This window comes from Spirillospora sp. CA-142024 (genome assembly GCF_050942325.1).
Lineage (GTDB): Bacteria > Actinomycetota > Actinomycetes > Streptosporangiales > Streptosporangiaceae > Spirillospora.
The window spans coordinates 3140254-3195752 of record NZ_CP192077.1 but is presented as its reverse complement, the minus strand read 5'-3'; the positions used below and the strand labels follow the sequence as shown (position 1 = coordinate 3195752).

The 55499-nt window shown below is 71.9% G+C and carries 53 protein-coding genes and 2 riboswitches (2 of these 55 only partly in view); of the genes, 17 read left to right on the top strand and 36 right to left on the bottom strand.

Going from position 1 to position 55499, the window contains the following annotated elements:
• Window positions 1-931 carry the 3' portion of an AMP-dependent synthetase/ligase gene (locus ACQPZP_RS15515; RefSeq protein ID WP_433478313.1) on the top strand. The gene continues 872 nt to the left of window position 1, outside the view, so 931 of the gene's 1803 nt are visible here — the last part of the coding sequence; its start codon lies beyond the left edge, outside the window; the stop codon is at window positions 929-931.
• A gap of 21 nt (window positions 932-952) precedes the next feature.
• Here ACQPZP_RS15515 and ACQPZP_RS15510 read toward each other — a convergent pair whose 3' ends face one another.
• From ACQPZP_RS15510 to ctaE, 11 genes are all read right to left on the bottom strand, one after another.
• Window positions 953-1639 (bottom strand): NAD(P)H-binding protein, encoded by a 687-nt coding sequence (locus ACQPZP_RS15510; RefSeq protein ID WP_433478312.1) that lies wholly within the window; start codon window positions 1637-1639, stop codon window positions 953-955.
• Window positions 1640-1709: 70 nt separating this feature from the next.
• Window positions 1710-3146: a DUF1996 domain-containing protein gene (locus ACQPZP_RS15505; RefSeq protein WP_433478311.1), complete on the bottom strand. Its 1437-nt coding sequence runs from the start codon at window positions 3144-3146 to the stop codon at window positions 1710-1712.
• A gap of 35 nt (window positions 3147-3181) precedes the next feature.
• Window positions 3182-3787 (bottom strand): DUF4142 domain-containing protein, encoded by a 606-nt coding sequence (locus tag ACQPZP_RS15500; protein WP_433478310.1) that lies wholly within the window; start codon window positions 3785-3787, stop codon window positions 3182-3184.
• Between the two features lie 152 nt (window positions 3788-3939).
• Window positions 3940-5451, bottom strand: coding sequence for a ferredoxin (locus tag ACQPZP_RS15495; RefSeq protein WP_433478309.1), 1512 nt, complete (start codon window positions 5449-5451; stop codon window positions 3940-3942).
• Entirely contained in the window at window positions 5448-6395 is a 948-nt protein-coding gene (locus ACQPZP_RS15490; RefSeq protein WP_433478308.1) for a hypothetical protein, read from the bottom strand. Before ACQPZP_RS15490 ends, ACQPZP_RS15495 begins: the two co-directional genes overlap by 4 nt.
• 16 nt (window positions 6396-6411) lie before the next feature.
• Window positions 6412-8556 carry a hypothetical protein gene (locus ACQPZP_RS15485; RefSeq protein WP_433478307.1) on the bottom strand — a complete coding sequence of 715 codons (2145 nt, stop codon included), beginning with the start codon at window positions 8554-8556 and terminating at the stop codon, window positions 6412-6414.
• Between the two features lie 893 nt (window positions 8557-9449).
• Window positions 9450-10628 carry a glycosyltransferase family 4 protein gene (locus ACQPZP_RS15480; protein ID WP_433478306.1) on the bottom strand — a complete coding sequence of 393 codons (1179 nt, stop codon included), beginning with the start codon at window positions 10626-10628 and terminating at the stop codon, window positions 9450-9452.
• An 85-nt stretch (window positions 10629-10713) separates the two neighbouring features.
• The gene (qcrB, locus tag ACQPZP_RS15475) at window positions 10714-12348 is read right to left on the bottom strand and encodes a cytochrome bc1 complex cytochrome b subunit (protein ID WP_433478305.1); all 1635 of its coding nucleotides are present in this window, start codon (window positions 12346-12348) and stop codon (window positions 10714-10716) included.
• A complete protein-coding gene (gene qcrA / locus ACQPZP_RS15470) occupies window positions 12345-13460 on the bottom strand; it encodes a cytochrome bc1 complex Rieske iron-sulfur subunit (protein ID WP_433478304.1) in 1116 nt (371 codons plus the stop codon). The genes qcrB and qcrA overlap by 4 nt, the downstream gene beginning before the upstream one ends.
• On the bottom strand, window positions 13457-14368 hold the full coding sequence (gene qcrC / locus ACQPZP_RS15465; RefSeq protein ID WP_433478303.1) for a cytochrome bc1 complex diheme cytochrome c subunit: 912 nt from the start codon (window positions 14366-14368) through the stop codon (window positions 13457-13459). Before qcrC ends, qcrA begins: the two co-directional genes overlap by 4 nt.
• A 45-nt stretch (window positions 14369-14413) precedes the next feature.
• Window positions 14414-15070, bottom strand: coding sequence for an aa3-type cytochrome oxidase subunit III (ctaE, locus tag ACQPZP_RS15460; RefSeq protein WP_433469975.1), 657 nt, complete (start codon window positions 15068-15070; stop codon window positions 14414-14416).
• 93 nt (window positions 15071-15163) lie between these two features.
• On the opposite strand from ctaE, the gene ACQPZP_RS15455 reads away from it, so the two are divergent.
• Window positions 15164-15586 (top strand): hypothetical protein, encoded by a 423-nt coding sequence (locus tag ACQPZP_RS15455; RefSeq protein ID WP_433478302.1) that lies wholly within the window; start codon window positions 15164-15166, stop codon window positions 15584-15586.
• 71 nt (window positions 15587-15657) lie between these two features.
• Window positions 15658-16707 carry an anthranilate phosphoribosyltransferase gene (gene trpD / locus ACQPZP_RS15450; protein WP_433478301.1) on the top strand — a complete coding sequence of 350 codons (1050 nt, stop codon included), beginning with the start codon at window positions 15658-15660 and terminating at the stop codon, window positions 16705-16707.
• A gap of 38 nt (window positions 16708-16745) precedes the next feature.
• Here trpD and ACQPZP_RS15445 read toward each other — a convergent pair whose 3' ends face one another.
• From ACQPZP_RS15445 to ACQPZP_RS15430, 4 genes are read right to left on the bottom strand one after another with little or no spacing between them, the layout of a single operon-like run.
• Window positions 16746-17552 (bottom strand): ABC transporter permease, encoded by an 807-nt coding sequence (locus ACQPZP_RS15445; protein ID WP_433478300.1) that lies wholly within the window; start codon window positions 17550-17552, stop codon window positions 16746-16748.
• A complete protein-coding gene (locus ACQPZP_RS15440) occupies window positions 17552-18466 on the bottom strand; it encodes an ABC transporter permease (RefSeq protein ID WP_433478299.1) in 915 nt (304 codons plus the stop codon). Before ACQPZP_RS15440 ends, ACQPZP_RS15445 begins: the two co-directional genes overlap by 1 nt.
• A complete protein-coding gene (locus tag ACQPZP_RS15435; protein ID WP_433478298.1) occupies window positions 18463-19671 on the bottom strand; it encodes an ABC transporter substrate-binding protein in 1209 nt (402 codons plus the stop codon). Before ACQPZP_RS15435 ends, ACQPZP_RS15440 begins: the two co-directional genes overlap by 4 nt.
• 49 nt (window positions 19672-19720) lie before the next feature.
• Window positions 19721-20755: an ABC transporter ATP-binding protein gene (locus ACQPZP_RS15430; RefSeq protein WP_433478297.1), complete on the bottom strand. Its 1035-nt coding sequence runs from the start codon at window positions 20753-20755 to the stop codon at window positions 19721-19723.
• A 79-nt stretch (window positions 20756-20834) separates the two neighbouring features.
• On the opposite strand from ACQPZP_RS15430, the gene ACQPZP_RS15425 reads away from it, so the two are divergent.
• Together ACQPZP_RS15425 and ACQPZP_RS15420 are read left to right on the top strand one after the other, a co-directional pair.
• Window positions 20835-21551, top strand: coding sequence for a FadR/GntR family transcriptional regulator (locus ACQPZP_RS15425; RefSeq protein ID WP_433478296.1), 717 nt, complete (start codon window positions 20835-20837; stop codon window positions 21549-21551).
• A gap of 16 nt (window positions 21552-21567) precedes the next feature.
• Window positions 21568-22260 (top strand): cache domain-containing protein, encoded by a 693-nt coding sequence (locus ACQPZP_RS15420; protein ID WP_433478295.1) that lies wholly within the window; start codon window positions 21568-21570, stop codon window positions 22258-22260.
• A gap of 80 nt (window positions 22261-22340) precedes the next feature.
• Here the strand turns inward: ACQPZP_RS15420 and ACQPZP_RS15415 are convergent, their stop codons facing one another.
• From ACQPZP_RS15415 to ACQPZP_RS15405, 3 genes are all read right to left on the bottom strand, one after another.
• Complete coding sequence (locus ACQPZP_RS15415; RefSeq protein WP_132199018.1) at window positions 22341-22628, bottom strand: Lrp/AsnC family transcriptional regulator; 288 nt, start codon at window positions 22626-22628, stop codon at window positions 22341-22343.
• A gap of 92 nt (window positions 22629-22720) precedes the next feature.
• Window positions 22721-23470, bottom strand: a complete 750-nt coding sequence (locus ACQPZP_RS15410) for a rhomboid family intramembrane serine protease (RefSeq protein ID WP_433478294.1) — start codon at window positions 23468-23470, stop codon at window positions 22721-22723.
• Between the two features lie 4 nt (window positions 23471-23474).
• Window positions 23475-25280: a DEDD exonuclease domain-containing protein gene (locus tag ACQPZP_RS15405; RefSeq protein WP_433478293.1), complete on the bottom strand. Its 1806-nt coding sequence runs from the start codon at window positions 25278-25280 to the stop codon at window positions 23475-23477.
• A gap of 290 nt (window positions 25281-25570) precedes the next feature.
• Here ACQPZP_RS15405 and ACQPZP_RS15400 point away from each other — a divergent pair, with 290 nt between their 5' ends.
• From ACQPZP_RS15400 to ACQPZP_RS15380, 5 genes are all read left to right on the top strand, one after another.
• On the top strand, window positions 25571-26836 hold the full coding sequence (locus ACQPZP_RS15400) for an NYN domain-containing protein (protein WP_433478292.1): 1266 nt from the start codon (window positions 25571-25573) through the stop codon (window positions 26834-26836).
• Between the two features lie 198 nt (window positions 26837-27034).
• Window positions 27035-28066, top strand: a complete 1032-nt coding sequence (locus tag ACQPZP_RS15395; RefSeq protein WP_433478291.1) for an NlpC/P60 family protein — start codon at window positions 27035-27037, stop codon at window positions 28064-28066.
• Window positions 28067-28550: 484 nt separating this feature from the next.
• Window positions 28551-28754, top strand: a riboswitch (cyclic di-AMP (ydaO/yuaA leader).
• Between the two features lie 121 nt (window positions 28755-28875).
• A riboswitch (cyclic di-AMP (ydaO/yuaA leader) is annotated at window positions 28876-29045 on the top strand.
• A gap of 9 nt (window positions 29046-29054) precedes the next feature.
• Entirely contained in the window at window positions 29055-29867 is an 813-nt protein-coding gene (locus tag ACQPZP_RS15390; RefSeq protein ID WP_433478290.1) for a CHAP domain-containing protein, read from the top strand.
• Between the two features lie 39 nt (window positions 29868-29906).
• A complete protein-coding gene (locus tag ACQPZP_RS15385) occupies window positions 29907-31319 on the top strand; it encodes a hypothetical protein (RefSeq protein WP_433478289.1) in 1413 nt (470 codons plus the stop codon).
• Window positions 31316-32704, top strand: coding sequence for a M48 family metallopeptidase (locus tag ACQPZP_RS15380; protein WP_433478288.1), 1389 nt, complete (start codon window positions 31316-31318; stop codon window positions 32702-32704). Before ACQPZP_RS15385 ends, ACQPZP_RS15380 begins: the two co-directional genes overlap by 4 nt.
• A 50-nt stretch (window positions 32705-32754) precedes the next feature.
• Here ACQPZP_RS15380 and ACQPZP_RS15375 read toward each other — a convergent pair whose 3' ends face one another.
• The 4 genes from ACQPZP_RS15375 to ctaC form a co-directional block, all read right to left on the bottom strand.
• Entirely contained in the window at window positions 32755-34041 is a 1287-nt protein-coding gene (locus ACQPZP_RS15375; protein ID WP_433478287.1) for an Ig-like domain-containing protein, read from the bottom strand.
• Between the two features lie 140 nt (window positions 34042-34181).
• A complete protein-coding gene (locus tag ACQPZP_RS15370) occupies window positions 34182-34592 on the bottom strand; it encodes a cytochrome c oxidase subunit 4 (RefSeq protein ID WP_433468435.1) in 411 nt (136 codons plus the stop codon).
• A 3-nt stretch (window positions 34593-34595) separates the two neighbouring features.
• The gene (ctaD, locus tag ACQPZP_RS15365; protein WP_433478286.1) at window positions 34596-36263 is read right to left on the bottom strand and encodes an aa3-type cytochrome oxidase subunit I; all 1668 of its coding nucleotides are present in this window, start codon (window positions 36261-36263) and stop codon (window positions 34596-34598) included.
• Window positions 36260-37051, bottom strand: a complete 792-nt coding sequence (gene ctaC / locus ACQPZP_RS15360) for an aa3-type cytochrome oxidase subunit II (RefSeq protein WP_433478285.1) — start codon at window positions 37049-37051, stop codon at window positions 36260-36262. The genes ctaD and ctaC overlap by 4 nt, the downstream gene beginning before the upstream one ends.
• Window positions 37052-37214: 163 nt before the next feature.
• Between ctaC and ACQPZP_RS15355 the strand changes: the two genes are divergently transcribed.
• Together ACQPZP_RS15355 and ACQPZP_RS15350 are read left to right on the top strand one after the other, a co-directional pair.
• A complete protein-coding gene (locus ACQPZP_RS15355; RefSeq protein ID WP_433478284.1) occupies window positions 37215-38393 on the top strand; it encodes a cysteine desulfurase family protein in 1179 nt (392 codons plus the stop codon).
• Window positions 38390-38695 (top strand): sulfurtransferase TusA family protein, encoded by a 306-nt coding sequence (locus ACQPZP_RS15350; protein ID WP_433478283.1) that lies wholly within the window; start codon window positions 38390-38392, stop codon window positions 38693-38695. Before ACQPZP_RS15355 ends, ACQPZP_RS15350 begins: the two co-directional genes overlap by 4 nt.
• Before the next feature lie 104 nt (window positions 38696-38799).
• Here the strand turns inward: ACQPZP_RS15350 and ACQPZP_RS15345 are convergent, their stop codons facing one another.
• Window positions 38800-39786, bottom strand: coding sequence for a carbohydrate kinase family protein (locus ACQPZP_RS15345; RefSeq protein ID WP_433479613.1), 987 nt, complete (start codon window positions 39784-39786; stop codon window positions 38800-38802).
• Window positions 39787-39958: 172 nt separating this feature from the next.
• Window positions 39959-40321: a HesB/IscA family protein gene (locus tag ACQPZP_RS15340; RefSeq protein ID WP_141577183.1), complete on the bottom strand. Its 363-nt coding sequence runs from the start codon at window positions 40319-40321 to the stop codon at window positions 39959-39961.
• 226 nt (window positions 40322-40547) lie between these two features.
• Here ACQPZP_RS15340 and nadA point away from each other — a divergent pair, with 226 nt between their 5' ends.
• Window positions 40548-41702 carry a quinolinate synthase NadA gene (gene nadA, locus ACQPZP_RS15335; RefSeq protein ID WP_433478282.1) on the top strand — a complete coding sequence of 385 codons (1155 nt, stop codon included), beginning with the start codon at window positions 40548-40550 and terminating at the stop codon, window positions 41700-41702.
• 29 nt (window positions 41703-41731) lie between these two features.
• Here nadA and pspAB read toward each other — a convergent pair whose 3' ends face one another.
• The 4 genes from pspAB to ACQPZP_RS15315 all read right to left on the bottom strand — a co-directional run bounded on the left by pspAB (window position 41732) and on the right by ACQPZP_RS15315 (window position 44399).
• Entirely contained in the window at window positions 41732-42301 is a 570-nt protein-coding gene (pspAB, locus tag ACQPZP_RS15330; RefSeq protein ID WP_433478281.1) for a PspA-associated protein PspAB, read from the bottom strand.
• A gap of 3 nt (window positions 42302-42304) precedes the next feature.
• Entirely contained in the window at window positions 42305-43222 is a 918-nt protein-coding gene (gene htpX / locus ACQPZP_RS15325; protein ID WP_433468428.1) for a zinc metalloprotease HtpX, read from the bottom strand.
• A gap of 98 nt (window positions 43223-43320) precedes the next feature.
• Window positions 43321-43599 carry a PspA-associated protein PspAA gene (pspAA, locus tag ACQPZP_RS15320; protein ID WP_433468427.1) on the bottom strand — a complete coding sequence of 93 codons (279 nt, stop codon included), beginning with the start codon at window positions 43597-43599 and terminating at the stop codon, window positions 43321-43323.
• Window positions 43596-44399, bottom strand: a complete 804-nt coding sequence (locus tag ACQPZP_RS15315) for a PspA/IM30 family protein (RefSeq protein WP_433478280.1) — start codon at window positions 44397-44399, stop codon at window positions 43596-43598. Before ACQPZP_RS15315 ends, pspAA begins: the two co-directional genes overlap by 4 nt.
• A 132-nt stretch (window positions 44400-44531) precedes the next feature.
• Between ACQPZP_RS15315 and ACQPZP_RS15310 the strand changes: the two genes are divergently transcribed.
• The gene (locus tag ACQPZP_RS15310; protein WP_433478279.1) at window positions 44532-45107 is read left to right on the top strand and encodes a DUF3043 domain-containing protein; all 576 of its coding nucleotides are present in this window, start codon (window positions 44532-44534) and stop codon (window positions 45105-45107) included.
• 60 nt (window positions 45108-45167) lie between these two features.
• On the top strand, window positions 45168-46169 hold the full coding sequence (locus ACQPZP_RS15305; protein WP_433478278.1) for an aldo/keto reductase family protein: 1002 nt from the start codon (window positions 45168-45170) through the stop codon (window positions 46167-46169).
• Between the two features lie 70 nt (window positions 46170-46239).
• On the opposite strand, the gene ACQPZP_RS15300 is transcribed toward ACQPZP_RS15305, so the two are convergent.
• Window positions 46240-46437, bottom strand: coding sequence for a hypothetical protein (locus tag ACQPZP_RS15300; RefSeq protein ID WP_433468423.1), 198 nt, complete (start codon window positions 46435-46437; stop codon window positions 46240-46242).
• A 45-nt stretch (window positions 46438-46482) separates the two neighbouring features.
• Window positions 46483-47373 carry a DsbA family protein gene (locus ACQPZP_RS15295; RefSeq protein WP_433478277.1) on the bottom strand — a complete coding sequence of 297 codons (891 nt, stop codon included), beginning with the start codon at window positions 47371-47373 and terminating at the stop codon, window positions 46483-46485.
• A gap of 67 nt (window positions 47374-47440) precedes the next feature.
• Here ACQPZP_RS15295 and ACQPZP_RS15290 point away from each other — a divergent pair, with 67 nt between their 5' ends.
• Window positions 47441-48385, top strand: a complete 945-nt coding sequence (locus ACQPZP_RS15290; protein WP_433478276.1) for a bifunctional adenosylcobinamide kinase/adenosylcobinamide-phosphate guanylyltransferase — start codon at window positions 47441-47443, stop codon at window positions 48383-48385.
• The gene (locus ACQPZP_RS15285; RefSeq protein ID WP_433478275.1) at window positions 48382-49140 is read left to right on the top strand and encodes an adenosylcobinamide-GDP ribazoletransferase; all 759 of its coding nucleotides are present in this window, start codon (window positions 48382-48384) and stop codon (window positions 49138-49140) included. The genes ACQPZP_RS15290 and ACQPZP_RS15285 overlap by 4 nt, the downstream gene beginning before the upstream one ends.
• Here ACQPZP_RS15285 and ACQPZP_RS15280 read toward each other — a convergent pair.
• The 6 genes in view from ACQPZP_RS15280 to ACQPZP_RS15255 are tightly spaced (at most 22 nt apart) and all read right to left on the bottom strand, a layout consistent with a single transcriptional unit that may run on beyond the window.
• Entirely contained in the window at window positions 49124-51814 is a 2691-nt protein-coding gene (locus tag ACQPZP_RS15280) for a fumarate reductase/succinate dehydrogenase flavoprotein subunit (RefSeq protein WP_433478274.1), read from the bottom strand. The two genes, ACQPZP_RS15285 and ACQPZP_RS15280, sit on opposite strands and share 17 nt — an antisense overlap.
• Window positions 51814-52524, bottom strand: coding sequence for an ABC transporter ATP-binding protein (locus ACQPZP_RS15275; RefSeq protein WP_433478273.1), 711 nt, complete (start codon window positions 52522-52524; stop codon window positions 51814-51816). The genes ACQPZP_RS15280 and ACQPZP_RS15275 overlap by 1 nt, the downstream gene beginning before the upstream one ends.
• The gene (locus ACQPZP_RS15270) at window positions 52521-53297 is read right to left on the bottom strand and encodes an ABC transporter permease (RefSeq protein WP_433478272.1); all 777 of its coding nucleotides are present in this window, start codon (window positions 53295-53297) and stop codon (window positions 52521-52523) included. The genes ACQPZP_RS15275 and ACQPZP_RS15270 overlap by 4 nt, the downstream gene beginning before the upstream one ends.
• Window positions 53294-54694 carry an ABC transporter substrate-binding protein gene (locus ACQPZP_RS15265; protein ID WP_433478271.1) on the bottom strand — a complete coding sequence of 467 codons (1401 nt, stop codon included), beginning with the start codon at window positions 54692-54694 and terminating at the stop codon, window positions 53294-53296. The genes ACQPZP_RS15270 and ACQPZP_RS15265 overlap by 4 nt, the downstream gene beginning before the upstream one ends.
• A 22-nt stretch (window positions 54695-54716) precedes the next feature.
• Window positions 54717-54944 (bottom strand): 4Fe-4S dicluster domain-containing protein, encoded by a 228-nt coding sequence (locus ACQPZP_RS15260; RefSeq protein WP_433468415.1) that lies wholly within the window; start codon window positions 54942-54944, stop codon window positions 54717-54719.
• An 11-nt stretch (window positions 54945-54955) separates the two neighbouring features.
• On the bottom strand, window positions 54956-55499 hold the 3' portion of the coding sequence (locus ACQPZP_RS15255; RefSeq protein WP_433478270.1) for a GntR family transcriptional regulator. 221 nt of this gene lie beyond the right edge of the window; 544 of the gene's 765 nt are visible here — the last part of the coding sequence; its start codon lies beyond the right edge, outside the window — the gene reads right to left on this strand; its stop codon occupies window positions 54956-54958.

Genomic DNA, 55499 nt, shown 5'->3' with positions numbered 1-55499 from the left:
GGCCGCGGCGGACGGCAAGGGCAAGATCTTCAAGGCGGCGGCCGAGACCGCGATCGGCTACAGCCGGGCACTGGACGACGGCGGTCCCGGCCTCGGCCTCAAGGTCAGGCACAAGGTCTTCGACGTGCTCGTGTACAAGAAGCTGCGCGCCGCCGTCGGCGGCAGGGTCCAGTACGCGGTGTCCGGCGGCGCCGCGCTGGGCGAGCGCCTCGGGCACTTCTTCCGCGGTGTGGGCATCACGATCCTGGAGGGTTACGGCCTCACCGAGACCACCGCGCCGGCCAGCGTCAACCGCCCCTCCGCCATCAGGATCGGCACGGTGGGGCAGCCCATCCCCGGCGTGGACGTCCGCATCGCGGAGGACGGCGAGGTCCTCGTCCGCGGCATCAACATCCTGCACGGCTACTGGAACAACGAGGCCGCCACCAAGGAGGCGATCGAGGACGGGTGGTTCCACACCGGCGACCTCGGCTCCCTCGACGCCGACGGCTTCCTGAAGATCACCGGCCGGAAGAAGGAGATCCTGGTCACCGCGGCGGGCAAGAACGTCGCGCCCGCCCCGCTGGAGGACCGGCTCCGCGCGCACCCGCTGGTCAGCCAGTGCCTCGTCGTCGGCGACGGCCGCAAGTTCATCAGCGCGCTCGTCACCCTGGACGAGGAGGCGCTCGGGCCGTGGAAGGCCCGGCACGGCAAGGCCGAGGCGATGCCGCTGGACGAGCTGCGCCGCGACCCCGACCTCGTCGCCGAGATCGAGGCCGCGGTCGCCGACGCCAACAAGTCGGTGAGCCACGCGGAGGCGATCAAGAAGTACGTGATCCTCGGCGTCGACTTCACCGAGGAGGCCGGCCACATGACGCCCAGCCTGAAGGTGAAGCGCAACGTCGTGATGAAGGACTTCGCCGACGAGATCGACTCCCTCTACACGGCCTGAACCGCCGCGGGCCGGCCCCGGCTACCCCGGCCGGCCGCCGCCGAGGGCCGGGCGCAGCGCGGCGACGGCGTCCTCGATCCGGGTGGGGCCGTTCAGCAGGTCGAGGGTGCGGCGGCGGACGTCGCGGGCGTCGAGCAGCGCCACGATGACCGCCGCCACGTCGTCGCGGGTGACCACGTCGTGCCCGATCGGCGGCTCGGCGAGCGTCACGAGGCCGGTGGGCGGGTCGTCGGTCAGGCGGCCGGGGCGCAGGATCAGCCACTCCAGGGCGTCGCGGCGCTTCAGGTCGTCCTCGGCCTCTCCCTTGGCCCTGAGGTAGGCCTCCCAGACCTCGCCGCGCCCCGGCCCGGGCCGCTCCCCCGCGCCCATCGCGGAGATCTGCACGAAGCCGGGGACGCCCGCGCGCTCCGCCGCGTCCGCCGTCAGCACGGAGGCGCCCCGGTCCACGGTGTCCTTGCGCGCCGCGCCGCTGCCCGGCCCCGCCCCGGCGGCGAACACGACGGCGTCCGCCCCGGTCAGGTGGTCGGCGACCTCGCCGGGACCGGCCGACTCCAGGTCGCACACGACCGGCCCGGCGCCGGTGTCCCGGACGTCGCCGGCATGGCCGGGGTTGCGGATGATGCTCAGCACGGTGTCCCCCCGTGCGGCCAGCAGCCGGGACAGCCGCAGCGCGATCTGCCCGTGCCCGCCCGCGATCACGATGTTCATGCCGTGATCGTAGGACGCCGGAGACCCGGCCGCGCGGGGGCGCGACCGGGTCAGCGGTTCGGGGACCGGTTCAGCGGCGGCGGGGCCAGGACCGCTTGATCTTGGTTCCGGGCCGGCCGGACTTGGTGCCGGAGCCGGCGTTGATCGCGTTGACCGCCTTCTGCATCAGCTGCTCGTCCATCACGTTGATGAAGTCGCCGTGGTCGGTCAGCGGGTCGTGGCCCGACTCGGGGAAGCTGTCCAGCGCGAACACCAGCGGCTTGGCGGGCACGTTGAAGGCCAGCGTCATCCGCAGCTGCGGCACCGCCTTCGTGCCCTGCGGGCACTGCCCCGTCGCCTTGTCGGCGAACTTGATGTGGTCGCGGTGGTTGGCGCTGTCGGTGTTCTGCCCGTCCCAGCAGCTCGGGAAGTTCAGCACGCGCTCCACCTTGCTGCCCTGGGGGCAGAGCGGGTACTTGTCGGTGAACGCCTGCTTCTCGAAGCCGCTGCACGTCCAGCTCGCGTTGGCGTTCGCCGGGCCGTTCGTCACGGCCTTCGCGTCGCCGGCGACGACCCGGATGAACCGCGGCATCGCCGTCACCTTGCTGCGCGGGTTGCCGAGGAACTGCAGCTTCACGCTCGACGGGGTGACGATGCTGCCGACGTTGCCGTCCTTCTGGCTCTGCTGCGCCCGCTCCGAGTTGTCCTGGCCGTTGCGGAGGCGGATCACCGGCCAGAAGTAGGCCGACTTGTCGCCGTTGGTGCAGGTCGTCCCGGCGGCGGCGAAGGTCTCGTCGGTCGAGAACGCGTTGGTGTCGAGGTTCCCGACGTAGTCGTGGATGTGGTGCGCGCCGTTCACGACGCCGGGCGCGGCGAGGACGTTGTCGGGGTTGCTGTGCGCCTGCCCCTCGTTCACACCGCAGCTGGAGGCGAACACGCCGGTGGACCCTCCGCGGCCGGGGGCCGCCTGCTGGACGCGCGGCGCCTTGCGGATGTCGACGTACTGATCCGCGCGCAGCTCGGGTATCTCCACCTGGCCCTGGTCGCCCTGGCCGTTGCCCTGGCCGTCGCCCTGGTCGCCCTGCCCGTTCCCCTGGTCGCCGTTCTGGCCGTCGCCCTGGTCACCGTTCTGGCCGTCGCCCTGCCCGCCGTTCTGCTGCCCGCCGTTCTGGCCGTTCTGCTGACCGCCGTCCTGCGGGGCGCCGGTCTGCTGGCCGTCGCCGATCGGGCCGCCGTCGCCCATTCCGCCGCCCTGCTGGCCGCCGTTCTGCTGGCCGCCGTCCTGCGGGGCGCCGGTCTGCTGGCCGCCCTGGGGCGCGGCCGTGGGGTCACCCTGGCCGCCGCCTTGGAGGTACGGAGTGCCGGTGCCGCCGTCGGTCGGCTGGGCCGGGTAGGCGGCCGGGTTCGCCGCCCGGGCGGTCGCGGGAGTGTACGGCTGGGCCGCGGCTCCGGGCGTCTCCTGGCACGCCGTCGCGACAAGGGCGAGCGCCGGGATCAACGCGGCGAATGCTTTTTTCTTGCTTCCCATGGAAAGTGCTCCCTTTGCGGGGGTGGGATCGTAGGTCAGTGCAGGGCACGCCTGGGCACCAGGCCAGTGCTCTCAAGCAGCGACATATGCGTGTTGACGAATTTCATCGCCCTTTCGGCGAACGCGCGGATCTCAGAATTCTCGGACGCTGCGCGCACCTTGGCGATGATCGCGAAGACCTGGCCGTGCGCGGCGCGGAGCCGCAGCACGAAGGTCTTGTCGAAATCGCTCCCGAACTTGCCCGACATTTCCCTCAGCCAGCTCTTCTGGCTTCCGTTGGGCTCGTTGGGAAGGAGCACGCCGAGCTTCTGCGCGACGGCGCGGACATCGGTGTCCAGCTGCATGTGCTGCTGCCAGATGATGTCGGCGACCTCGCGTACCCGGGGGGCGGAGGCGCGCTGCTGTGCCTGCTGACCTGCGGGTATCTCCCACAGGTCGGCCTGCCTGACCTTGACCAGGAGCTGCCTGTCCAGGGTGCTCAGCTTGCCCCACTTCGTGTTCACGGTGCCACCGAGGTTCGCCGCGCCGCTGGCGGGGACGCCGACCGGGTTCATGACGACCACGAAGGCCGCTCCGACGGCCGCCAGGGCCGCCAGGATCAGCAGAAGGCGCCCCCTGCCGAAGCGCGGGAGCCTGCGCATTTCAGCCATTCCGTAGGATTTCCTCAAGGTTTCTCTTCCTCCTCTCGGGACCTCTCGACGGATACGGCGCGGGTCCACCTGTGAATACGCACCGCGCCGCCGCGGGGTTCAACCATGTCCACCAGATGTCAATTTTTTCGCATGTCCGGAATTCACCGCCGCGACGGTGCCCCAGGCACACCTCCGACGACGCGCAAGGCCAGTGCCGGGCACATCGCGACCGCCTTCTGAACGTCCTTTTCGATCCACGCCGGGATGTCGGACCCGAGCACCACGGGGAAGCCGTACCGGTCGAGCTGGATCAGCTCGGGGACGAGGTAGGCGCACAGGCCGTGCCCGTCGCACCGGCTCCAGTCGATCGCCACCCGTCCCTCCGTGCCGTCGGGCACCGGGAGCGGCAGCACGCCGTAGGTCGACATGCCGCACCCGGCGCCCCACCGGTGCGCGTCGATGTCGGGGCCGAACGCCTCCATCGCGGACAGGACGAACCTGGCCGTCCCGTCCGGGTGGGTGCAGGCGCCGCGGCCCCGGCCGACGCCGGCGGCACGGCGGACGTCCTCCACCGTCCCGGCCCCCTCGGTCAGCGCGTTCAGCGACCGGACGACGTCGGGCAGCCCGAGCCGGCACGGCCCGCACTGCCCGGCGGACTGCGCGGCGAGATAGGAGGCGATCCGGGTGACCTCGCCGAGCGGGCAGGTGCCCTGGGTGAGCGGCAGGATGATCCCCGCGCCCACCGTCGCGCCGACCCGCCGCATCCCGGCGCGCGACAGCACCGCCCGCGACACGCCGGCCGGGTCGAGCCACATCCCGTGGTACCCGCCGACGAGCACGCCCGGGGACGGTGGCACGTCGCAGTGGTCGAGGACGGCCTGCAGGGGCGTGCCCAGCGGCGCCTCGACGACCTGGGTCTTGCCGATGGTGAGCAGCGTGGTGCCCGGCTCGTCCTCCGTCCCGGCCGAGGCGTAGAGGTCGGGGCCGAGCGAGACCAGCACGGCGAGCTGCGCGAACGTCTCGGTGTTGGACAGCAGCGTCGGGTAGCCGTCCACCCCGGCGTCGGACGCGCGCACCTTGACGCCCGGCGGGATCGGCGTCTCCCCGTTGATGGCGCGGATCACCGCGCCGCTCTCCCCGGAGATGAACCGCTCGGTCAGCCGCACGACCCGGGCCGGCATCCGCCGCTCGCTGATCGCGGCGCGGACCGACCGGGCCGCCTCGTCGCTCTCGACGGCCAGCACGATCCGCTGGGTGCCGAGCGCGTTCGCGGCGATCTGGGCGCCGTCGAGCACCAGGTGCGGGGCCCGGCCGAGCAGGACCTTGTCCTTGGAGCTGCCGGGCTCGCCCTCGGCCCCGTTCACCACGACGACGACGTCCTCGCTGGACCCGCGCTCGTCGCCCTTCTCGCCGGGCAGCAGCGCGGTCTGGTCCGCGGTCGGGTAGTTGACCCGCGCGGCGACCGCCATCAGCTTGCGGGCGAACGGGAAGCCCGCACCGCCGCGTCCCCTCAGGTCGACCTGCTCCGCCATGCGGACCAGGTCGTCCAGCGCCGGCGCGCGGAGCCTGCCGTGCACCGCGAGGTGCCGGTCGAGGTCCAGCCGGTCGAACCGGTCGAACCCGAGCGTCAGCCGGGGTCCGCCGATGTTGGAGACGGTGACGGTCGAGGTCATCGGATGACCTCGGTGTCACGCCCCTGCCCTGTCACGGGCATGCCGCGCGGATCGGAGACGGTCCGGCGCGGGTCGTCGTAGCCGCGGGAGCCGTAGTCGCGCGAGTCACCGAAGTCCCGGTCGTCGAAGCTCCGGTCCCCGAAGTCGCGCGGGTCGTCCAGACCGCGCGGGTCGTCGTCCGCCCTGGCCCGCGCCATCGCGGCGACGCGCCCCTCCTCGTGCTCCCGCTCCGCCATGGCGCGCCGGTCCCGGCGGCGGCCGGCGCCGTCCGGCCGCGAGTACGGGTCGATCTCGTCGCCGGCGCGGGGCACCTCCCGCGGCTTGAACACCACGACCATGCGGGTGACCAGGGCGAGCACGACGAACACGACGCTCATCACGTAGCTGAGCACCACCCAGTTCGCCGCGGCCCGGCCGGTGATCAGTCCGTGCACGATCGCCATCGGCCAGGCCACGTAGGCGAGCGCGTGCATCGACCGCCACAACCACGCCTTGCCGCGGACCGCGAACCGCGACCGCACCACGCCGGTGATCACGATGAGGAACATCAGCTCGGCGGCGATCGTGCCGAGGCCGATCGCCCCGCCGTCCGGGACGACGATCTGGATCGGCAGCGCGAGGCCGTTCATCACCTTCACCGAGATGTGCGCGACCAGCATCGCCGTCGCGACGACGGCGGAGGCGCGGTGCAGGGCCTGCGCGAGCACCCGGTGCCGGATCTTCAGGATCAGGCGCTCGGTGGCCAGCAGCCCGCTCATCACCGCGGTGGTGTAGGACACGAGCGCGAAGACGCCTGCGTAGAAGTTGAGGAAGTACTGCACGTTCGCGACCGCGACGGCGCCCTGCGGGGTCGCCGCGCCGACGAGCACCAGGACCGCGCCGGCGAGCACCAGCCGAAGCACCCAGCCGGGCACCGCGGGATCATCACTGTTGCGAATTCGCACCGCTCGGACTCCTCTTCTATGTTGCGGCCGGCGCCGGGGCGCCGGCCGGTCCGGCGCCGTCCTCCGGCGTGGCGCGGGGGGACGGCGATGACGACGGAGGGTCGTCCGCCGCGGGGACCGGGCCGAGGTTGGCCAGCAGGGCCCCGGGAAGCACTTGGAGAACGCCGCGTTCGGCGAAGCCGAGGAGCGGCTTCGCGCGCTCCCGGAACGTCCAGCCGCCGATCTCGGCGCCGTCGAGCGGGATCGGCGCGGCGCCGCGGCGCAGCCCGAACGCGACCTCGGCACGGGGCGCGGGAGCCCCGCCGCAGGGCCGGGAGGCGCCGGTGCGCCCGAGGACGTCGCCCTGCCGGACGACGCTGCCGTCGCGCAGCTGGGTCACGTTCCGCATGCCGTAGTAGGTGGTCGCGAGGCCGCTCGGGTGGATCAGCATGACGAGCGCGCCGGCCTGGCTGGAGCAGAACCGGTAGAGCCGCCCGAGGCCGGACGCGACGACGCGGCCGTCTCCGCCGGAGAACGCCAGCGACGCCAGCGGACGCGCGGACGGGGAGTCCTCAGAAGTCGTCAGCGACCACGCCTGGCCGATCTTCCACGGCAGCATCAGCTTGTCGCCGGTCCGCGTCCCGTTGACGAGGGTGGTGGCCTGCGCCGCGGTCAGCGCCCCGTACTTGCGCAGGAGGCGCGCCTCCGACGCCGACATCATGTTCGCGGGGAGCGTCCCGAGCATGGCGGCGAACGCCTTCCCGCCCGAGAGCCCGACCTGCCACTCCTTGCCCGTCCAATGCGCGGTGTAGAACGCGATCTCGGGGTTGGCGGAACTGGCGGCGGGGACGGGGATCGCGGTGGTGCCGAACACCCACGTCCGGTCGGCGCTCGTGCGGGTGGCGTCCACGAACGGGTTCCGCGTCAGCGCGGCCCCGTACGCCTGCTTGGCGGCCGTCCCGCGCTGCGCCAGGGTCAGCTTCCGGACCTGGGCGGCGAGCACCGCGAGGTCGGGACCGGCCGGGGCCGTGGCGGTACCGCCGCCACCGGGCTGCTGCGACGGCTGCTGCGGCCGCGCGGGCGTGCCGGTGCCGGGCTTCGGCGGCTGGATCGCGCGCTGCGAGCCGACGGGACCGGACGAGCCGCCGATGGGGCCGCCGTCCAGCAGCGCCCGCTCGACGATGCCGAGCAGGGACAGGCCGACGGCGGTGGACAGCACGATCGCGCCGATGCTCATCCGGTCGGTGGGCCGCCGCCCGCGGCGCGGCGTGGCCTTCGGGCCGGGGCGTGGCGGCGTCTGGCGGCCCCGGGGCTCCGGGCGCGCCTGCGGCCGGCGCTCGGGCCCCCGCTCCGAACGGCCGCGTTCCCGGCGATGCGACCGTCCGCCGGGCGGCGGGAAGTCGCGGGAACGGTCCCTGCCGGAGCGTCCGCCTGCCGCGCCGTACCCCTCGGCACGCGCGTCGAACCGCTCGGCCCGGCCCCCCGGACGCTCGTTGCGCAGGTCGAACTGCCGCGTGCGGGCGTCGGGACGCTCGTAGCCGGGGCCGGAAGGCCACGCACGACCGCCCGGGCGCTCCTCACGGGCATCGAACTGCCGTGTGGGGGCGTCGGGACGCTCGTTGCGCGTCCCGAACTGCGGCGTACGCGGATCAGAGCGCACATCGCGGGCGTCGAACTGCCGTGTGCGGGCGTCGGAAGGCTCGTTGCGCGTCCCGAACTGCGGCGTGCGCGCGTCGGCGCGCTCGTCGCGCGTGTCGAAGCGCCGCGTGCGGGGGTCGGGACGCTCGTTGCGGCCCTTGAAGCCGCCGGCGCGGGGGTCGGAACGGTCCGTTCCCGCGTCATAGCCGCCGTTGCGGGCGCCGAAAGCGTCGGAGCGCTGTGCGGGCGGCTCCGGCCGCCGCGCACGTGCCCGCGGCCGCTCGGCGCCCTCGCCGGAGCGGCGCGCGCGAGCCCTGCCCTCGCGCCGCTTCGTCTCCCGCCGGGACGGTTCGCGCCGGGACGGCCGTCCCCGCTCGGACCAGTCCGGCTGCTCCGACCACCAGGACCCTTCGGGCCACTGGGGCTCCTCGGACCAGAGCCCGCGCTTGGGCTCGGATCGCGCGCTGGGGCGCCCAGGCGTTTCCGCCCACGGTGCAGCATGCGTTTGGCTCCGGGACGCATGCCCGTAATCGCGTCGCGCCATGCCCTCTCCTGTGGAGGAGACGGAGGGCTCGGCGAACGCCGGTAGGCTCCGCGCCGCCGGGCGTGTCGCCCGGCGGCGGTCCCGCTGAGACATGTCGGGACCGCGATGTAGGAGCCCGCTCGCTCCCACCACGATCCCCGAACGGATTCTCGCGAATCCGCCCGATCACTCCGGGAGCATACGCCCCAAGAGCCACTCGAATGCTAGTCCGTGCCAAAAAACCTGCGGCCCCTCCCCCGCGGAGGTTCCGCTCTCCAGAGGAGTACGCGCGAAACCCGAAGCATGTTCACGCATCCGGGCGACGGATTCAGGCGGCTTAGCGACGACTGATCCGCTCCTTAAGCGCGCTTTAACGTGCTGCCGCCGGCGCCGTCCGGGCTCTAGCTTCGAGATTGTCAGCGACCGCGGACGCAAGCAGCAGGAGGAGGAGGTGGCCCCAATGACACGATCACCGCGACACGGGATCAGCCCAGGGGCCGTTCGCCCCTCCTGCGCGTCCGCGGCCGGGCACCGTCGCGGGGCCGGGCCCCACGGTGCCGGATGCCGGGGTCGTGCCCCGCGCTCCCGTCCACGCGGACTCGATCCGGGCCTGCGGGCCGTCCAAGCGGCGCGCCCATCTCCAGGTTCTCCCCCACAGGGGCGCCGGGCCGGCCGGCAGCGGATCACGACAACCCCACCTCGGCAGGGGCGTCCGCGTGGAACTGGTCTCCGGGGGCGGGGCACGGGCCCATGGCGTTGTTCCGGGCTCGGGCGTTCAGGGCGCCCGAGCCCGGAACAACGCGCCCGCCGGCGGAGCGGGCGCTCACCCGGCCGGTGTATCGGCTGATGTAGCCGGCCGGGCCGGTCCGTGCCGACCGGTCCGGCCGCCTCTGGTCCCCGGGGCGAGGACCCGCCTACGGCGCGGGGGCGGGTCCTCGCCCCGGATCATCGCTCCGGCCTCCGGACCCGGGCGCGAGCAGGTCTCCCAGGCGGGCGGCCTGGACGTCCCAGCGCCATTCGCGTTCGATCCAGGCGCGGCCCTTCTCACCCATGGCCCGGGCCCGTTGCGGGTCCGACAGCAGGCTCGTCACGGCTTCGGCGATCCTGGGGATCGAACGGCCCGGGACGACGGTGCCGGTCTCGCCGTCCAGGACGGCATCGGGTGCGCCGCCGGAGTCGCCGGCGACGACGGGGAGTCCCGTGGCCGACGCCTCCAGGTAGACGATGCCCAGACCCTCCACGTCCAGGCCGCGACGCCGGGTGCGGCACGGCATCGCGAAGACGTCGCCCGCGTCGAAATGCGCGGGCAGCTCCTCCCAGGGGACGCCGCCGGCGAAGACGACGGAGCGCTCCACGTTGAGGGAGACGGCGAGGCGTTCGAGGTCGCGCCGGTAGGGGCCGCCGCCGACGAGCAGCAGAGCGGCGTCCGGGATCGCCCTGAGGACGCGCGGCCATGCATGGATCAGGGCGTCCTGCCCCTTGCGCGGCACCAGGCGGGACACGCAGACCACCACGGGACGGTCGGTCAGCCCGTGCCGGGAGCGGATGTCCGAGCCCCCGGCGCCCGCCCGGAAGAGCTTCTCGTCGACGCCGGGGGCAAGCCGGGTCAGCCGGGCGGCGGCGGCCGGCGACAGGGCCCTGGCCATCCGGGACCGCGTGTACTCGCCCAGGTAGGTCAGGACGTCCACGCCGTCCCCGATGCGGCCGAGCAGGTTCCGCGCCACCGGCAGCGCCGCCCAGCCCGCCTCGTGCCCGTGCGTGATCCCGACGAGCCGCCCCGCCCCGCGCCGCCGCAGCGCCGGGGCCAGCAGGCCGAGCGGCGCCGCCGCCCCGAACACGACCGAGTCGCAGCGCTCGCCGCGCAGCACGTCCGCCGCCCGGCGCAGCACGCCCGGCTCCGGCAGCATCAGCGTCCCCGGATGCCGGACGACCGGGAACGGCTGCGCCGCGTCGAACTCCGCCGCGCCCTTCCACGCGGGGGCGTACACGACGACCGAGCCGGGCGGGCGGCGTACGGCGAGGCCGTGCACGAACGCCTGGATACCGCCCGGCCGGGGCGGGAAGTCGTTGGTGACGAACAGCGTCGTGGTCATCGTCCGGCCAGCATACGAACCGCCCGGCATGCGGAAGGGCCCGCCACCGGCGGTGCGGTGACGGGCCCTGCGGAACCGATCGCGATCAGTGGCGGATCTCCTGCGACGTCTTGCCGCCCTCGATCTCCCGCTGCTCGCCGTGCTCGTGCTCGTGCTCCTCGACGGGGACGTCGTCGAAGGTCCACGCGCGGTTGAGCCGCGAGCGCAGGTGCCCGAGCGGGCCCTTGGTGCTGGGCGCCGGGATGCCCCGGGCGTCGCGGGCGGGCGCCTCCGGCCGGGCGTTCTCCTTGGACAGGATGACGACCTTCTCCTCCTCACGCGCGGCCTCGTGCCGCTCGGAGAACGCGCCCTCCGGCGACATCATGATCACGCCGCTCTCCACGCCGTGCCCGATGACGTCGGCGTCCTTGCGTTGGAGGCCCAGGCAGATCCGCTTGGTGATGACGAACGCCAGGAAGGGGCCGACGAAGAACGTCACCCGGAAGAACCACGTCGTGGCGAACAGCGACACGTGGAACTTGTCAGCGATGACGTCGTTCGCGCCGGCGAGCCACAGCAGGCCGTAGAAGGTGACCGCCGCGATGCCGGTGGCCGTGCGGACCGGGGCGTTGCGCGGCCGGGTGTTCACGTGGTGGTGCCGTTTGTCGCCGGTCACCCACTGCTCGATGAACGGCCAGGCCGCGGCGCCGCCGAACACGATGCCGAGCGGCACCGTCGCCGGGATCAGCACGTTGAGGCTGAGCGTGTGGCCCCAGGCGGTGATCTCCCAGTTCGGCATGATGCGCAGCGCGCCCTCCAGGACGCCCATGTACCAGTCGGGCTGGGAGCCCGAGGAGATCGCGCCGGGGTCGTACGGGCCGAACAGCCAGATCGGGTTGATCTGCGCGAACGCGCCCAGCAGCGCGACGACGCCGAACGTGAACAGGAAGTACGCGCCCGTCTTGGCCATGAAGACCGGGTAGAACGGGTAGCCGTACACCTGCTGTTCGGTCTGGTTCTTGACCGGCATCGCGGTGTGCTTCTGCACCCACATGATCATCATGTGCGCGGTGACCATGCCGAGCAGCAGGCCCGGGATCAGCAGGATGTGCAGCATGTACAGGCGCGGCACGATGTCCTGGCCGGGGAACTCGCCGCCGAACAGGAACATGTAGCCGTAGGTGCCGACCAGCGGGATCGCCTCCAGCACGCCCTGCGTGATGCGCAGGCCGGTGCCGGACAGCAGGTCGTCCGGGAGCGAGTACCCGAACAGGCCCTCCAGCATGCCGAGCGTGAACATGCCGATGCCGATCAGCCAGTTCAGCTCGCGCGGCTTGCGGTAGGCGCCGGTGAAGAACACCCGCAGCATGTGCGCCAGGATCGAGGCCATGAAGAGGACCGCGGCCCAGTGGTGGATCTGCCGCATCAGCAGCCCGCCGCGCACGTCGAAGGTGATGTGCAGCGTCGAGGCGTACGCCTCGGACATCCTCACGCCGTTCAGCTTCGTGTACGAGCCGTCGTACACGACCTCCTTCATGCTCGGCTGGAACCAGAGCGTCAGGAACGTCCCGGTCAGCAGCAGGATGATGAAGGAGTAGAGGGCGATCTCGCCCAGCATGAAGGACCAGTGGTCCGGAAAGACCTTCTTCATGTTCCGCTTGAAGAAGGTCGTCGAGCCGAGGCGGTCGTCGAGGAACGTCAGCGGGGCCTCGACCGCCTTCGGAGCTGTCGCCTCGCTCATCCGCGCTCCCAGAAGCTCGGGCCGATCGGTTCGTGGTAGTCGCTCGTCGCGATGAGGTACCCGTCCTCCACCGACAGCGGCAGCTGCGGCAGCGGCCGCGCCGCCGGGCCGAAGATGACCTTCGCGGCGTCGGTGGCGTCGAACGTGGACTGGTGGCACGGGCACAGGATGTGGTGCGTGGTCTGCTCGTAGAGGGCCGCGGGGCAGCCGACGTGCGTGCACACCTTGGAGTAGGCGACGATCCCGTTGACGTGCCAGTTCTCGCGTCCCTTGGCGGGCTTGAACTGGTCCTCGGGGATGTTGATGAGGATCGTGACCGCCTTGGCGTTCTGCGTGAGCACCTGGTCCTCGGGGACCTCCTCCTCGATCCCCTCGGGCAGGACGGTGATCATCGAGCCCGGGGAGGAGAAGTCGCCGACCCGCAGCGGCTTGTTGGTGCCGTCCACCACCAGGCGGACGCCCTTCTTGCCCTCCGCCTGCGCCTTCTTGACGGCCTCGCCCCAGAAGGTGTGGCGGAGCCGCTTCTCCGGCAGCGGGCCGAGGTCGCGCAGCAGCACGAGCGGGGCCAGGCCGAGCGGCGCGGCCGCCAGCAGCAGCGTGCGGCGCAGCAGCGGCCGCTTGGTGATGCCGCTGTCGTCGGCGCCCTCCAGGAAGTCCTCGGTGAAGGCCGCCCGGGTCTCCTCGTCGGCGGCCAGCTCGTGCCGCTCCTGGACGATCGGCTTGCTGGTCATCAGCCGGCGCACCCAGATGGTGATGCCGACGGCCAGCGCGAGGAACGACAGGGCCATCAGGCCGCCGAGCCACAGGTTCGACTCGCGGGCCCGGGTGACGCCGTGCATGCCGCCGTCGCGGCCGCTCCAGCCGATGAAGTACGCGATGAACGCCACGCTGGCGGCGAACGCGAGCAGGAAGAACGTCGCGACGATCCGCTCGGCGCGCTTCATCGACGCCTCGTCCAGCTGCTCTCCAACGCCCGCGGGCGCCGAGATGTTGTCCTCGGCGAGGAGCGCCTTCTCCCGCGCCGGGGACGGCGTGCCGATCACGCGTTCGCGGCGGCCCTCGCCGTCGCGCGGGCCGTTCTGGCCCGCCGTGTCCTTGTTGTCGTCGCTCATGACTTCTTCAGCTTCTTCGGCTTCTTCGCGGTGATCCACATGGCCGCCAGGACCAGCAGGCCGATGCCGATCAGCCAGCCGGCCAGGCCCTCGGTCACCGGGCCGATGCGGCCGAGGCCGTTACCGCCCGGGTTCGGCTCCTCGCGCGTCTGGACGAGGTAGGAGATGATCGCCTGCTTGTCCTGCGGGGTGAGCGTGGTGTCGTTGAACACCGGCATCGCCTGCGGGCCGGTCAGCATGGCCTCGTACATCTGGGTGGGCGTGACGTCGGAGTTCGAGAGCGGCGGCGCGTACTTGCCGCCGGTCAGCGCGCCGCCCTGGCCGGTGAAGTTGTGGCACTGGGCGCAGTTGGTGCGGAACAGCTTCCCGCCGAGCGCGACGTTGCCCTTCTCCGGGTCCACGGCCGACGCCGGGGGCACCTCCGGCCCGCCGCCGAGCGAGGCGATGTAGGCGCGCAGGTCGGCGAGGTTCTTCTCGGCCTCCGCCTTCTGCTTCTCGGCCTCCGCCCGCTCCTTCGGGTCCTCGTAGTCGGTCTTGATCGAGGTGTCGAAGGCGGGGATCGGCGTCTTGCGCGGCACCTGGGCGCCAGGGTTCATCGCGGGCATGCGGCCCGTGCTGACCTGGAAGTCGACGGCCGCGGCGCCCACGCCGATCAGGCTGGGGGCGATCGAGTTGCCCTTGGCGTCCTTCGTGCCCTCGGCGTTCAGCCCGTGGCAGCTCGCGCAGTTCTTGTTGAACAGCTGCTGGCCGTTCTTCAGGTCCTGCTCCGCCTGGGCGGCGCTCTGCGCCTCGGCGCGGTCAGTCCGCGGCGAGAAGCCGGCGTAGATCACGCCGATCGCCGCCAGGGCCGCCAGCACGACGGCGTAGCCCGCCCACGGGCGCCGTCGCCATGCGGTGATCCTTTTCACGGAAATCCCCGTTCGGGTCATGTCGTCGGGTAGGTCGGGGTGAGGTCAGTGGTCGAGCAGGTAAACGACCGAGAACAGGCCGATCCACACCACATCGACGAAGTGCCAGTAGTAGGAGACGACGATCGCGCTCGTCGCCTGCTCGTGCGTCCACCTCTTGGCGGCGTAGGTGCGTCCGAGAAGGAACAGGAACGCGATGAGGCCGCCGATGACGTGCAGGCCGTGGAAGCCGGTGGCCAGGTAGAACACCGAGCCGTAGGCCGAGGACGAGAAGGTGAGCCCGTCCTTGGAGACCAGCTGGGAGTACTCGTAACCCTGGCCCGCGACGAAGTAGGCGCCCATGAGGAACGAGAGCACGTACCACTCGCGCAGACCCCAGCGCGCCACGTTCAGCAGGCCGCCGTCACGTCCGACCTTGCCCGCCTCGGCCTTGAACACGCCCATCTGGCAGGTCACCGAGGACAGCACCAGGACGGTCGTGTTGACCGCGGACAGCGGCAGGTCCAGCGGGGCGCCCGGCCACGCGTCGTGGCCGGACTGGCCGATCGTCACAGAGCGGATCGTGAAGAACATCGCGAACAGCGCCGCGAAGAACATCAGCTCGGACGACAGCCAAACGATCGTCCCCACGCTGACCAGATTGGGACGGTTCGCCCGTGCGTGAGGTGTTGTCTCTATCGCGGATGCTGTCACGGGCAGCATTATTGCGCCCCCATCCAGTGAGTGACGCATGACCCCCCTCCTAGGGTTCCCCGAGCGTGTCTCCGGCGCCCCGACCCGGTACTCTTCACGTCCATGAGCACCGCCCCGGAGAGCCCGATGAAGGTTCTCGTGTACAGCGACGACGCGAACACCCGCGCACAGATCCGGATGGCGATCGGCCGCCGCCCCGCAGCCGACCTCCCGAAGGTCGAGTTCGAGGAGTGCGCGACCCAGCCGGCGGTCGTGGCGCGGCTCGACCAGGGCGGCGTCGACGTCCTGGTCGTCGACGCCGAGGCGCAGCCCGCGGGCGGTCTCGGCGTGTGCCGGCAGGCCAAGGACGAGGTGTACGACTGCCCGCCCGTCCTCGCCGTCATCGGCCGCCGCGACGACGGCTGGCTCGCCACCTGGTCGCGCGCCGACGCCGTGGTGAGCCTGCCCATCGACCCGATGGCGCTCGCCCAGGCGCTCGCCGGCCTCATGCGCCACCGCCTCCAGCACCGCCTCCCGGCCCTCTAGGCCCGCGCGTTGTGAGCCCGCGCACCGCAGGCCCGCACGACCCGGCAGACCCGCACGACCCGGTAGGGGACATGGACGCGCGCACCACCTGGCCCGCACTGCTCAACGCCCTTGTGTCGGGCGACTCGCTGTCCCGCGAGGAGACCTCCTGGGCCATGAACAGCATCATGGCCGGGGAGGCCACGGACGCGCAGATCGCGGGCTTCGCGGTCGCGCTGCGCGCCAAGGGCGAGACGGTCGAGGAGGTCACCGGCCTCGCCGAGGGCATGATGGACAACGCCACGCCCATCGAGGTGCCGGGGCCCATCGCCGACCTCGTCGGGACGGGCGGCGACCGCGCCCACACCGTCAACGTCTCCACGATGGCCGCGGTGGTCGCGGCCGCGTCGGGCGTCCGGGTCGTCAAGCACGGCAACCGCGCCGCGTCGTCCTCGTGCGGCGCCGCCGACCTGCTGGAGCACCTCGGCGTCGCCATCGACCTCCCCCCGGAGGCGACCGCGCGGGTCGCCGGGGAGATCGGCATCACCTTCTGCTTCGCGCCGCTCTACCACCCCGCGCTGAAGTACGCCTCGCGCACCCGCAGCGAGCTGGGCACGCCCACGGTGTTCAACTTCCTCGGCCCGCTGACGAACCCCGCCCGTCCCTCCTCCCAGGCGGTGGGCGTGTTCCACCCGCGGATGGCCGGCGTGATGGCGGGAGTGTTCGCCGCCCGGGGCTGCTCGTCGCTGGTGTTCCGCGGCGACGACGGCCTGGACGAGCTCACCACCACCGGCACCTCGACGGTGTGGGTCGTCCGCGACGGCACGTCGACGGAGACGACCTTCGACCCGGCCGACCTCGGCATCCCGCCGGCGAAGCCGGAGGACCTGCGCGGCGCCGACGCCGAGTTCAACGGGCGCGTGGCGCGCGAGACGTTCGGCGGGCGGCAGGGACCCGTCCGCGACATGGTGCTGCTGAACGCCGCCGCGCTCATCGCCGCCTACGAGGGCGCGCCGTCTCCGGCCGAGCTCACCCGGACCCTGGCGGACGCCTACGAGCGCGCCGCGGTCGCCGTCGACTCCGGCGCCGCGAGCACCCTCCTCGACCGCTGGGTCGAGACCACCCGGAGCCTGCGCGCGTAAACCCGGCGCGACCGCGCGGCCCGGCGGGATCGGAGCGGTCAGACCCGCTGGGCGCCGGCGGAGAGGCGCTGGGCTATGTAGATCGGGATGATCGACAGCACGATCAGGGCCGCGGCCAGGACGTTGACGACCGGGGCCTGGTTCGGGCGGAACAGGTTGTTGAAGATCCAGATCGGCAGCGTCTCCGCGCCCGGGCCGGCCGTGAACGTCGTCACGATGATCTCGTCGAAGGACAGCGCGAACGACAGCAGCCCGCCGGCGAGCAGTGCCGAGCGGAGCGCCGGGAACGTCACGTACCAGAACGTCTGGAACGTGTCCGCCCCGAGGTCCGCCGACGCCTCCTCCAGGCTGGTGCCCGTCCGCCGGAGCCTGGCGAGGACGTTGTTGAAGATGGTGACGACGCAGAACGTCGCGTGCCCGACGATGACGGTGAACAGGCCGAGCCCGATCCCGAGCGGCTTCAGCACGACCTGGAAGGCGTTGCTGAGCGCGATGCCGGTGACGATGCCCGGCAGCGCGATCGGCAGCACGACGACCAGCGAGACGGTCTCCCGCCCGAAGAACCGGTACCGCGCCACCGCGAACGCCGCCATCGTGCCGAGCACGAGGGCGGCGGCCGTCGCGCCGAGTCCGGCCTTGACGCTGGTGAGGACGGCCTGCCGGGCGCCCTCGTTGTCCAGCGCCTGCGACCACCACCGCCCGGTGAACCCGGACGGCGGCCACCCGAACGTCTTGTCCGCGTTGACCGAGTTGATCAGCACGACGAGGAGCGGGACGTAGATGACGGCGAGACCGAAGGCCATGAGGACGCGCAGCGCGATCCGCGCGGCCGGCGAGAGGGTCATCACAGCTCCCTGAGGGCGCCGGTGCGGCGGGCCGCGGCGAGATAGCCGAGCATGACCACCACCGGGATCGTGGCGACCGCCGCCGCGAACGGCAGGTTGTTGGCGGCGCCGATGTTGTCGTAGACGACGTTGCCGAGCAGCTGGCTCCGGCCGCCGACGATCTTCACGGTGATGTAGTCGCCGAGCGACAGCGAGAACGTGAAGATCGACCCGGCCACCAGGGACGGGAACACCAGCGGCAGCATCACGGTGCGGAACGTGCGCAGCGGCCGGGCGCCGAGGTCGCCGGACGCGTCCAGCAGCGAGTCCGGGAGTCGCTCCAGGCCCGTGTAGACGGGCAGGATCATGTAGGGCAGCCAGAGGTAGGACAGGACCAGCACGGTCGCCGTCAGCCCGTAGCCCGGGCCGGACAGGCCGAACGGCCTGAGCACCTCGTCGACCAGGCCGCCCTGCGACAGCATCACGCGCCACGCGTACGCCTTGACGAGGTAGGCGGCCCACAGCGGCGCCAGGATCGCGATCATCAGGTACGGCCGGTACCTCGGCTTGGCGACCTTGGCCATGTACAGCGCCATCGGGAACCCGATCGCGGTGTCGATGACGGTGACGGCCACCGCGACGCCGAGGCTGCGCAGCGCCACCGTCCGGTAGACCGGCTCGTCCAGCAGCGTCTGGAAGTTGGAGAGGGTGAACTGCCGGACGACCTCGCCGGTGAAGACGTCGGTCGTCCAGAACGCGGTCAGGAAGATCGCGGCGAGCGCCCCGAGGTAGACGACGACCAGCCAGGCGAGCGGCGCCGACAGCAGCAGCGAGAGCCGCAGCCGCGGCCGGCGGTGCAGCAGGGCCGCCGCCCGGCGCCGGGGACCCGGCGCCGGGCGGACGTCCGTCCCGCCGGCCTTGGCGGTGACGGTCATCCCTTGATCGTGGTCCACGCCTGGGTCCACTTGGAGTAGTCGACGCACTTGACGTTCGTGCGCCCGTCGAGGCACTGCGCGATCGGCGTCGTCCAGAAGTGCACCTTGGAGAAGTAGTTCTCGTCGGTGGCATGGAAGGTGTCGCAGAACTTCTTGTCCGCGGTCTCCGCGCACGCCTTGGCGTTGGCCGGGGCCTCACCGAACCACTCGGCGACCTGCGCGTTCGTCTTCGGGGAGACGATCCAGTCCAGCCACTTGTAGGCGCAGTTGGGGTGCTTGGACTTGGCGCCGACCATCCAGGTGTCCGACCAGCCGGTGGAGCCCTCCTTGGGCAGCGTCACCTTGACCGGCGCCTTTTCGGCCTGGGCGAGGTTGGCGATGACCTGCCACGTCGTCCCGAGGACGGAGTCGCCGCTCTTGAACGCCTGCACCTCCTTGGTGTAGTCCGACCAGTACTCGCCGATGAGCCCCTTCTGGGTCTTCAGCAGCTCGACGGCCGCGTCGAACTGCTTCTGGTCGAGCGCGTACGGGTTCTTGATGCCGAGTTCGGGCTTGGCCGACATCAGGTAGAGGGCGGCGTCGGCGATGTAGATCGGCGAGTCGTACGCGGTGACCTTCCCCTTGTACGGGGAGTTCGGGTCGAACACCGCGCCCCACGAGTCGGGGGCGGTCTTCACCTTGTCGGTGCGCCACATCAGCAGGTTCGCGCCGCGCCCGTGCGGGATGCCGTAGGAGACGTTGTTCACCGAGTTCCACGGCTTCATCTTCAGGCCGGGGAACACGTCGGCGTAGTTCGGGACGAGCTTGGTGTTGACCGGCGCGACCGTCCCGGAGGCGATCAGCCGCAGCGACGCGTCACCGGAGGCGGAGACCGCGTCGTACTCGCCGGTCTTCATCAGCGTCACCATCTCGTCGGACGTCCCGGCGACCTTGGTGTTGACCTTGCAGCCGGTCTGCTTCTCGAACGGGGTGACCCAGTCGACCTTGGGGTCGTTGGAGCCGTCCTCGGCGTACCCGGCCCAGGCGACCAGGTTGACCTGGCCCTCGCCCTGCCCGACCGACTGCTGCATCGGAACCTTGGGGACCGTGAAGCCGCCCTGCCCGGCGGCGGTCGCCTTGTCGCCCGAGTCGCCGCCGCAGGCGGCGGCCGTCAGTCCGATCGCCAGCGTCGCCGTGGCGGCGAGCGCCATGCGCGTGGACCACATGGGGAACTCCTTATTTTTCGGGGGTTTCGGAGGTTCTTGCGGGGTTGGTTCAGGAAGCGGGCGCCGGCGCGGGGCCGGTGCCCGAGACATGGAACTCGTGTGCTTCGTGCCAGCTGATCCGGACGCGCGCGCCGCGGTGGCCCATCACGTCCATTGAGGAGGTGCGCAGGTTCTGCTGCAGCGCCACGACCCGGTCCCCCGACTCCAGATCGATGACGAACCGGGTCACCGCGCCCGCGTAGACGACCTCGGCGACCGTCCCGAGCGCCTGCCGGTCCCCCGTGCCCGGCCCGCCCGCCGTGTCCGCGCCGTCCCCGGTGTCGACGTGGATCTTCTCCGGCCGGACGCAGACGTCGCCGATCCGGTTGGAGGTCCCCACGAAGCCCGCGACGAACTCGGTCGCGGGACGCTCGTACACCTCGGCGGGCGTGCCGACCTGCTGGACCCGGCCGCGGTCGAGCACGGCGACCCGGTCGCTGAGGGTCAGCGCCTCCTCCTGGTCGTGGGTGACGAACACGAACGTGATGCCGACCCGCCGCTGGATGCTCTTCAGCTCGACCTGCATCTCCTCGCGCAGCTTCAGGTCGAGCGCGCCGAGCGGCTCGTCCAGCAGCAGCACCTTCGGCTCGTTCACCAGGGCCCGGGCGAGCGCGACCCGCTGGCGCTGGCCGCCCGACAGCTCGCCGGGACGGCGCGACCCGAGGCCGTCGAGCCGGACGCTGTGCAGCGCCTCCAGCGCCCGCTCACGGCGCTTGGCCTTCGGCACCCGCCGCACCCTCAGGCCGTACTCCACGTTGCGGAGCACGTCCATGTGCGGGAAGAGCGCGTAGTCCTGGAAGACGGTGTTGACGTCGCGGTCGAACGGGGCGAGCCCCGTCACGTCCCTGCCGCCGAGCTCGACCGTCCCGGACGTGGGCCGCTCGAAGCCCGCGATGAGCCGCAGCACGGTCGTCTTCCCGGACCCGGACGGGCCGAGCATCGAGAAGAACTCGCCGTCCCCGATGTCGAGGTCGACGCCCGCCACCGCCTCGACGGTGCCGAAGGTCTTGCGCAGATCGCGGATCCTCACCGCTGAAGCCGGCATGACACGAAAACATATGGAGTCATAGGTTTCAGTTCAAGTGATGTTCCGGTATCACTGTGTCAATACCGGGAGGGGGCCCATGGAAAGCGCGCACCGCGTCGTGTTCGCTCCGGTCGACAACACCGCGCGGGTGCACGCGGTCGTCCGGCGGCTCAGCGACGCGATCGCGCTCGGTCTCCTCGGCGACGGCGAGCATTTGCCGAGCGAGACCGACCTGGCGGGACATCTCGGTGTATCAACGGTCACACTACGCGAAGCGCTGATGGCCTTGCGTCAGCAGGGCCTCATCGAGACCCGCCGCGGGCGCGGCGGCGGCAGCTTCGTCAGGGCTCCCGCCAGGCAGTTCGACCTCGACGAGCGGCTGCGTTCGCTCAGCGCTGAAGAGCTCCGCGACCTCGGCGACCACTACGCCGCCATCGCCGGCGCCGCCGCGCGGCTCGCCGCGGCGCGGTCGCTGCCCGGCGACGTCCGGCGGCTGCACCGGTCCCTGGAGGAGATGGCGGGGACCGAGCCGGGCGAGGGCATGTGCCGGCTGGACGGCCGGCTCCACCTGGAGGTCGCCGCCGCGTCCCAGTCCGGGCGGCTCACCAGGGAGGAGATCCGGCTGCAGGCCGAGATCGGGCCGCTCATCTGGGCCGTGCACGACCTGCCCGACCGGCGCGGCCGCGTCGACGCCGAGCACGCCGGGATCGTGGACGCGATCGAGGGCGCAGACGACGCCCGAGCTCGCGATGTGGCTGAAAGTCACGTCTTAAATGCGGTAGAACGTCTGATTGAACGACGGCTCGCACTCTGAGACCCGAGGGGGACCCATGCTCGCCGAGCCCCCGGCCGTCGGCGCGGCGGCCGCGCACGTCCGCGCCACCCTGGACGGCGTCTTCACGACCGTGGCCCAGGTGCGCGATGCGACGGCCCGCGGCCTGGAGGACGTCCGGCGCACCGGCCGCGCGCCCGTCCGCGCCGACCTCGAACGGCTCCGCCCGCTGCTGTTCGCGCGCCTCGGCCCGCTCATCTGCGGCCTCGGGTTCATCGCCGCACCCGGGCTGCTCGCCGACGCCGCCTGGTACCTGGAGTGGTGGCAGACCGGCCCGGCCGGCCGCCCGGCCCAGCTGCTGCGCGACCTGAACCCCGAGAGCAGCGCCCTGTACGACTACACGCGCTGGGAGTGGTTCACCGGCCCGGAGGGCGGCGCGGAGAAGACCGTCTGCGGCCCGTACGTCGACTACCTGTGCAGCGACGAGTACGTCCTCACGCTGTCGGTGCCGGTGCACGTCGCCGGGACGTTCGTCGGCGTCGCCGCCGCCGACGTGTTCGCCCGGACGTTCGAGAACGAGGTCGTCCCGGCGCTGCGGGAGATCCCCGCCCCCGCGTTCGTCGTCAACGCCCCCGGCCGCGTCATGGCGTCCAACAGCGCCAGCTGGCCCCCCGGTGCCGTCTACCGCGGCACCCCCGGCCACGCCTGCGGCGACGGTGTTCATTGCGTAACCCTTGGCGTCGGACCCTAGAGGCCCTCCTTCGGCGGGCGACGCGGCGATCGCACGCCTCGAGGTCGTTGACGGCCGAGGAGGTGGCTGAGGTACGCGCGTCAGTCGGCGTCCGGGAGGCCCAAGGCGAAGGCTTGTTCCAGGTCGTGCTGGGAGTAGGTGCGGAACGCGATGTGGGTCTCGGTGCCGACGATGCCGGGGACCTTGTTGAGGCGGCCCGGGATGACGTCGTTCAGTTCCTCGTGGCGGCGCACCCGGACCATCGCCATGAGGTCGTGGTCGCCGGTGATGGAGTACACCTCGCTCACGCCGTCCAGCGCGGCGATCGTCTCGGCCACCTCGTGGATGCGCGCGACGTCGGCCTTGACGAACACGATCGCAGTGACCACTTCACCCTCCCCTGGGAGTCGGACACTCCGACCCTACCGGGGCCCGCTCGCGTCATTCTGAGGGGACGACCCCCGGCGCCCGCGAGATCCGCTCAGCCGCGGCTCAGGGCCGCGAGGCGCCGGGCGGGGCCGGCCCGGCGGGCGAGGACCGCGAACAGGACGCCGGCGACGAAGCCGTAGATGTGCGCGGTGTAGGCGACGTTGCTCTTCTCGTCGCCCAGCGACAGCCACTGCAGGACGAACCAGTACCCGAGCACCACCCACACCGGCAGCCGGATCACGATGACCGGCGGCACCCAGCTGACCACGCGGCCCCGCGGGTTGAGGATCACGTAGGCGCCCATCACCCCGGCGATCGCCCCGGACGCGCCGATGAGCGGGACGGTGGAGTCGGGCGAGGTCCACGCGAACCCGTAGACGGCGACCAGCCCGAACGCGAGATAGGCGAGCAGGTAGCGCCAGCGGCCGAGCCGGTCCTCCACGCCCATGCCGACGACGAACAGGAAGACCAGGTTGCCCAGCAGGTGCAGCGCGCCGGAGTGCAGGAACATCGAGGTGAACGCCGACGTCCAGGGGGACTTGCCGTAGCTCGCGGGCCCGCAGTCGTGCACGACGTCGGCCGGCAGCGGCTGCCGGTCGCCGGTCGTCAGCTCCTTCGGCACCGCGCCGTACTCGAACGTGAACTCGGCGGCCTTGCACTCGCGGACCTTGCCCTCGCCGTACCAGGCGGAGAAGTTCGACATCGGGGTGAGCAGGAAGACCACCACGTTGACGGCGATCAGCAGGTAGGTCACCCAGGGGACGCGCCGCGCCGGCTGGCTGTCATAGAGAGGCAGGGCCACGTCGTCACCTTAGTGGGCGGCCGGGCCTGGAGTGGGACGCCTCCCGCCGCTCGAACGGCCTCTCGTAGGCCTTGTCGATCCACTCGCGGAGGCCCTCGGCGCCGTGCACGGGGCACGTCCACGGGCCGTCGACCTCGACCAGGCGGACGCCCGGCAGGTCGAGCCAGCGCAGCACGCACTCCATCTCCTCGGCGGTGGCGCCCGCCGAGGGGGGCGCGCCGAGCGCGACGCCGCCGGGCGCCTCGCCCGACGGCGGGAACACCGTCTCGGCCGTCGCGATCAGGGCGTCGACATAGGGCCGGGGCCGCGCGTTCGGGGGGACGGTCCCGGCGGCGGCGAGCCGGCCGTACCGCACCACCGACAGCTCCCACCCGCCGTCGAACGCGGGCCGGGCCGCCACCAGCTCGGGCAGCCGGGCCAGCGCGGCGAGCCGCTGCCCGCGCGCGGCGGCGCGGACGAACGCGGCGAGCCGGTCGCGCTGGGCGGCCGCCTCCTCGTAGCGCAGCTCGGACGCCAGCCGGTCGATGCGCACCTGCGCGGCGGCCACCACGGGACGGACGTCGCCCTCCATGATCGAGCGGGCCGTCCCGGCGTGCACGGCGTACGCGTCGGCGGACTCGCGGCCGTCGCAGGGCGCGCCGCAGCGGCCTATCTCGGCGAGCGCGCACGCGCGCGTCTTGCCGCGCTCGATCAACCGGAGCGTCAGCCGCTGGGTGCACTGCCGCAGCGGGACGGCCTCGTGCAGCGCGGCGCGCGCCTCCTCGGCCTGCCGGCGCGACGAGATCGGCCCGAGGTAGCGGGCGCCGTCGGCGCGGCACTCCCGGACTATGGACAGCCGGGGGAACGGCTCCACCGTGAGCTTCAGCCAGATCGCCCGCTCGGGGAACTTGGAGCGGCGGTTGTAGCGCGGCTTGTGCTCGGCGATGAGCCGCAGTTCGCGGACCTCGGCCTCCAGCCCGGTGGCGCACACGATCGTCCGGACGTTCTCGGCGAGGCCGACCATCTCGCGGACCCGCCACCGCGTCTCGGAGCCGGTGAAGTAGCTGCGGACGCGCGAGCGCAGGTCGCCGCTCTTGCCGACGTACAGCACCTCGCCTTCGTGGTCTTCGAACAGGTACACGCCCGGGGTGGACGGGACGTCGTCGGCGAGGTGGCGCTTGCGGCGCTGCTCGGGGGTGGGGGCCTTGGCGAAGCCGCGCATCTCCTCCAGCGAGGTGACGCCGAACGAGCCGATCCGCTCGATCAGGCCGTGCAGGACCTCGACGGTGGCGCGGGCGTCGGCGAGGGCCCGGTGCGTCGGCTCGTTGGACGTCCGGAAGAAGCGGGCCAGCGTGCCGAGCTTGCAGTTGGGCACCTCGTCACGGGACAGCACGCGCCGCGCCAGGTCCACGGTGTCGACGACGGGGAACGCGGGCCAGGCGTAGCCGTTCGCGGCGCACGCGGCCTTGAGGAAGCCGATGTCGAACGAGGCGTTGTGCGCCACCAGCACGCAGCCGCGGGCGAACTCCAGGAACGCCGGCAGCACCGACTCGATGCGCGGCGCGGCGGTCACCATCGCCGTGGTGATGCCGGTCAGCGCGGTGATGAACGGCGGGACGGGCCCGCCCGGATCGACCAGCGTGCCGAGCTCGCCGAGTTCCTCTCCCCCGCGCACCTTGACCGCCCCGATCTCGGTGATGGCCGAGTCGGCGGCCGAGCCGCCCGTCGTCTCCAGATCGACCACCACGAAGGTGACCTCGCTGAGCGGGGTGCCGAGGTCGTCCAGGGTTCCCTGTACACCGGCCCCTTGGACACCGTGCGCAGCCGTCATGTGCGCGACCGTAGAGGACCCCACCGACAGAACCCCGGGCCGCTAGGGTTGGGGTGCGCCGGCACGTCCCGCCGGGCGGGGGCCACGGGGCGGCATGGGGAACCCGGCGCGAACCGTCCGATCACGACGTTCGCCCTGGTTAAGGCGCAGAGCGCTCGGGAACACACAGCCCACCGGCGGCGCAGCCCGGAAGGAGCGGGATCATCGACAGCGGCCCCGAAGCGACCCCCGGCGGCGCGGAGTCCGCGGAGAAGCTCGGCCGCCCGCTGCCCGAGGCGGTGCGGCAGGGCGTGGTGGAGGTCGCCGCCGAGCTGATCGGGTCGCTGCCCCCGGACGAGGTCCCCGTGCCGCTGCGCCGGTTCGCGCGGTTCGAGCGCCGCAAGCGCGCCAAGCTCGCGGGCCAGCACATCGCGGCGGTGCTGGAGAAGGACGCGGGGTTCCGCCGGCGGGTCGCCGAGCCGCTCCGCGCGGCGCAGGCCGACCTGGTGGAGGCGGTCGAGGGCGGGGACGTGCCGCCGGCCGCCGACCCGGTCCGCGTCGCGGTGCTGGCCTACCTGCTGCGCCCCGCGGGCTGGACGGAGCTCGTCGAGGCCGCCCGCGAGGAGCTGGAACGCTCCGCGACCGCGTCCGAGGAGGAGGCGGCCGAGCGCCGCGTCGCCGCGCTGAAGGAGGAGCTGGCCGCCACCCGCTCCGCCCGCGGCGCCGAGCTGGACAAGCTGCGGGGCGAGCTGCGCGAGACCAAGGCGGAGGTGGCGGAGCTGCGCCGTAAGCTGCACGAGGCGCGCACCCGTTACCGGGCGGCGGAGGAGCGCGCCGGCGCGGTCGCGGCGGAGGCCGAGCGGGAGCTCGCCGCCGCGCGCGAGTCGACCGCCGCGTCCGAGAAGGAGCTGCGCAGGCTGCGGGCCCGCGCCGTGCAGGCGGAGGCCGCCGCGGAGGCCGCCAAGCGGGCCGCGCGCGAGGGGCGCAACGTCGACGACGTCCGGCTGCGGATGCTGCTCGACGCGCTCATGGACGCGGCGCAGGGCGTCCGCCGCGAGCTTGCCCTGCCCTCCACGATCGGCCGCCCCGCGGACGCGGTCGGCGGGGCGGAGCCGGACCGGCCGGCGCATCGCGCGCTCCCCGGCCGGGCGTTGTCCGACAGCGATCCGCAGCTGCTCGACCGGCTGCTCACGCTGCCGCAGGTGCATCTGGTGGTGGACGGCTACAACGTGACGAAGACCGGGTACGGCGAGCTGCCGTTGTCGGATCAGCGCAACCGGCTGCTGTCCGGGCTCGGCGGCCTGGCCGCGCAGACGCGCGCCGAGGTGACGTGCGTGTTCGACGGCGCGGAGCTGGACGCGCCGGTGGCCATCGCCGCGCCGCGCGGCGTCCGGGTGCTGTTCAGCCGGCCCGGGCAGACCGCGGACGAGCTGATCGGCGAGCTGGTGCGGGCGGAGCCGCCGGGCCGGTCCGTCGTGGTGGTGTCGTCCGACCGGGAGGTCGCCGACGCGGCGCGGCGCGCCAACGCGCGCCCCTGCCCGTCCTCGCTCCTGCTGCGCCGGCTGGGCCGGTCCTAGAGCCGGCCCTGGGGCCGCCGGTCATAAGACCCCCATAAGGCTGTCATAAGGGAAGCCTCGCATTAAGTGATCATGACGTCACGAAAAGTGGACAATGTCCAAGGATGTCAATCAAAGAGTGACGAATCGGTTGTGGCAGCTGTTGCCCGTCGCTAGTGTCGTCCGCTGACGTCGTGGACGAGAGGGGCGAGACCGACCGTGGCCAATGATCTCATCGGGGAAAGAGCGCAGGAGCGTGACCGGAGGGGCGGCTCGGCGACCCGAGGCGTCTCCCGTCGCCTGGCGGCCGTCGCCTGCCTGACCGTGACGGTCTCCCTGGCCTCCGCCCCGGTGGTGGCGCACGCGGAGCCCAAGCCGACCAGGGCCCAGGCCCAGAAGAAGCTCGACAAGCTCAACGACCTGATGGACCAGAAGGTCGAGCAGTACAACCAGAACATGGAGAAGCTCAAGGTCGCCAAGAAGAAGCTCGACGCGGCGACCAAGGCGAGCAAGCAGGAGCAGGCGACCTTCGAGGAGCAGCGCTCCGCGATCGCCAAGATGGCGGCCGCCGCCTACAAGAACGGCGACTCGACGGACGTGACGGGTTTCGTCGGCAGCAACGACCCGCAGGCGATCCTGGACCAGGCCGCCGTCTTCTCCCACCTGTCTCAGGAGCGCAGCTCCCAGCTCACCCAGTTCCTCGCGACCGCCCAGCGGCTCCGCCGCGAGCAGGCCCAGGCCAAGACCGCCTACAACGAGGTGAAGTCGAAGCAGGGCGACCTGAAGAAGCAGAAGCAGGAGCTCGACAAGCAGGTCGCCAAGCAGAAGGCTCTGGTGGGCCGGCTCGGCGGCGGGACGCCCAGCGGCTCGGGCCCCACCGGCGGCAGCTACAACGGCCCGGCCAGCGGCCCGGCCCGTGTGGCGCTCAACTTCGCCTTCGCCCAGAAGGGCAAGCCGTACGAGTACGGCGCCACCGGCCCGAGCACCTACGACTGCTCCGGCCTGACGATGAAGGCGTGGGCCGCCGCGGGCGTCAACATCACCCGCACCACCAACTCCCAGTTCGCGGCCACCAAGCGGGTCGACAAGGCGGACCTTCAGCCCGGCGACCTGGTGTTCTTCAGCGGCCTCGGCCACGTCGGCATGTACATCGGCAACGGGCAGATGATCCACGCCCCGCACACCGGCGACGTCGTGAAGATCTCGTCCGTCGACGGCCACGGCAGCTACTACGGCGCCGGGCGTCCCTGACGCTCACCGCGGCCCCGCGCGGGGCTTCCATCGACAACGGACCGGGCTTGACCTGGTCCGTTGTTGATTTTGGGGGGGTTTGCCTTCTGTTGGGGCTTTGGTACCTTGTCACCACTCACGGCGCTCTCCATGCGCCATGGTCCCGCGGCGCCCACCAGGCGCTTCGGTCACACGCGGCGCATCCAGCGGCCGCGTGACGGCGGCGCGAGCCACGCGCCGCTCCCCCCGAGGACGGTGCGATCCACGTGCCGTCCCGCGGCACCGGAGAGTGCCGCACGGGTCTGCACGCAGACCCATGGCCGGCCCGGCCCACCGTGCGCACGCCCGCAGCGTGCATGGCGCTGAGAGCGCTGCCACGGCGGCGATCACGGGTCAGGCCCCGGACGGGCCCCGGGACTGGGAGCCGTCCGCACACAACACAGGCGCCGCTCTTTCGCACGCGGGAGACAGGTCCCGCGCCGGGCCCCATCTCGCCCCCAGGATCGCAGCGGCAGCGCCGAGTCCGCCTCAGCGCGGAACCGGGGACCCACATCGGCCGGAGTCCGGGGAACCTCCCTGGACGGGTGGTTCCGGCACCCGGGGTGAATCGGTGCGTCTCTCCCGGCCCCGTTCCGGTGAGAGCCCGCCGTAGGGCCACTTCCACGCCCGAACCCGTCAGCTAACCCGGTAGGCGTCTGGAAGAAGCGAAGGAGTGAATTCCGCAGCGTTACCTGGGCGTGGCCGCCCATCGTGCGGCCACGCCCCACCACCCCCTGCGCTCCGCGGGCGCCCCCGCCCGCCGAGCCCCCCATCCGAACCGGCGTGCCCCGTGCACGTCACCGCCGAGTCCGCGGACCGTCCTGCGCGCATGCGCGGCGGGCGCGGAGCCGGGGACCCACTGTGTCCTTTTTCGGGGTGAATCGGCCTGTCCGCGGGCCGTAGGGCGCCTTCCATGCCCGAACCCGTCAGCTAACCCGGTAGGCGGCATGGAAGCCGAGGAGAACCCCCCGTGCCACGCACGCACCGCAAGAAGCTCCCGGGCAAGCACCGGAAGCCGCACTCCCTGTCCATCACGTGGCGGACGACCGGCGGCGTCATCGTCGGCGCCGCCGTGCTCGGCACCGCCGCCGCGACCGCGCAGGCGTCGGTCCTGCCGTTCGGTTCCGGCCCCGCGGCGTCCGCGGCGGCCGACCTGACCGCCGGGAAGAAGACGCACGGCGGCTCGTCCAAGAGCTCGTCCGAGAGCACGTCCAAGGACGGGCCCAGGACGTCCCGCGGCAAGGACGCGCCGAGAGGCCGGCCGAAGAAGCCGTCCGGGAGGTCGTCGAAGTCGCGCCCCACCGCCGCGCAGGCCATCGAGCTCGCCCGGTCCCAGGTGGGCGTCGGAGAGGACGGCGGCGGCGAGACCAAGTTCCAGAAGTGGTACATGGGCACCTCCCGGGCGCGGCAGACGCTCGCGCGCGACGGCGGCTCCCTCAGCGGCTACAGCGACGCGAACTGGTGCGACATGTTCGTCTCCTGGGTCGGCGACCAGATCGGCTTCAGCGACCAGATCGGCAGCGACGCCTGGACGATCGCGCACGCGCGCTGGTTCCAGGACAACGGCCGCTGGGGGACCGAGCCGAAGCCCGGCGCGATCGTCTTCTATGCCTGGGACGGCGGCAAGTCCGTCGACGACATCCGGCACGTCGGCATGGTGATCAAGAAGGTGGACGACGGCACCGTCGAGACCGTCGAGGGCAACACCGGCAACGCCGTCAAGATCAAGGAACGCCCGACCGGAGACGTCGTCGGCTACGGCTACCCCGACTACAAGCCGTGATGCCGCCGCCTCCCCCGCCGGCTGCATAGGATCGCGCCCATGAAGGACGGTCCCGGGCAGGACGGCTCTGTGCAGGACGCCCCCGTTCCGGACGACGCCGTGCCGGACGACGCGGCGCTGGAAAACGCCGTGCCGGACGGTGGGCAGGACGGCCCCGTGACGCGGCGCAGGGTGCTCGCCCTGGGCGCGGGCGGGGCCGCCGTGCTGCTCGCCGGAGGCGCCGCCCTGCTCGGCTCGCGGTCCGCCGGGAGCGGGACCGCGTCTGCGGGCGCGTCCGGCGCCCGCACCTCCCGGGCCGCGGGGACGATCAGCCCGGAGGGGGCCGCCACCGTCCTCGCCAACCGGGCCCGCGCCGTCCGGAACGGCGACCGCATGGCGTTCCTCGCCACGGTGGGCGACGCCCCTCCCGCCTTCCAGGACGCCCAGTCCCGCATGTACGACAACCTCCGGAAGCTTCCGCTGGAGGGCTGGCAGGAACGGCTTCTCGCCACCCAGGCCATGGACGGGAAGAGCGCCGTCGTCCGCGTCGAGATGCGCTACCGGCTGCATGGCTTCGACAAGGGCTATGTGGGCCGCACCCGTTACCTCACGCTGACCCCGCGCGCCGGGACCTGGACGATCGCCGGCGACGGGACCTCCCACGGGCTCACCGACGACGCCGACATCTGGGACGCCGGCCCCCTGACCGTAGTCAGGGGGCGCGCCGGCCTCGTCATCGGCGACGCCGCCGGACTCGACGGCATCGCCGCGCGGCTGGACGCCGCCGTCCCGGTCGTCACGGGCGTCGTCGGGAAGGGTTGGGCGCAGCGGGTCGTCGCGCTCGTCCCCGCCGACGCGAGCCTCGCCTCCGCGCTCGCCGGCCCCGGGCAAAGCCTCGGCGAGATCGCCGCGCTCGCCACCGTCGCGCCGCCGGCGCGGTCCGCGGGAGGAGGATCCCCCGCACCCTCCGGGGCGCCTTCGGCCGCGGGCGGCCGCGGCGAGGACCGCGTCATCATCTCCCCCGGCACGTTCGGCCGCCTCAACGAGCTCGGCCGCGACGTCGTCCTGACGCACGAGCTCACCCACGTCGCCACGGGCGGCGCCCGGGACCGGCGGACCCCGCTGTGGCTGATCGAGGGCTTCGCGGACTATGTCGGCTACCGGCGCGTCAAGATCGGCGTCCGGTCCGCGGCGGGCGAGCTGCACCGCGAGGTCGCCGCCGGGCGGGTGCCGTCCGCGCTCCCGGCCGCCGCCGAGTTCGCCGGCGGCTCCCCGCGCCTCTCCCAGGCGTACCAGGAGGCATGGCTCGCCTGCCGGATGGTGGCCGACCGGTACGGTGAGGCGACGCTCGTGCGGCTGTACCGGGCCGCCGGGCGCGTCCCGGAGGCCACCGCGCTGCGCGACGTGCTGGGCCTCACCCGGGACCGCTTCACCGCCATGTGGCGTGACTATGTGAAGAAGGAGCTCGGATGAGCGAGACGGAGGCCGGCCAGAGCCGCGCCGACACCACGGCGCGGGCGCCGTCCGGGCCGGACCGGACACGGCGGCCCCGGATCGCCGCCGCCCTCTCCGCCGCCGTGCTCTTCGCCGGGGTCGCGGCCGTCCTGGCCCTGACCACCCCGTGGAACCCGCTGCCCGGGCACGTCCCCGGCGGGCATGTGAAGGCCGACCCCGCCCTGGACTTCACCCCCGCCGAGATCGCCCGCTCCAAAGCGTTCGACTCGGCCGTCAACCCGCCCGCCTACGCGGGACTCGCCGTCGGCCTCGTGCTCATCCTCGTCCTCGGCCTCACCCCGCTGGGCGCCCGTCTCCTGGGCTGGGTCACCGCCCGCCCCCGCCCCCGGTGGCTCCGCGTCATCGTCGCCTCGCTGGCGCTGACCACGCTGCTGCGCATCGCCGGACTGCCGTTCGACATCTGGAGCGAGTCGGTGCTGCGCCGGTACGGGCTCTCGACGCAGAGCTGGCCCGCATGGCTTGTGGACCAGCTGAAGTCCCTCGGCGTCACCTGGGTGATGTACGCGATCGCGCTGCTGCTCCTCTACGCCCTCGTCCGCCGCTTCCCGCGCTACTGGTGGACCGGCGCCGCCGCGGGCGGGTTCGTCCTCGTCGTCCTCGTCTCGTTCATCTACCCGATCGCCGTCGAGCCGCTGTTCAACAAGTTCCACTCGCTGCCGCAGGGGCAGCTGCGCACCGAACTGCTGGAGATGGCCGCCCGGGACGGGGTGCCCGTCAAGGACGTCCTCGTCGCCGACGCGTCCCGCAGGACGACGTCGCTCAACGCCTACGTGTCCGGATTCGGCTCCACGCGCCGCATCGTCCTGTACGACACGCTGCTCAAGTCGCCGCGCCCGCAGGTCGAGTCGATCGTCGGGCACGAGCTGGGCCACGCCAAGCGCAACGACGTCCTGTGGGGCACGCTCGTGGGCGCGCTGGGCATCTCCGGGGCGCTGTGCCTGCTCTACCTCCTGATGACGTCTCCGCGCCTCCTGCGGCGCGCCGGGCTCGACCCGGGCGGCGGCCCGGAACCCGCACGCGGCGGCGGCGCGGCCGACCCGCGGTCCGTCGCGCTCCTCCTCGCGCTGGTGACGGCCGGGACGACGCTCGCGGCGCCCGTCCAGAACCTCGTGAGCCGCCGCATCGAGGCCCGCGCCGACGCGCACGCGCTGAACCTCACCCGCGACCCGTCGACGTTCGTGTCGATGCAGCACGAGCTGTCGGTGCGCAACATCTCCGACCTGAGCCCCGACGCCATGGAGTACCTGCTGTGGCTCACGCACCCCTCGGGCCCTGACAGGATCGCCATGGCCCGCGACTGGGCCCGCATGCACCGCGTGGAGGTCCCCCCGCCGCTGCGCTGACCCCGTCGCGGCGCCGTGGGACGCCCGGCGCCCCACGGCGTCGCGATGACTCAGTTGCCCTCCGCCCGCTGCTTCTCCGGGGCCTTGGGCTTGGCGCCCTGCTGCTTCTGCTGCGCGGACAGCGTCGCGGCGTCCACGTGCGGGGCCGTCGTCACCGACCGCTTCAGCGCGCTGCCCTTCACCCAGTCGTTCCATTTCACCTGCCAGTAGCCCCAGCCGTTCTCCGGCTCCAGCTCCCGGCTGCTCCCCGTCACCCTCACCGGGTCGCCCCGCAGGGACATCTTGTAGAACCAATTGGCGTTGGAAGGGCTGATGTTGATGCAGCCGTGGCTGACGTTCACGGAGCCCTGGCTGCCGACCGACCAGGGCGCGCTGTGGACGAACTCGCCGCTATTGGAGATCCGCACCGCCTTGTAGACGGTCAGGCTGTAGTACCCGGGGCAGCCGGGGCCGCAGCCCATCCAGCCCGACGTCATGACCGTGGGGTCCTGTTTGTCCATCGCCAGATGGACACCGTTGGTGGTGGTGAACATGCGGGAACCGCCCCGGCCCATGCTCGTCGGAATGGTGCGGGCCTTCTTGCCGTTGATCTTCACCACCATTTTGTGGCTGTCCTCGCCGGCCGTGGACACGTGCGAGTCCCCGATCTTGAAGGCGACGCCGTAGTTCTTGCCGCCGTAGACGCCCGTACCGGTGCGCACACCGGCGAGATGGGCCTTGAACGACACCTTCGTGTGCGCCGGCCAGTACTTCTTCGTCCGGAACACGACCTCCTGGTCGCCGAACCAGCGCCAGGCGCCCTCGACCGTCCGGTCCGCGGTGACCTCGAGGGCCCGCTCGACCGCCGCCCTGTCCTTCACCCGGCGGGCGAAGCGCATGATGATCGGAATGCCGACGCCGACGGTCTCCTTGTTGTACGGCGCCTCGATCATGACCTTGTTCGTCTTCCGCACCCCGGCCGTGGAGAAGGCGCTGCGGACGGTACTGGTCCGGCCGTCCTTCCCGAGGGCCGTGGCGTCGACGGTGTACGTCGTTCCCGGTTCGAGCGTCCACCGGGACCGCCATCGCGTCCGGTCGGCGTTCAGGTCGCCCTCGACCTCGCCCCTGTTCGCCGACACCCGCACGTTCTCGATCGTGCCGCTCTGCGCCTCGACGGCGATGGGGCTGTCCGGGCGCAGCTTCCCGCCGCCTCCGCCCGGCGACACCGCCAGCTTCACGGCTTCCGCGCCGTCCGGTGCGCTGTCCTCCGAACACGCCGCGGCGCCCGCGACCACGCTGGCGCCGACGAGGACGGCGGCGGCGCGCCGTCCCCGGTCTCCCGGTCGTGAGCCACTCACCCGCATGTGGACCCCCCGGTCGTCCTCCTGGGCGATCGGTCCGCCTGCCCAGCCCGGTCGCTGGAACGGCGCCCAGTATGTGAAAGGGCCGGTACCCGCAAAAAAGCGGACACCGGCCCCCGATGGGGTTCTTTTACTGATCAGTGGGCGAAATGACCCCGGTAGTACTCGAAGACCAGACCGATCGTCGTGAGAATTGCGGCGGACACGCCGAGAATGACCAGCCACCAGCCGAACACGATGCCGAGCGCCACGGCCGTGGCCGACAGGGCCACGAACAGCGGCCACCAGCTGTGCGGGCTGAAGAAGCCCAGCTCGCCCGCCGCGTCCGCGATCTCGCCCTCCGGGTCGTCCTCGTACAGCGGCCCCGCGTTGGCGCGCTCAAGGCGCCGGACGGTGAAGTGGACGTAGAACCCGATGAGCCCGGCGAGGCCCACCGCGAGCGCGAGCGCCGTCGTGCCCGTCCAGTCCTTGGACCAGAGCCAGTACACGACGTCGGTGGCGAGGAAGAAGACCGCGCACCCGTAGAACATGAACGCCTGGACGCGCATCGGCTACTCCCCCTTCGTCCCGGCCAGCTCGCCCTTGGCACCCACGTGCGGGTGGTGCAGGTCGAACGCCGGCCGCTCGGAACGGATCTTCGGGATCGAGTTGAAGTTGTGCCTCGGCGGCGGGCAGGACGTCGCCCACTCCAGGGAGGCGCCGTAGCCCCACGGGTCGTCGACCTCGACGCGCTTGCCCCGCTTCCACGTGATGTAGACGTTGTAGAAGAACGGCAGCACGGAGGCGCCGAGGAGGAACGAGAAGACGGTGGAAACCTCGTTCATCCCTTGGAACTCGCTGGCGTAGTCGGCGTACCGGCGCGGCATGCCCGCGGCGCCCAGCCAGTGCTGGATCAGGAACGTCCCGTGAAAGCCGATGAACAGCATCCAGAAGTGGATCTTGCCGAGGGTGTCGTTCAGCATCTTGCCGGTCCACTTCGGCCACCAGAAGTAGAAGCCGGCGAACATCGCGAACACCACGGTGCCGAAGACGACGTAGTGGAAGTGCGCCACCACGAAGTAGGAGTCCGACAGCTGGAAGTCCATCGGCGGCGACGCCAGGATGACGCCGGTCAGCCCGCCGAACAGGAACGTCACGAGGAAGCCCAGCGACCACAGCATCGGCGACTCGAACGTCAGCTGCCCTCGCCAGATCGTCCCCACCCAGTTGAAGAACTTCACCCCCGTGGGCACGGCGATGAGGAACGTCATGAAGGAGAAGAACGGCAGCAGCACCTGGCCGGTGACGAACATGTGGTGCGCCCACACGGTGACGGACAGGCCCGCGATGCTGATGGTCGCGAACACCAGCCCGATGTAGCCGAAGACGGGCTTGCGGCTGAACACCGGGAGGATCTCGGTCACGATGCCGAAGAACGGCAACGCGATGATGTAGACCTCCGGATGCCCGAAGAACCAGAACAGGTGCTGCCAGAGCAGCGCGCCCCCGTGCGCGGCGTCGAAGATGTGCGCGCCGAGCTTGCGGTCGGCCTCCAGCGCCAGCAGCGCGGCGGCGAGCACCGGGAACGCCAGCAGCACGAGGATGGACGTCAGCAGGACGTTCCACGTGAAGATCGGCATCCGGAACATGGTCATGCCCGGCGCCCGCATGCACAGGATGGTGGTGATGAAGTTGACCGCGCCCATGATGGTGCCGAAGCCCGACATGGCCAGGCCGATCACCCACATGTCGCCGCCGACGCCCGGGGACCGGACCGCGTCCGACAGCGGGGCGTAGGCGAACCAGCCGAAGCTGGCCGCGCCGCCCGGGGTCAGGAAGCCCGCGATGACGATCAGGCTGCCGAACAGGAACAGCCAGTACGCCAGCATGTTCAGCCGGGGGAACGCCACGTCGGGCGCGCCGATCTGCAGCGGCATGATGACGTTGGTGAAGCCCGCGAACAGCGGCGTCGCGAACATCAGCAGCATGATCGTGCCGTGCATGGTGAACAGCTGGTTGAACTGCTCGTTGCTGACGAACTGCAGCCCCGGCCTGAACAGCTCCGCACGCATGACCAGCGCGAGGACGCCGCCGAACAGGAACATCAGGAACGAGGTGATCAGGTAGAGGTAGCCGATCACCTTGTGGTCGGTGGACGACATCCAGGAGGCGATGATGCGCCCCTTGCTCGTCCGCGGCGCGGCGATCGACGCGCTCGGTGCGTGACTTGTCGCGGTCACTTGGCACCTCCCGCGGCCAGTGCTTGCTTCGAATCGGCGATGAACCTGTCGTACTGCTGGGGCGTCACGACCTTGAGCTGGAACAGCATCCGGCTGTGGTCCACGCCGCAGAGCTCGGCGCAGCGGCCCTCGTACGTGCCGGTCTTGTTCGCCGTGAACTCGAACTCGTTGGTGTAGCCCGGCATGACGTCCTTCTTGTAGATCAGTGCCGGAACCCAGAACGAGTGGATGACGTCGTTGGAGTGGAGCCGCACGCGGACCGTCTCACCCGAGGGGATCGTCATGACCGGCTTGGCCGGCGCGGGCCCGTTCGGAGCGACGGGCTGGCCGACGACGGAGGCGACCGTCTGCTCCTTGCCCGTGGTGTTCTTCTCCTTGTAGTCGAACTGCCAGCTCCACTGGAACGCGGTCACGTCGACGACCACCTGGGGGTTCTTGGTGGTCTTCTCGACGAAGTTCTCGTCCCGGGCGGTGAAGTAGAACAGGACCGCGATGATGACGAACGGGACCGCCGTATAGAGGATCTCGATCGGCATGTTGTAGCGGACCTGCGGCGGCAGGTCGTCGGAGCGCTTGCGGTGGAACAGCACCGCCCAGATGATGAGGCCCCAGACGACGGCCCCGACCGCGAACGCCGCGATCCAGGAGCCCTGCCAGAGCTTCAGCATGCGCTCGCCCTGGACGCTGATCGGCTCGGGCATGCCCAGGCGGCTGCCGCTGCACGCGGTCGCGGACAGCGCCAGCAGGCCTAGCGCGCCGGCGCTTTTCAATGCGCGGCGACTGCGCACAGGCGTACGCCGCTCCCTAGAGCGGGTCGGACTCACGGAATGCCTTCCCCACAGATGAAAGCCCGGTCTACCGGGCGGTGAGATCAGTCTTCACACGTGTGGTGGACACCCTAGCGTGAGGGTCGCGCGAACCCCCGATCGGGTGCCCGGTTAGTGTTTTCGCGTGGCCCCATCGAGCGCACCGGGCGGCTATTTCGACGCCGCGTCCACCGAGCCGCCGCATCCCGCGGCCCGGTCCGCGCTGCTGGAGGCGCTGGACGCGGCCTGGGCCGATCCCGCCCGGCTGTACGGGACGGCCCGCGGCACCCGCGTCCTGCTCGACCGGGCCCGCGCGCGTGTCGCCGGTGTCCTGGGCGCCCGTCCGGGCGAGGTGTCGTTCACCTCCTCGGGCACCCAGGCGGTGCACCTGGCGGTCCTCGGGGGGCTCCAGGCGCGCCGCCGCACCGGGCGGCACCTCGTGGTGAGCGCGGTGGAGCACTCCAGCGTGCTGCACGCCGCCGAACGGCACGAACAGGACGGCGGTGAGGTCACCGTCGTCGGCGTCGACCGGACGGGCCGCGTCGACCCGGCGGAGTTCGTCGCCGCGCTGCGCTCCGACACGGCGCTGGCGTGCCTGCAGTCGGCCAACCACGAGGTCGGCACGGTCCAGCCCGTCGCCGAGGTGGCGGAGGGCTGCCGTGCCGTCCGGGTCCCGCTGTTCGTGGACGCGGCGCAGTCGCTGGGCCGGGCGGAGGTCCCGGGCGGCTGGTCGCTCCTCGCCGGCAGCGCCCACAAGTGGGGCGGCCCCGCCGGCGTCGGCGTGCTCGCCGTCCGCAAGGGCACCCGCTGGCGGTCGCCGCTGCCCGCCGACGAGCGGGAGGCGCGCCGCGTCCCAGGGTTCGAGAACGTTCCGGCCATCGTGGCGGCGGCGGCCGCGCTGGAGGCCTACCGCGCCGACATGGCGGCGGACGCGCCGCGCCTCTCCGCCCTGGTGGACCACATCCGGGCGGAGGTCCCACGTACCGTGCCCGACGTCGAGGTGGTGGGCGACCCGGTCCGGCGGCTGCCGCACCTGGTGACGTTCTCCTGCCTGTACGTGGCGGGCGAAGCGCTGCTCACCGAACTCGACCGGCTGGGTTTCGCGGTTTCGTCCGGCAGCTCGTGCACGGCGGATACGCTGCGTCCAAGCCACGTGCTAGAGGCGATGGGAGTGATTACCCATGGGAACGTGCGGGTATCGCTGCCGCGTGGCGTCGGTTCGGAGGACGTCGGACGGTTCCTCGCCGCGCTCCCCGATGTCGTCGCCCGCCTCCGCCGGACGACGATGAACACCTTCGAGACAGGGAGGCGGTCGAGCCCATGAGGTTCCGAGGCCGCGCCAAGACCGGCCCGCCGCCCGGCGACGCGGCGCGCCCGGCGGAGCCGGACGGCCCGCCGCCCGTGCTCGTCATCGACGCGCTCGGCCGCAAGTGCCCCATCCCGATCATCATGCTCGCGGAACGGATCCGGGAGGTCCCGGTCGGGCAGGTCGTCGCCGTCCTCGCCGACGACGCCGCCGCCCGCACGGACGTCCCCGCCTGGTGCCGCATGAAGTCCCAGGACTTCGTCCGCGAGGAGACCCTCCAGCAGGGCGGCTGGGGTTTCCACATCCGCCGCACGTACTAGCCGCGCTTACCAGCCGCACCGGCCGCGTACCGGGACGGGCGAGAACTGGTGAGAACGCGCGCGGGGCCGCGCCGTGCCGGCGCGGCCCCGCTGCGTACCGTCCGCTACGGCGTCGGGCAGGACACCAGGGCGGCGATCTCCGCGGCGGCGTCCGCGCCGTAGACGCCCGTGAACCGGTCGAGGAACGCCTGGCGGCCCAGCGTGTACTCCTGGGGCCCGGCGGCTTCGAGGGCGTGGGCGGCGATGGCGTTGCCGACCTGGGCGGCGCGTTCGAGCGGCAGGTTCCAGGCGGTGGCCGACAGGAAGCCGGCCCGGAAGGCGTCGCCGACGCCCGTCGGGTCGACGACCGTCTCTACCGGGACGCAGGGGACGTGCACGCCCTCCTCGCCCGCGCGGTCGATCACCACGCCCTTCGCGCCGAGGGTGGTGACGCGGACGCCGACGCGGGACAGGATCTCCTCGCCCGACCAGCCGGTCTTCTCCTCGGCGAGGGCCTTCTCGTACTCGTTGCTGAACAGGTAGGCGGCGCCGTCGATGAGGCGGCGGACGTCGGCGCCCTCCATCCGGGCGAGCTGCTGGGACGGGTCGGCGGCGAACGGGATGCCGCGGGAGCGGCACTCGTCGGTGTGCCGCAGCATCGCCTCGGGGTCGTTCGGGCTGATGACGACGAGGTCGAGGCCGCCGACCCGGTCGGCGACCGGCTGGAGCTCGATGGAGCGGGCCTCGCTCATGGCGCCGGCGTAGAACGTGGCGATCTGGTTCTGGTCCTGGTCGGTGGTGCACAGGAACCGCGCCGTGTGGTGGATCTCGGACACGTGCACGGACGCGGTGTCGACCGCGTGCCGTTCGAGCCAGGAGCGGTAGTCGGCGAAGTCGTCGCCGACGGAGCCGACGAGGATGGACTCCTTGCCGAGGCTGCCCATGCCGAAGCAGATGTTGGCGGCGATGCCGCCGCGGCGGATCTCCAGCTCGTCCACCAGGAAGGATAGGGACACCCGGTGCAGCTGGTCGGGCAGGAGCTGGTCGGTGAACCTTCCGGGGAAGGTCATCAGATGGTCGGTCGCAATGGAACCGGTCACGGCGATGCGCACGGCGTCGCTCTCCTCGTCGTGGTCGTCCGGCTGTTTCACCGGCTGTTCGAACCCGGACAGGGTACTTCCCATCGCACCATAGATCGCGGCCGCGCGGCGGCCGGGGTAGCGAAAAGGGGCGGCCCGGGCACCCTGGCCCGGCCCGCCCCTCGCGAGTCTCGCGCTCGGCCGCTCAGTTGAAGGAGTCGCCGCAGGCGCACGAGCCCGACGCGTTCGGGTTGTCGATCGTGAAGCCCTGCTTCTCGATCGAGTCGACGAAGTCGATGGTGGCGCCGGTGAGGTAGGGCGCGCTCATCCGGTCGACGCGGACCGACAGGCCGCCGAAGTCCTGGATCTGGTCGCCGTCCATCTCCCGCTCGTCGAAGAAGAGCTGGTAGATCAGGCCGGAGCAGCCGCCCGGCTGCACGGCGACACGCAGCGCAAGGTCGTCGCGGCCCTCCTGCTCGAGCAGGCCCTTGGCCTTCTCGGCGGCGGCGTCGGTGAGGATGACGCCCTGCTGCGTGGTCTCCTGCGTGGTCTCGCCTGAAACCGTCATGTGTTCAGCTCCCGGGTCTCGCTGCGCCGCGGTGCGGCGGACTGTGCATGTCCTGGCGGACGTCTCCAAAGAGACAACGTACCTCGCCACAAGGCCATTCCGCGTATCGGCCATGTTTAACGCCAGGGGACGGTGCGGTCTACGTCACATCACCAATCCCGCCCGGGATGTGCCATCATTAGTCGTCAAAGCGACGATAAGCCCCGTCGTGGAGGGAGAGACCGCCGTGACCACCCCGGTAAGCGACCTTCCGCTGCTGCTGCTCGGCAGCGGCGCCGACCCCGCGAGCGAACGCGGCGTGGACTGCCCCGGCGAACTGCCGCCGGCCTCCGACCCGGCGCTGGTCGAGCGCGCCCAGGCCGCCAAGGAGTCCCTCGGCGACCAGGTGTTCGTCCTCGGCCACCACTACCAGCGGGACGAGGTCATCCGGTTCGCGGACGTCACCGGCGACTCGTTCAAGCTGGCCCAGCAGGCGGCCGCCCGCCCGGAGGCGCCCTACATCGTGTTCTGCGGCGTCCACTTCATGGCGGAGTCGGCCGACATCCTGACCGCCGCGCACCAGCGGGTGATCCTGCCCGACCTCGGCGCCGGCTGCTCGATGGCCGACATGGCGACCTTCGACCAGGTCGAGGAGTGCTGGGACGTCCTTGAGGACGCAGGCATCGCCGATGACGTCGTCCCCGTCACCTACATGAACTCCTCGGCCGACATCAAGGGGTTCGTCGGGCGGCACGGCGGCGTGGTCTGCACCTCGTCCAACGCCAGGCGCGCGCTCGACTGGGCCTACGGCAAGGGCAAGAAGGTCCTGTTCCTGCCCGACCAGCACCTCGGCCGCAACACCGCCGTCCTGGAGATGGGCCTCTCACTGGACGACTGCGTCGTCTACAGCCCGCATCGCCGCGAAGGCGGCCTCACCCCGCGGCAGTTGCGGGACGCCAAGATGATCCTCTGGCGCGGCCACTGCTCGGTGCACGGCCGCTTCAGCAAGGAGTCGGTGGACGACGTCCGGGCCCGCGTTCCCGGCGTGAACGTCCTGGTGCACCCCGAGTGCCGGCACGAGGTCGTCACGGCCGCCGACCAGATCGGCTCGACCGAGTACATCATCAAGGCCATCGAGGCGGCGGCGCCGGGTACGTCCTGGGCGGTCGGGACCGAACTGAACCTCGTCCGGCGGCTGGCGAACGCCCACCCGGACAAGAACGTCATGTTCCTCGACAAGACCGTCTGCTACTGCTCGACGATGAACCGGATCGACCTGCCGCACCTGGTGCTGTCGCTGGAGTCGCTGGCTGCCGGCACCGTGGAGAACGTCATCGAGGTGGACGAGGAGACCGCTCACTACGCCCGCGTGGCCCTCGACCAGATGCTCGCCCTCCCGTAACCGCGGCCCGTGCCGCGGAGGAGCGGGCCTCAGAGGCCGGGGGCGCCCCAGACGGGGAACCACCGGCCGAGGTCCTCCTCGAACGGGAGGTCGGCGCCGATCGCGCCGCGCACCTGGAGCTCCAGCGCGTTGTCGCGTTTGTCTCCGGGGAGCGGCGCGAACGGGTAGAACGTGCCGCGCTTGTACAGGTAGACGAGCGCGAGCCGGCGCCCGTCCGGCCCCTGGAAGCCCGCCAGCGAGCACAGCAGGTGCGGGCCGAACCCGCCCGCCTCCAGCGTCGCGTTCACCGCGTGCAGGTCGGTGACGAGCTCCGGCATCTCCTGCGGCGGATGCTTGGCGAGCAGCCAGGTGTAGCCGTAGGTGTCGGTGCTGATCTCGACCTTGGGGCCGGCGTCGGCGTCGAGCAGCTCCCGGACGTCGGCCTGCAGCCGCGCGAACGCCCCGCCCTCGGCCGCGCGGAAGCACACCGAGCCGAGCCCGGTCGGGGTGAAGCCGGTCGCCGCCTCCAGCGTGACGGCGGCCGTCGACAGCCCGAAGATCTGGTCGAGGTCGGGCCTGGCCGGCTTGGAGCGGCCGAGGAGGGTGTCCAGGAAACCCACGGATCAGACTCCCCTGCTGAGCTGTTCGGAGATCTTCGAGAGCTGGGCGAGGCGCCTGTCGAGGGTCGGGTGGGTGGAGAACAGCGACGAGACGCTGAAGCCCTTGCCGAACGCCGGGGTGAAGAAGAACGCGTTGAACGCCTGGGCGGACCGCAGGTCGTTCGTCGGGATCCGCGCGATCTCGCCGGTGACCTTCGTCAGCGCGCTGGCGAGGGCGGACGGGCGGCCGGTGAGCAGCGCGGCGGCCCGGTCGGCCGACAGCTCGCGGTAGCGCGACAGCGCCCGGGTGAGCAGGAAGCTGACCGCGTAGGCGAGCGCGCTCGCCGCCACGACGGCGAGCAGGATCAGCCCCGTGTTCTGGTCGTTGCTGCGGCGCCCGAACCCGCCCCACAGCCCCCACTGGAGGCCGAACCGGGTGATCAGGCCCGCGCAGATGCCGAGGAACGAGGCGATCGTCATGACCGCGACGTCCTTGTGCGCGACGTGCGCCATCTCGTGCGCGAGCACGCCCTCCAGTTCGACCGGGTCGAGCCGGCGCAGCAGCCCGGTCGTCACGCAGACCACGGCCTTCTTCTGGTTCCGGCCGGTGGCGAACGCGTTCGGCACGTCGGTGTCGGCGATCGCGACCCGCGGCTTCGGGGCGTCCGACATCGCGCAGATGCGGTCGATGACGCCGTGCAGCTCAGGCGCCTCCTCCGGGGAGACGACGCGGCCGTGCATGGCGAACAGCGTCATCCGGTCGGAGAAGAAGTACTGGGCGAGGAGGAACACCACGGCGATGGCCAGCGCGACGCCGGCCCACTGGGGCACGAAGACGAAGAAGGCCCCCACGAAGACGACGTAGACCAGCCCCAGCAGGAACATCGTCACGAGCATCCGCGATGTGAGCCCCCGGTCGGAGGCGTAGCGCGTCCTGGCCATGCGGCCACCCCCAGTCATTCCAGATTCAATTGTGGAAACGCACGAGACCCGGGTTTTGTGCCTGGATGTCCATAACACCCCCGTCCGATCCCGGCCGGTCAGTCCGGGATCAGCCCCTCGTCGCCGAGCATCGAGCGCACCTCGTCGATGTGCGCGTCGGCCGGCGGCAGGATGAGCTCGGACGGCTCCAGGCTGTCGGCCGGAAGCGGCTTGCCCACCTTGCGGACGTTGTCCAGCAGCGCGTGCAGGGCCGCGCGGAAGGCCGTCTCGTCGCCCGACTCGATCGCCGACTCCAGTTCGGCGTCGAGGGTGTTGAGGGAGGACAGGTCGTCGTCGGCCACGTCCAGCTGGCCCTCGCCCATCAGGCGGACGATCACTGGGCACCCCCGGGGTTCTGCGGCCACGGGGCCTGCTGCGGGGTGTCCTGCTGCTGCGGCTGCGCGGTCGGCGTGCCCTGGTTCAGCTCCTTCGGGGCGGGGCCCTGGCCGAGTTCGGCCTTGAGGCGCTCCAGCTCCATGTCGACGCCGGGACCGGACCCCATCCGGTCGAGCTCGGCCTGGATGTCGTCCTTGGGACCGGAGAAGTCCTCCAGGGCGCCGGAGGCCAGCAGCTCGTCGATCGCGCCGGCGCGGGCCTTCATCGTGTCGGTCTTCTCCTCGGCGCGCTGGATCGCGAGACCGACGTCGCCCATCTCCTCGGAGATGCCGGAGAAAGCCTCGTTGATCTTCGTCTGCGCCTCGGCGGCGGTGTAGGTCGCCTTGATCGTCTCCTTGCGGGTGCGGAAGGAGTCGACCTTGGCCTGCAGCCGCTGGGAGGCGAGCGTGAGCTTCTCCTCCTCGCCCTGCAGCTGCTGGTACTGCCCGCGCAGGTCGTTGAGCTGGCTCTCCAGCCCGGACCGGCGGGTCAGCGCCTCGCGGGCCAGGTCCTCGCGACCCACCTGCAACGCCTTCTTGCCCTGGTCGGTCAGCTTGTTCTGCTGCTGTTCGAGCTGGTTGATCTGGAGCTCGAGACGCTTGCGCGAGGTGGCGACGTCGGCGACCCCCCGACGGACCTTCTGCAGCATCTCCAGCTGACGCTGGTAGGAGTAATCGAGGGTCTCCCGAGGATCTTCCATCCGGTCCAGAGCCTTGTTCGCCTTGGACTTGAAGATCATCGACATTCGCTTCATCACGCTCATCGCGCGGCGCCGGTCCCTTCGTGCTGTCGCCTCAGTTGTGAACTGGGCTCAATGACCACTGCTGGGGTTCTTATCACCCTACGCGTTAACGCGCGAGGCAGCCACGATGTTCGCAGCCGGTAGGCTGATCCCGTGTTCAAGCGTCGTACCCCGGAGGCTCCGGCGGATCCTCCTCAGGTAGTAAAGCCCGGAGGCAAGGGCCGTCCCACCCCGAAGCGGCGGGACGCCGAGAAGCTTCGCCGCCAGCCGATCACCGCACCCGCCTCCCGCAAGGAGGCGTACAAGAAGGTGCGGGAGCGGCAGGCCACCGAGCGCGGCAAGGCGCGCGAGGGAATGGCGAAGGGCGACGAGAAACACCTGCTCAAACGGGACAAGGGCCCCGTCCGCAGGCTCGCCCGCAATTATGTGGACGCCCGCCGCACGGTCGGCTCCTATCTGATGTACGCGATGTTCGCGATCGTGCTGCTGAGCATGCTGCCGATTCCGGCCGCGCGGCTGCTGGTGCTGTTCGCGCCGCCGCTGCTGCTCGTCGTGGTGTTCGCGGAGGGGTTCCTGCTCAGCCGCGGCATCAGGCGGCTGGCGGAGGAGCGCTATCCCGGCGAAGACTCCAAGGGCGTCGGGATGTACGCGGCGATGCGCGCGATGCAGATCCGCCGGCTGCGGATCCCGAACCCGCAGGTGCGGGTGGGCGAGAAGGAGAAGGTCTGACCCGGGGGCGGTGACGCCGGCCGTGCCGCGTCCGATCAGGCGCGGGCTAGGGTCGGTGCCATGGAGTTCCGAAACCTGGGCCGGAGCGGCCTGAAGATCAGCGAGATCGCGTACGGCAACTGGCTCACCCACGGCTCCCAGGTCGAGGAGGACGCGGCGCGCGCGTGCGTGCGGGCCGCCCTCGACGAGGGGATCACCACCTTTGACACCGCGGACGTCTATGCCGGCACGCGCGCCGAGGAGGTCCTCGGGCGCGCGCTGGAGGGGCAGCGCCGCGAAGGGCTGGAGATCTTCACCAAGGTCTACTGGCCCACCGGCCCCGGCGTGAACGACCGGGGTCTTTCCCGCAAGCACATCTTCCAGTCGATCCACGGCTCCCTGCGCCGCCTCGGCACCGACTACGTGGACCTCTACCAGGCCCACCGGTTCGACTACGAGACGCCGCTGGAAGAGACCATGCGGGCGTTCGACGACCTCGTCCGGCAGGGCAAGGTCCTGTACGTGGGCGTCTCGGAGTGGCGGGCCGAGGAGATCGAGCGCGCTCTCAAGATCGCCGACGAGATGGGCTTCGACCGGATCGTCTCCAGCCAGCCGCAGTACTCGATGCTGTGGCGGGTCATCGAGGAGGAGGTCGTGCCGCTGTGCGAGCGTGAGGGCGTCGGGCAGATCGTCTGGTCCCCGATCGCGCAGGGCGTCCTGACCGGCAAGTACAAGCCGGGCCGGCCGTTGCCCGAGGGTTCGCGCGCCACCGACGACAAGGGCGGCGCCGACATGATCAAGCGCTACCTGAACGACGACCTGCTGACCCGCGTGCAGAACCTGCGGCCGATCGCGGACGATCTCGGGCTGTCGATGGCGCAGCTCGCGATCGCGTGGACGCTGCAGAACCCGAACGTGTCGGCGGCGATCGTGGGCGCCTCCCGTCCCGAGCAGGTCACCGACAACGTGAAGGCGGCCGGGGTGAAGCTGGACGCCGACGTGCTGAAGCGGATCGACGACATCCTCGGCGAGGTCGTCATCCGCGACCCGGCCAAGACCGCGAGCCCGCGCCGGCGGCCCTGACTCCTGATCCCGGCGAAAGGGCCGCGGGGCACGAAGCCCCGCGGCCCTTCCGTTCGTTCGGGCGGGCGAATCACTCCGGGTCGTGCAGGCTCATCCCGTACACGACGCTCTCGCCGTCCAGCAGCGTCACCTTGTCGACCTCGTCGGCGCGCAGGCCGCGCCAGTTCTCCCCCAGCCAGCTCTCCGCGTCCGCCTGGGTGGAGAAGGTCTCCTCCGACATGCCGACCATGCTCCCGTCGGCCTTCTCCAAACGCCAGCTCCACGCCATCCGCTCGACCTCCCTCGTCGCGGTGAGACTAGCGGCTCGGCCGGGTCAAGAGGCGGCTTCGATGGCACGGCGCAGCGCGTCGGCGGTCTCGGTGTCGGACGTGCTGAGCGCGCGCCCGTTGACCCGCACGCTGGGCGTGCCCTGGACCCCGGACGATATGTAGCCCTGGCTCACGGTCTTCACGCTCTCGGCGTAGCGCTGGCTCTCCACGCAGGACTTGAAGTCGTCGCTGGTCAGCCCCAGGGGTTCCGCCAAGGAGACCAGCTGGCTCGTGGTGTAGCCCGTGGAGCCCTCGCTCGCGGGCTGATGGGCGTAGAGGGCGTCCTGGTAGGAGAGCCAGTGCGCGCCGTCGCCGACGCAGCGCAGGGCGGCCGCGGCGCGCAGCGAGTTGTCGTGCGCCGGCTGGTTGCTCTCACCGAAGATCAGCATCGGGTGGAACACGACCTTGGCGCGCCCCTCGACCGCCAGCTGCTTCAGCATGGGGTCGTGCCTGGTGTCGAACCGGCCGCAGGGCGGGCAGGCGAAGTCCTCGTAGATGTCGACGACGGGCGTGGTGACGCCCGGCCGTGCCATGGCGAGGCTTCCGTCCTCGAGCGGCGTGGCCTCCGCGCCACCGGCGATCTTGCCGACCTTCAGCTGGGCCTCGCCGCCGCCCTCGTCGTCGCCGCTCTGAACGACCAGCACGATGACCGCGGCCACGATGAGCACCAGCACGAGGCCGCCGCCGAGCAACGCGATCAGCAGGCCGCCGCCGCCCTTGCGTCCGGGCGGCGGCATCCCGGGCCCGCCGGGGAGCGGCGGGCCGGGCTGCCAGCCGGGGCCTCCGGGCGTTCCGGGCCCGGGTCCGCCCGGTGGGACGGGCGGCGGTCCGTAGGGCGGCTGCTGCCCTCCTTGGCCCGGCTGCTGGGGCCATGGTGCGTGCGGGGGGTTGCCCACCGGGACTCCTCCTGACGGGTACGTCGTGATCCTTCCAGGTGAGCGTAGCCGTAGAGTGCCGCCCAAGATGAACATGGAGGTTCGCGGCATCGCCGCCGCACAGGGCTGGCCGGCGCCGGGTTGCCGCTGCGCGTCGTGCAACCGGCTGCGCGCCTCGGGCGAGCGGTACGAGCCGTTCGGCGTCGTGGTCGACGGTGTGCCGCTCGCGGATCTGCCGCGCACGGATGTGCCCGGCGGATTCGAGGTGCGCGTGGGCGGCGGAGGACGTGCGCTGGTGGCGTCGGGCCGGGGCGCCAGGCCGGAGCCGCCGGCCGGCGTGGAGTACGAAGCCGTCCTCCTCGACCTGGCGGGCTCCCCGGAACATCTGGGATACCTGCGCCACATCGGGGCGGTGACACCGGACACGGAGGTCTTCGCCGTGCATGTCGACCATCGCCTGTCTTCGCCGTCCGAGTTGGAGCGGCGCCTGGCCTTCTGGGACCGTCCCCAGGACGGCCCGTTCCGGACGTTGCTCCTCGGCGGAAGCCGTTCGGGCAAGTCGGCCGAGGCCGAACTGCGTCTGGCGGCATGCTCGGACGTCCTCTACGTGGCGACGGGCCCGGTCCGGGAAGACGACCCGGAGTGGACGGAGCGCGTCGCCGCGCACCGGCTTCGCCGTCCGGCGTGGTGGCGGACCGTCGAGACGACCGACCTCGCAGGCGTGCTCGGATCCGCGACCGGCCCCGTTCTGGTGGACGGCATCGGCACCTGGCTCATGGCCGCCATGGACGAAGCCGATGCCTGGGAAGAGCCGCTGCGGGCGGGACCGCTCCTGGACGACCTGGTGGCCGCCTGGCGCGGCACACGGGCGCGGGTGGTGGCGGTGAGCGACGAGGTCGGGCTGTCGCTGGTGCCGACGACGGCGTCCGGGCGGGCGTTCCGCGACATGCTCGGCCAGGTCAACCAGCGGCTGGCGGCCGAGTCCGAGGAGGCGGCGCTGGTCGTGGCCGGACGCGTCATGGAACTCCCGTGATCGCCGGTCTGCGGCTGGCGGTCACGCTGCTCACCGTCGTCCCGCTGGGCACGGACCGGGTCGACCGGGGCACCGCGCGCTCGGCCATGCTGCTCGCCCCGTCCGCCGGCCTGATCACGGGCGGCGCCGCGGCCCTGGTCCTGCTGGCGGGCGATCCGCTCGGCCTGTCCGGGCCGCTCGCCGCGGCGCTCGCGGTGGCCGCGACGGCGGCGGTCACGCGGGCCCTGCACCTGGACGGCCTCGCCGACCTCGCGGACGGCCTGGGCAGCGGGCGCCCGGCGGACGAGGCGCTGGCGATCATGAAGCGGTCCGACATCGGCCCGTTCGGCGTCGTCACCCTGCTGCTGACCCTGCTCGTCCAGGTCACCGCCCTGGCCTCGGCCCCGCAGCCGGCCGTCGCCGTGCTGATCGCCTCGGTCTCCGGCCGCCTGGCTCTGCCCTGGGCGTGCCGCACCGGCGTGCCGTCCGCGCGTCCAGGCGGCCTCGGAGCGCTGGTGGCGGGTACCGTCCCGGTACGCGCGGCGCTGATCGTCACGGCCGTCGTCCTGGCCGCCGCGGCGGCGGCGGGAGCGGCCGCGGGCGGTCTCGGCGGCGCCCTGCACGGCGCGGCGGCGGTGATCGCCGGTCCGGCCGCCGCCCTCCTGCTGCTGCGGCACGCCGTCCGCCGCCTGGGCGGGGTGACCGGCGACGTGTTCGGCGCTCTGGTCGAGATCGCCACGACGGCCGCCCTGATCGCCCTCACGGCGTTGCGCTGAGGGCGCGGCGGGCGTGGGCGCGCACGTCGGCGTCCGGGTCGCTGCGCGCCCGGCTCAGGGCGTCCGCCGCCTCGGGGACGTCCCGGAAGGCGGCCAGCGAGATCACCGCGGCCTTGCGGACGTCCAGGTGCGGATCGTCCAGGGCCTTGACGAGCGGCCCGGACGCGGTGTCCGGGGACGCGGCGGCGAGACCCCGCGCGGCCCCCGTCCGGACCTGCCAGGCCGGGTCGTGCAGGGCGCCTGCGGCGGCGTCGTCGAGCGGGGGCGGGCACCCGATGCCGGCCAGGGCTTCGAGGGCGGCCGCCCTGACCAGGTCGTCCCCGTCCCCGATGAGGCCGGCCAGCGCCCCGGACACCGCCGGGTCGCCGACCGTGCCGAGGCCGTGCGCCACCGCCACCCGCACCTCGCGGGACGCGTCGCCGGCGGCGCGCGCGATCTCCTCCGCCGCGTCGTGGGCCACCAGCCCCCGGACGGCCTGGAGCCGCACCCGCTGGTCGGCGTCGCCCAGCGCGCCGGCGAAGACGGACCGCGAGCCGAGCCGGAGGGCGCGCAGGACGTCCAGGACGGCGGCCCGCACGAGGGCGTCGTCGCTGCCGAGGGCGGGCACGAGGTCGTCCCGCACACCGCCGGTCGCCGGGAGGACCTCGACCAGTTCCCGGAGCGCCGTCGCCGCGGCGTGCCGGACGGAGCCGTGCGCGTCCGCGAGCGCGGTGGCCAGGGCGCCGGCGACGCCGTCGGGCGCGACCTCGGTGAGCGTCGCGACCGCCGCGCGCCGCACCTTCGGGTCCGGGTCCGCGAGGTAGGGGGTGATCGCGCCGACGGGCGGCCCGGTCTCGGCGAGCTCCTGGAGTTCGAGGAGCCTCGGCGAGCGCCCGATCGCCATGGCGGGACGCGCGGCCGCCGCGGGACGGGCGGGCGCGGCGGCCGGTGCCGCGCCGCCCGCCGGGGTCAGCACGACCGGCTCGCCCGGCTCCGGGACGGCGAACTCCTCGACCGGCACCAGGTACGGCTGGACCGGCCGTTTGACGAACTCCATCGCCCCGTCGCCGCGCCGCCGCAGGTTGAGGTGGTACATCCAGGACGCGTCGTCGCGTTCGGGGAGGTCGGCGCGGTCGTGGTAGAGGCCCCACCGGCTCTCGGTGCGGGTCAGGGACGACCGCGCGGCCATCTCGGCGCAGTCGCGGATGAAGGTGACCTCGGCGCAGCGCATCAGCTCGTGCGGCGTCCGCGCCCCCATCGCCGCGATCTCGGTCTCCATGCGGGTGAACGTCTCGACCGCGATGTCCAGCCTGGACCGCGTCTTGGGCGGCGCGACGTAGTCGTTGACGAAACGGCGGAGCTTGTACTCGACCTGCGGCTGGGGCGGGCCGTCCGGGTGGCGGAGCGGCCGGTAGACCAGCTCGTGCGCCGCGGCGATCTGGTCCTCGGGCAGCGCGGCCGGCGCACCGGGATGGGCGGAGGCGTGGGCGCCGGCCAGGTCCCCGAAGACGAAGGCGCCGATCATGTAGTTGTGCGGGACGCAGGCCAGGTCGCCCGCCGCGTACAGGCCGGGGACGGTCGTGCGGGCGTTCTCGTCCACCCACACGCCGGACGCGGAGTGCCCGCCGCACAGCCCGATCTCGGAGATGTGCATCTCGACGTCATGGGTGCGGTAGTCGTGGCCGCGTCCCGCGTGGAAGGTGCCCCGGGTGGGGCGCTCGGTCGTGTGCAGGATGCCTTCGAGCGCCGTCAGGGTCTCGTCCGGCAGGTGGGTGAGCTTGAGGTAGATCGGGCCGCGCGCGGAGTCGATCTCCCGCTTCACCTCCGCCATCATCTGGCCCGACCAGTAGTCGCAGTCGACGAACCGCGTCCCCTCGGCGTTCACCTGGTAGCCGCCGAAGGGATTGGCGACGTAGGCGCAGGCGGGGCCGTTGTAGTCCTTGATGAGCGGGTTGATCTGGAAGCACTCGATGCCGCTGAGCTCGGCCCCCGCGCGGTAGGCCATGGCGTAGCCGTCGCCCGCGTTGGTGGGGTTCTCGTACGTCCCGTACAGGTAGCCGGACGCGGGCAGGCCCAGACGGCCGCAGGCACCGGTCGCCAGGATCACCGCACCGGCCGAGACGGTCACGAACTCCCCGCTGCGGGTGTCGAACCCCACCGCCCCTACGGCGCGTCCGCCGGAGGTGAGGACCCGCACAGGCATGACGCGGTTTTCTATCTGCACCTTCTCTCTGATGGAACGCTGCCTCAGCACGCGGTAGAGAACCTTCTTGACGTCCTTGCCCTCCGGCATGGGGAGGACGTAGGAGCCCGAACGGTGCACCCTCCGTACCGCGTACTCGCCGTGCTCGTCCTTCTCGAACTTCACGCCGTAGCGTTCGAGACGCTTCACCATGGCGAAGCCGCGCGTGGCCGTCTGGTGGACGGTCCGCTGGTTCACGATGCCGTCGTTGGCCCGGGTGATCTCGGCGACGTAGTCCTCGGGCGTGGCCTTGCCGGGGATGACCGCGTTGTTCACGCCGTCCATGCCCATGGCCAGCGCCCCCGAGTGCCGGACGTGCGCCTTCTCCAGGAGCAGCACCGAGGACCCGTGCTCCGCGGCGGTGATGGCGGCCATCGTCCCGGCGGTGCCGCCGCCGATGACCAGCACGTCACAGCCGAGCTCGCGGCGTGCGGTGACGGAAGGGACCTCCATCAGACGACCTCCTTCGTACGGGCGCCCAGCGCCGCGAGCACCTCGTCGCGGGACGTGGGAAGGGGGAACTCGGCGGCGACCCCCGCAGGGCCGAGGACGACGACGCGGTGGCCGAGCAGCAGCGCCTCGTCCACGTCGTGCGTGACGAACACGACGGTCGCGGGCGCGTCGGCGAGCACGTCCAGGAGGAGCCGCTGCATGGAAGCGCGTGTCTGCGCGTCCAGGGCGCCGAACGGCTCGTCCATGAGGACGGCGCGGGGCCCGGCGGCGAGCGTCCGGGCGAGCTGGACGCGCTGCCGCATCCCGCCGGACAGTTCGCGCGGCAGGCGCCGGGCGGCGTCGCCCAACCCCACCCGGTCGAGCCAGCGCAGCGCGGCCGCACGGCGTTCGGCACGTGGGACGCCGCGCAACGCGAGAGCCAGCTCGACGTTGCGCCGGGCGGTGCGCCACGGCAGGAGCGCGTCGTCCTGGAACATGAGCGCCCGGTCGGCGGACGTCCCGGTGACCGGCTCCCCGTCCGCGAGAACGCGTCCGGACAGGGCGGGGAGCAGCCCTGCGAACGCGCGCAGCAGCGTGGACTTCCCGCAACCGGACGGCCCGAGGACGACGAGGATCTCCCCCGCCGCCACGTCCAGGTCGAGCCCCTCCACGACGGCTCGCCCGCCGTACCCGAGCGTCACATCGTCGGCGCGCAGCGCCAACCCGCTCATGCCCTCTCCTCCCTCGGCAGCCAGCGCGTGAGGCGGCGGCCGGCCAGCTCCACCGACGCGGAGGTGAGCCAGCCGAGCAGCCCGATGGCGGCCATCCCGACCAGCACGCCCGGATAGTCGACGATCGTGTACGCCTGCCAGGTCCGGTAGCCGACGCCGAAGTCGCCGGAGATCATCTCGGCGGAGATCACGCAGATCCACGCCACGCCCATCCCGATGGACAGGCCGCCGAACACCCCAGGCAGCACCCCCGGCAGGACGACCTGGGCCAGCACCCGCCACCGGCCCGCGCCGAGCGTGCGCACGGCGTCCTCCCAGACGACCGGCAGCGCCTTCACCGCGTGCCGCGTGCTGACCAGGACCGGGAAGAACGCCGCCGCGAACGTGATGAACACGATGCCCTGCTCGTTCGCCGGGAAGAGCAGGATCGCGACCGGGACCAGCGCGATCGCCGGGATCGGCCGGGCCACCTCGAACAGCGGCTGGAGCAGGTCGCCCGCCCACCGCGACCGGGCGGTGGCCACGCCGAGCGCGACGCCGAGCACGGCGGCCAGGACGAACCCGGTGAGAATCCGCACGAGGCTCTGCGCGACGTCCTGCCAGAACTGGCCGTGCTCGATCTGGCGGCCGAACTCGTGCACCACGTCGAGCGGGCCTGGAAACCTGTCGAACCGCACCCACAGGCGCAGGTTCGCCGCGGTCACCAGTTGCCAGACGGCCAGCGCGGCCACCAGGGACGCCAGCCGCACCGGCCAGCGAAGCAACCCGTTCATGCGCGGCGCACCGCCTCGGCGTACGGGACGACCTTCGCGCCGGAGTGGGCGGTGACGTACTTGCCGGCGCCCTCCTGGGTCGCGAACGGCTTGAACCGCTGCGCGGCCTTCGCGGACGGGTCCTCGACCCAGATCTCCTTGTCGGCGAACCATCGCGTCCCCGCCGACGTGTCGGGAATGTAGACGGCCCTGATCCGCTTGCCCTCGCCTTGGAGCGACCGGACGTTCTTCAGCAGGCAGACGGGGTCGGCGACGGGACGCGTCTTGGACTCGCCCTCCACCCACACCTCCCCGGCGGTCTCGGGATCGTCCACCTTCTTCTTGCAGACCTGGTCCGTCCCGGTGATGGCGGCGGGGTTCGCCGTGGACGCGGCCTGCCGGTCGTAGGAGGAACCGACGGCCTTCCTGATGTAGGCGTCATTGACGAACGCGTCCACCTTCAGCGGCGTCTGGATGACACCGATCGACTTCAGGAAGGGGACGTCCTGGACGAACGCGTCCCGCAGCCCCTTCTTGATGGTCGGGTCGAACGTGGCCACGCCGCCCGCGCCGTTGTAGAGGTACACGGTCTCGACGGGCAGGCCCGTGGTGGACGCGACCGACTCGGCGGCCTCCAGCGGGTGTTCGTGCAGGTAGTTCGTCGCGTCGATCTGCGCCTGAAGGAACGCCTGGAGGATCTCGGACTTCTCCTCGGCGAACTGCTTGCGGACCACCACGCCGTGGAACGTCGGCACGTTCAGGTCACCGCCGTCGTAGAGCAACCTGGCCTGGCCCTTGTTCACCAGCAGTCCCGGCCAGGCGACGAACTGCGCGAACGCCGCCGCGCTCCCCGACTGGAGCGCGGCCGCTCCGACGGTCGGCTGCTGGTTCTCGACCTTGACGTCCTTGGCCGGGTCGAGCCCGTACTTGCGCGCCGCCTGGACGAACGTCCCGTGCCCTGCCGACCCGACGCTCGTGGAGACCGTCCGGCCCTTCAGGTCACGGAGCGTCTTGGCCTTCGAGTCCGGTGCGACGACCACGCTGTTCAGCGAGCCGCGCAGGTTGTAGCCGGTCACCGAGACCCACTCCGTCTGCGCGTCCCCGCCCTGCGCCTGCGACCGGGACCCGTTGATCAGCAGCGGATAGTCGCCCATCGAACCGATGTCGATCTTCCCGGCGAGCATCTGCGCGGTGATCGGCGCGCCCGTGTCGTAGTCGCGCCAGACGACGGAGTACTTCCCGTCGAGCCGCTTGAGGCGCTTCTCGAAGTAGCCGAGCGAGCGCAGCAGGGTCCCGGCGGTCACGGTGTTGATCGTCTTCGACTGGTAGCCCACGACGATCTGGCCGGAGCCGCCGCCGCTGGAGGCGTTGCCCGCCACGGTGCAGCCGGCGAGCAGCGGTACCAGTGCGGCTGCCATCGTTCTTCTCATCGGACGTCCTTCATCGCAGGAGATACGGCATGTTCACGGTCACGGCGCCGGTGGGACAGCGGTCCGCGCAGGGGCCGCAGTACCAGCACTCGTCGACGTGCATGTACGCCTTGCCGGTCTCGGGGTGGACGGCGAGCGCGTCCAGCGGGCAGACGTCGATGCACAGCGTGCAGCCGTCGATGCAGAGGGCCTCGTCCACCGTCACGGGCACGTCGGCGCGGTTCTGCACTAGTGACATGGGTTCTCCTGTCAGGGGTGGAAGCGGCGCAGCGTGCCGCTCATCGCGATGCGGTCACCGCGGAACCGGACGAACTCCAGGTCGACCGGGCGCCCGTCGGCGAGATGGGTGAGGCGCTCCAGCATCAGCAGGGCGGTGCCGCGCGGGGCGTCGAGGGTGGCGGCCGAGTGCGCGTCGGCGTTGACCGCTTCGAGGGTGACCTCGGCCGTCCCGAGCGGCTGCCCGGCGATCCGTTCGAGCAGGACGAAGATGTCGTTGCGCGCGAGGTCCTCGGCGAGCAGCGGCTCCCCGAGGTCGCGGGCGACGTAGGTGAGGTCGAGGGAGAGCGGCAGGCCGTTCAGCCGCCGGATCCGCTCGATGTAGACCACGGGCTCGCCCGGGGGCCGCCGCAGCCGGGACGAGACCTCGCGGGACGGGCTGATCAGCCCGGTCGTGCGGACCTCGTTCTCGACCTCGCCGTGTTCGCGCATCGTCTCCGCCAGTCCGAGCAGGCGCTCCAGCCCGTGCGGGTACTTCTCGGCGACGGCGAGCGTCCCGACGCCCGGGCACCGTTCG

Coding starts and splice junctions, on each gene's coding strand:
- ACQPZP_RS15510 (WP_433478312.1), bottom strand. CDS start 1,639: ATGAACATCGTGATCGCGGGCGGGCACGGGCAGATCGCGCTGCGGCTG.
- ACQPZP_RS15505 (WP_433478311.1), bottom strand. CDS start 3,146: ATGGGAAGCAAGAAAAAAGCATTCGCCGCGTTGATCCCGGCGCTCGCC.
- ACQPZP_RS15500 (WP_433478310.1), bottom strand. CDS start 3,787: ATGCGCAGGCTCCCGCGCTTCGGCAGGGGGCGCCTTCTGCTGATCCTG.
- ACQPZP_RS15495 (WP_433478309.1), bottom strand. CDS start 5,451: ATGACCTCGACCGTCACCGTCTCCAACATCGGCGGACCCCGGCTGACG.
- ACQPZP_RS15485 (WP_433478307.1), bottom strand. CDS start 8,556: ATGGCGCGACGCGATTACGGGCATGCGTCCCGGAGCCAAACGCATGCT.
- ACQPZP_RS15480 (WP_433478306.1), bottom strand. CDS start 10,628: ATGACCACGACGCTGTTCGTCACCAACGACTTCCCGCCCCGGCCGGGC.
- qcrB (WP_433478305.1), bottom strand. CDS start 12,348: ATGAGCGAGGCGACAGCTCCGAAGGCGGTCGAGGCCCCGCTGACGTTC.
- qcrA (WP_433478304.1), bottom strand. CDS start 13,460: ATGAGCGACGACAACAAGGACACGGCGGGCCAGAACGGCCCGCGCGAC.
- ctaE (WP_433469975.1), bottom strand. CDS start 15,070: ATGCTGCCCGTGACAGCATCCGCGATAGAGACAACACCTCACGCACGG.
- ACQPZP_RS15455 (WP_433478302.1), top strand. CDS start 15,164: ATGAGCACCGCCCCGGAGAGCCCGATGAAGGTTCTCGTGTACAGCGAC.
- trpD (WP_433478301.1), top strand. CDS start 15,658: ATGGACGCGCGCACCACCTGGCCCGCACTGCTCAACGCCCTTGTGTCG.
- ACQPZP_RS15445 (WP_433478300.1), bottom strand. CDS start 17,552: ATGACCCTCTCGCCGGCCGCGCGGATCGCGCTGCGCGTCCTCATGGCC.
- ACQPZP_RS15440 (WP_433478299.1), bottom strand. CDS start 18,466: ATGACCGTCACCGCCAAGGCCGGCGGGACGGACGTCCGCCCGGCGCCG.
- ACQPZP_RS15435 (WP_433478298.1), bottom strand. CDS start 19,671: ATGTGGTCCACGCGCATGGCGCTCGCCGCCACGGCGACGCTGGCGATC.
- ACQPZP_RS15430 (WP_433478297.1), bottom strand. CDS start 20,755: ATGCCGGCTTCAGCGGTGAGGATCCGCGATCTGCGCAAGACCTTCGGC.
- ACQPZP_RS15425 (WP_433478296.1), top strand. CDS start 20,835: ATGGAAAGCGCGCACCGCGTCGTGTTCGCTCCGGTCGACAACACCGCG.
- ACQPZP_RS15420 (WP_433478295.1), top strand. CDS start 21,568: ATGCTCGCCGAGCCCCCGGCCGTCGGCGCGGCGGCCGCGCACGTCCGC.
- ACQPZP_RS15405 (WP_433478293.1), bottom strand. CDS start 25,280: ATGACGGCTGCGCACGGTGTCCAAGGGGCCGGTGTACAGGGAACCCTG.
- ACQPZP_RS15385 (WP_433478289.1), top strand. CDS start 29,907: ATGAAGGACGGTCCCGGGCAGGACGGCTCTGTGCAGGACGCCCCCGTT.
- ACQPZP_RS15380 (WP_433478288.1), top strand. CDS start 31,316: ATGAGCGAGACGGAGGCCGGCCAGAGCCGCGCCGACACCACGGCGCGG.
- ACQPZP_RS15370 (WP_433468435.1), bottom strand. CDS start 34,592: ATGCGCGTCCAGGCGTTCATGTTCTACGGGTGCGCGGTCTTCTTCCTC.
- ACQPZP_RS15350 (WP_433478283.1), top strand. CDS start 38,390: ATGAGGTTCCGAGGCCGCGCCAAGACCGGCCCGCCGCCCGGCGACGCG.
- ACQPZP_RS15340 (WP_141577183.1), bottom strand. CDS start 40,321: ATGACGGTTTCAGGCGAGACCACGCAGGAGACCACGCAGCAGGGCGTC.
- htpX (WP_433468428.1), bottom strand. CDS start 43,222: ATGGCCAGGACGCGCTACGCCTCCGACCGGGGGCTCACATCGCGGATG.
- ACQPZP_RS15315 (WP_433478280.1), bottom strand. CDS start 44,399: ATGAGCGTGATGAAGCGAATGTCGATGATCTTCAAGTCCAAGGCGAAC.
- ACQPZP_RS15305 (WP_433478278.1), top strand. CDS start 45,168: ATGGAGTTCCGAAACCTGGGCCGGAGCGGCCTGAAGATCAGCGAGATC.
- ACQPZP_RS15300 (WP_433468423.1), bottom strand. CDS start 46,437: ATGGCGTGGAGCTGGCGTTTGGAGAAGGCCGACGGGAGCATGGTCGGC.
- ACQPZP_RS15290 (WP_433478276.1), top strand. CDS start 47,441: ATGAACATGGAGGTTCGCGGCATCGCCGCCGCACAGGGCTGGCCGGCG.
- ACQPZP_RS15280 (WP_433478274.1), bottom strand. CDS start 51,814: ATGGAGGTCCCTTCCGTCACCGCACGCCGCGAGCTCGGCTGTGACGTG.
- ACQPZP_RS15275 (WP_433478273.1), bottom strand. CDS start 52,524: ATGAGCGGGTTGGCGCTGCGCGCCGACGATGTGACGCTCGGGTACGGC.
- ACQPZP_RS15270 (WP_433478272.1), bottom strand. CDS start 53,297: ATGAACGGGTTGCTTCGCTGGCCGGTGCGGCTGGCGTCCCTGGTGGCC.
- ACQPZP_RS15265 (WP_433478271.1), bottom strand. CDS start 54,694: ATGGCAGCCGCACTGGTACCGCTGCTCGCCGGCTGCACCGTGGCGGGC.
- ACQPZP_RS15260 (WP_433468415.1), bottom strand. CDS start 54,944: ATGTCACTAGTGCAGAACCGCGCCGACGTGCCCGTGACGGTGGACGAG.